The organism is Rhodococcus sp. 06-221-2 (assembly GCF_002258365.1).
GTDB classification, from domain to species: Bacteria; Actinomycetota; Actinomycetes; order Mycobacteriales; family Mycobacteriaceae; genus Rhodococcoides; species Rhodococcoides fascians.
Genome location: NZ_NOYJ01000035.1, coordinates 114,144 through 171,814 on the forward strand (window position 1 = coordinate 114,144; position 57,671 = coordinate 171,814).

At 64.6% G+C, this 57,671-nt stretch carries 53 protein-coding genes, 1 tRNA gene and 1 pseudogene (2 of these 55 cut by a window edge); 29 read left to right on the plus strand and 26 right to left on the minus strand.

Features of this window, described 5'->3' with window-relative positions; all coding sequences use genetic code 11:
• On the plus strand, window positions 1-118 hold the final stretch of the coding sequence (locus tag CH281_RS22270; RefSeq protein WP_094695523.1) for a sensor domain-containing protein. The gene continues 2,093 nt to the left of window position 1, outside the view; the window shows 118 of its 2,211 coding nt (coding positions 2,094-2,211); its start codon lies beyond the left edge, outside the window; it ends in the stop codon at window positions 116-118.
• A 24-nt stretch (window positions 119-142) separates the two neighbouring features.
• Here the strand turns inward: CH281_RS22270 and CH281_RS22275 are convergent, their stop codons facing one another.
• Complete coding sequence (locus tag CH281_RS22275; protein WP_032367318.1) at window positions 143-766, minus strand: TetR/AcrR family transcriptional regulator; 624 nt, start codon at window positions 764-766, stop codon at window positions 143-145.
• A 105-nt stretch (window positions 767-871) separates the two neighbouring features.
• Between CH281_RS22275 and CH281_RS22280 the strand changes: the two genes are divergently transcribed.
• From CH281_RS22280 to CH281_RS22335, 12 genes and pseudogenes are all read left to right on the plus strand, one after another.
• Window positions 872-2,896, plus strand: a complete 2,025-nt coding sequence (locus CH281_RS22280; protein WP_094695524.1) for an amidase — start codon at window positions 872-874, stop codon at window positions 2,894-2,896.
• Window positions 2,897-2,898: 2 nt separating this feature from the next.
• Complete coding sequence (locus tag CH281_RS22285; protein WP_094695525.1) at window positions 2,899-4,140, plus strand: MFS transporter; 1,242 nt, start codon at window positions 2,899-2,901, stop codon at window positions 4,138-4,140.
• Window positions 4,137-5,798 carry an amidohydrolase gene (locus CH281_RS22290; RefSeq protein WP_094695526.1) on the plus strand — a complete coding sequence of 554 codons (1,662 nt, stop codon included), beginning with the start codon at window positions 4,137-4,139 and terminating at the stop codon, window positions 5,796-5,798. The genes CH281_RS22285 and CH281_RS22290 overlap by 4 nt, the downstream gene beginning before the upstream one ends.
• On the plus strand, window positions 5,791-8,676 hold the full coding sequence (locus tag CH281_RS22295; RefSeq protein ID WP_094695527.1) for an aminotransferase: 2,886 nt from the start codon (window positions 5,791-5,793) through the stop codon (window positions 8,674-8,676). The genes CH281_RS22290 and CH281_RS22295 overlap by 8 nt, the downstream gene beginning before the upstream one ends.
• 82 nt (window positions 8,677-8,758) lie before the next feature.
• Entirely contained in the window at window positions 8,759-9,643 is an 885-nt protein-coding gene (locus tag CH281_RS22300; RefSeq protein WP_057473614.1) for a universal stress protein, read from the plus strand.
• 23 nt (window positions 9,644-9,666) lie between these two features.
• Window positions 9,667-11,255 (plus strand): annotated as a pseudogene (locus CH281_RS22305) (APC family permease).
• Window positions 11,256-11,297: 42 nt separating this feature from the next.
• The gene (locus CH281_RS22310; protein ID WP_057473613.1) at window positions 11,298-12,236 is read left to right on the plus strand and encodes an alpha/beta hydrolase; all 939 of its coding nucleotides are present in this window, start codon (window positions 11,298-11,300) and stop codon (window positions 12,234-12,236) included.
• Window positions 12,237-12,336: 100 nt separating this feature from the next.
• Window positions 12,337-13,266 carry an aldo/keto reductase gene (locus CH281_RS22315; protein ID WP_094695528.1) on the plus strand — a complete coding sequence of 310 codons (930 nt, stop codon included), beginning with the start codon at window positions 12,337-12,339 and terminating at the stop codon, window positions 13,264-13,266.
• Between the two features lie 327 nt (window positions 13,267-13,593).
• Window positions 13,594-14,634: an ABC transporter substrate-binding protein gene (locus CH281_RS22320; RefSeq protein ID WP_370878652.1), complete on the plus strand. Its 1,041-nt coding sequence runs from the start codon at window positions 13,594-13,596 to the stop codon at window positions 14,632-14,634.
• Between the two features lie 140 nt (window positions 14,635-14,774).
• Window positions 14,775-15,935, plus strand: a complete 1,161-nt coding sequence (locus tag CH281_RS22325) for an ABC transporter ATP-binding protein (RefSeq protein WP_032366847.1) — start codon at window positions 14,775-14,777, stop codon at window positions 15,933-15,935.
• Window positions 15,935-17,659, plus strand: a complete 1,725-nt coding sequence (locus tag CH281_RS22330) for an ABC transporter permease (RefSeq protein WP_094695529.1) — start codon at window positions 15,935-15,937, stop codon at window positions 17,657-17,659. The genes CH281_RS22325 and CH281_RS22330 overlap by 1 nt, the downstream gene beginning before the upstream one ends.
• Window positions 17,656-18,420, plus strand: coding sequence for an SDR family NAD(P)-dependent oxidoreductase (locus tag CH281_RS22335; protein ID WP_218829790.1), 765 nt, complete (start codon window positions 17,656-17,658; stop codon window positions 18,418-18,420). The genes CH281_RS22330 and CH281_RS22335 overlap by 4 nt, the downstream gene beginning before the upstream one ends.
• A 29-nt stretch (window positions 18,421-18,449) precedes the next feature.
• On the opposite strand, the gene CH281_RS22340 is transcribed toward CH281_RS22335, so the two are convergent.
• From CH281_RS22340 to CH281_RS22405, 14 genes are all read right to left on the minus strand, one after another.
• The gene (locus CH281_RS22340; protein ID WP_094695530.1) at window positions 18,450-19,466 is read right to left on the minus strand and encodes an MBL fold metallo-hydrolase; all 1,017 of its coding nucleotides are present in this window, start codon (window positions 19,464-19,466) and stop codon (window positions 18,450-18,452) included.
• Window positions 19,463-19,798 carry an EthD family reductase gene (locus CH281_RS22345; protein WP_094695531.1) on the minus strand — a complete coding sequence of 112 codons (336 nt, stop codon included), beginning with the start codon at window positions 19,796-19,798 and terminating at the stop codon, window positions 19,463-19,465. The genes CH281_RS22340 and CH281_RS22345 overlap by 4 nt, the downstream gene beginning before the upstream one ends.
• A 71-nt stretch (window positions 19,799-19,869) precedes the next feature.
• Window positions 19,870-20,493, minus strand: a complete 624-nt coding sequence (locus CH281_RS22350; protein WP_032366851.1) for a TetR/AcrR family transcriptional regulator — start codon at window positions 20,491-20,493, stop codon at window positions 19,870-19,872.
• A 42-nt stretch (window positions 20,494-20,535) separates the two neighbouring features.
• On the minus strand, window positions 20,536-22,053 hold the full coding sequence (locus tag CH281_RS22355; RefSeq protein WP_094695532.1) for a class I adenylate-forming enzyme family protein: 1,518 nt from the start codon (window positions 22,051-22,053) through the stop codon (window positions 20,536-20,538).
• Window positions 22,050-23,126, minus strand: a complete 1,077-nt coding sequence (locus tag CH281_RS22360; RefSeq protein ID WP_094695771.1) for an alcohol dehydrogenase catalytic domain-containing protein — start codon at window positions 23,124-23,126, stop codon at window positions 22,050-22,052. The genes CH281_RS22355 and CH281_RS22360 overlap by 4 nt, the downstream gene beginning before the upstream one ends.
• Window positions 23,126-23,884 carry an SDR family NAD(P)-dependent oxidoreductase gene (locus tag CH281_RS22365; RefSeq protein ID WP_094695533.1) on the minus strand — a complete coding sequence of 253 codons (759 nt, stop codon included), beginning with the start codon at window positions 23,882-23,884 and terminating at the stop codon, window positions 23,126-23,128. The genes CH281_RS22360 and CH281_RS22365 overlap by 1 nt, the downstream gene beginning before the upstream one ends.
• Window positions 23,885-23,927: 43 nt before the next feature.
• A complete protein-coding gene (locus tag CH281_RS22370; RefSeq protein WP_094695534.1) occupies window positions 23,928-24,686 on the minus strand; it encodes an SDR family NAD(P)-dependent oxidoreductase in 759 nt (252 codons plus the stop codon).
• Complete coding sequence (locus CH281_RS22375; RefSeq protein WP_094695535.1) at window positions 24,683-25,885, minus strand: acyl-CoA dehydrogenase family protein; 1,203 nt, start codon at window positions 25,883-25,885, stop codon at window positions 24,683-24,685. Before CH281_RS22375 ends, CH281_RS22370 begins: the two co-directional genes overlap by 4 nt.
• A gap of 30 nt (window positions 25,886-25,915) precedes the next feature.
• Window positions 25,916-26,875: a phosphotransferase family protein gene (locus CH281_RS22380; protein WP_094695536.1), complete on the minus strand. Its 960-nt coding sequence runs from the start codon at window positions 26,873-26,875 to the stop codon at window positions 25,916-25,918.
• Window positions 26,872-28,080, minus strand: coding sequence for an acyl-CoA dehydrogenase family protein (locus CH281_RS22385; RefSeq protein ID WP_228139348.1), 1,209 nt, complete (start codon window positions 28,078-28,080; stop codon window positions 26,872-26,874). Before CH281_RS22385 ends, CH281_RS22380 begins: the two co-directional genes overlap by 4 nt.
• A 25-nt stretch (window positions 28,081-28,105) precedes the next feature.
• Window positions 28,106-29,257 carry a thiolase family protein gene (locus tag CH281_RS22390; protein WP_094695537.1) on the minus strand — a complete coding sequence of 384 codons (1,152 nt, stop codon included), beginning with the start codon at window positions 29,255-29,257 and terminating at the stop codon, window positions 28,106-28,108.
• On the minus strand, window positions 29,254-29,643 hold the full coding sequence (locus CH281_RS22395; RefSeq protein WP_094695538.1) for a Zn-ribbon domain-containing OB-fold protein: 390 nt from the start codon (window positions 29,641-29,643) through the stop codon (window positions 29,254-29,256). The genes CH281_RS22390 and CH281_RS22395 overlap by 4 nt, the downstream gene beginning before the upstream one ends.
• Before the next feature lie 48 nt (window positions 29,644-29,691).
• Window positions 29,692-30,480 (minus strand): enoyl-CoA hydratase/isomerase family protein, encoded by a 789-nt coding sequence (locus tag CH281_RS22400; RefSeq protein ID WP_032366859.1) that lies wholly within the window; start codon window positions 30,478-30,480, stop codon window positions 29,692-29,694.
• 102 nt (window positions 30,481-30,582) lie between these two features.
• Entirely contained in the window at window positions 30,583-31,716 is a 1,134-nt protein-coding gene (locus CH281_RS22405; RefSeq protein ID WP_094695539.1) for an acyl-CoA dehydrogenase family protein, read from the minus strand.
• A 91-nt stretch (window positions 31,717-31,807) separates the two neighbouring features.
• Here CH281_RS22405 and CH281_RS22410 point away from each other — a divergent pair, with 91 nt between their 5' ends.
• From CH281_RS22410 to CH281_RS22430, 5 genes are read left to right on the plus strand one after another with little or no spacing between them, the layout of a single operon-like run.
• Entirely contained in the window at window positions 31,808-32,179 is a 372-nt protein-coding gene (locus CH281_RS22410) for a nuclear transport factor 2 family protein (protein WP_094695540.1), read from the plus strand.
• Window positions 32,176-32,553 (plus strand): hypothetical protein, encoded by a 378-nt coding sequence (locus tag CH281_RS22415; protein ID WP_032379296.1) that lies wholly within the window; start codon window positions 32,176-32,178, stop codon window positions 32,551-32,553. The genes CH281_RS22410 and CH281_RS22415 overlap by 4 nt, the downstream gene beginning before the upstream one ends.
• Before the next feature lie 39 nt (window positions 32,554-32,592).
• Entirely contained in the window at window positions 32,593-33,804 is a 1,212-nt protein-coding gene (locus CH281_RS22420) for an acetyl-CoA C-acetyltransferase (protein WP_094662068.1), read from the plus strand.
• 36 nt (window positions 33,805-33,840) lie between these two features.
• The gene (locus CH281_RS22425; protein WP_094695541.1) at window positions 33,841-36,033 is read left to right on the plus strand and encodes a 3-hydroxyacyl-CoA dehydrogenase NAD-binding domain-containing protein; all 2,193 of its coding nucleotides are present in this window, start codon (window positions 33,841-33,843) and stop codon (window positions 36,031-36,033) included.
• Between the two features lie 40 nt (window positions 36,034-36,073).
• Entirely contained in the window at window positions 36,074-37,093 is a 1,020-nt protein-coding gene (locus tag CH281_RS22430; protein WP_094695542.1) for an ABC transporter substrate-binding protein, read from the plus strand.
• 26 nt (window positions 37,094-37,119) lie between these two features.
• On the opposite strand, the gene CH281_RS22435 is transcribed toward CH281_RS22430, so the two are convergent.
• Window positions 37,120-38,700 (minus strand): MFS transporter, encoded by a 1,581-nt coding sequence (locus tag CH281_RS22435; protein ID WP_143544846.1) that lies wholly within the window; start codon window positions 38,698-38,700, stop codon window positions 37,120-37,122.
• A 104-nt stretch (window positions 38,701-38,804) separates the two neighbouring features.
• Between CH281_RS22435 and CH281_RS22440 the strand changes: the two genes are divergently transcribed.
• On the plus strand, window positions 38,805-39,824 hold the full coding sequence (locus CH281_RS22440) for an NADP-dependent oxidoreductase (protein WP_094695544.1): 1,020 nt from the start codon (window positions 38,805-38,807) through the stop codon (window positions 39,822-39,824).
• Between the two features lie 17 nt (window positions 39,825-39,841).
• Here CH281_RS22440 and CH281_RS22445 read toward each other — a convergent pair whose 3' ends face one another.
• Window positions 39,842-41,206 (minus strand): DUF1254 domain-containing protein, encoded by a 1,365-nt coding sequence (locus CH281_RS22445; protein WP_179274255.1) that lies wholly within the window; start codon window positions 41,204-41,206, stop codon window positions 39,842-39,844.
• Between the two features lie 166 nt (window positions 41,207-41,372).
• Between CH281_RS22445 and CH281_RS22450 the strand changes: the two genes are divergently transcribed.
• Entirely contained in the window at window positions 41,373-42,419 is a 1,047-nt protein-coding gene (locus tag CH281_RS22450; protein ID WP_057473598.1) for an ABC transporter substrate-binding protein, read from the plus strand.
• A gap of 72 nt (window positions 42,420-42,491) precedes the next feature.
• Here CH281_RS22450 and CH281_RS22455 read toward each other — a convergent pair whose 3' ends face one another.
• The gene (locus CH281_RS22455) at window positions 42,492-42,863 is read right to left on the minus strand and encodes a DUF202 domain-containing protein (protein ID WP_094695546.1); all 372 of its coding nucleotides are present in this window, start codon (window positions 42,861-42,863) and stop codon (window positions 42,492-42,494) included.
• Window positions 42,860-43,192: a YidH family protein gene (locus CH281_RS22460; protein WP_230591148.1), complete on the minus strand. Its 333-nt coding sequence runs from the start codon at window positions 43,190-43,192 to the stop codon at window positions 42,860-42,862. The genes CH281_RS22455 and CH281_RS22460 overlap by 4 nt, the downstream gene beginning before the upstream one ends.
• A gap of 157 nt (window positions 43,193-43,349) precedes the next feature.
• Here CH281_RS22460 and CH281_RS22465 point away from each other — a divergent pair, with 157 nt between their 5' ends.
• On the plus strand, window positions 43,350-44,666 hold the full coding sequence (locus CH281_RS22465; protein WP_094695547.1) for a DUF1214 domain-containing protein: 1,317 nt from the start codon (window positions 43,350-43,352) through the stop codon (window positions 44,664-44,666).
• Between the two features lie 79 nt (window positions 44,667-44,745).
• Here CH281_RS22465 and CH281_RS22470 read toward each other — a convergent pair whose 3' ends face one another.
• Window positions 44,746-45,606 carry a methyltransferase domain-containing protein gene (locus CH281_RS22470; protein WP_094695548.1) on the minus strand — a complete coding sequence of 287 codons (861 nt, stop codon included), beginning with the start codon at window positions 45,604-45,606 and terminating at the stop codon, window positions 44,746-44,748.
• 63 nt (window positions 45,607-45,669) lie between these two features.
• Between CH281_RS22470 and CH281_RS22475 the strand changes: the two genes are divergently transcribed.
• Genes CH281_RS22475 through CH281_RS22485 form a run of 3 tightly spaced genes read left to right on the plus strand, consistent with a single transcriptional unit; the run spans window position 45,670 to window position 48,830 of the window.
• Window positions 45,670-46,482, plus strand: coding sequence for a class I SAM-dependent methyltransferase (locus tag CH281_RS22475; RefSeq protein ID WP_179274257.1), 813 nt, complete (start codon window positions 45,670-45,672; stop codon window positions 46,480-46,482).
• Complete coding sequence (locus CH281_RS22480) at window positions 46,473-47,456, plus strand: phytanoyl-CoA dioxygenase family protein (RefSeq protein WP_057473593.1); 984 nt, start codon at window positions 46,473-46,475, stop codon at window positions 47,454-47,456. The genes CH281_RS22475 and CH281_RS22480 overlap by 10 nt, the downstream gene beginning before the upstream one ends.
• Window positions 47,457-47,513: 57 nt before the next feature.
• Window positions 47,514-48,830, plus strand: a complete 1,317-nt coding sequence (locus CH281_RS22485) for an esterase/lipase family protein (protein ID WP_094695772.1) — start codon at window positions 47,514-47,516, stop codon at window positions 48,828-48,830.
• 1 nt (window position 48,831) lies between these two features.
• On the opposite strand, the gene CH281_RS22490 is transcribed toward CH281_RS22485, so the two are convergent.
• On the minus strand, window positions 48,832-49,641 hold the full coding sequence (locus CH281_RS22490) for an SGNH/GDSL hydrolase family protein (RefSeq protein WP_057473928.1): 810 nt from the start codon (window positions 49,639-49,641) through the stop codon (window positions 48,832-48,834).
• A gap of 93 nt (window positions 49,642-49,734) precedes the next feature.
• Here CH281_RS22490 and CH281_RS22495 point away from each other — a divergent pair, with 93 nt between their 5' ends.
• Window positions 49,735-50,295 carry a PadR family transcriptional regulator gene (locus tag CH281_RS22495; RefSeq protein WP_057473592.1) on the plus strand — a complete coding sequence of 187 codons (561 nt, stop codon included), beginning with the start codon at window positions 49,735-49,737 and terminating at the stop codon, window positions 50,293-50,295.
• 95 nt (window positions 50,296-50,390) lie between these two features.
• Window positions 50,391-50,801: a nuclear transport factor 2 family protein gene (locus CH281_RS22500; protein WP_094695550.1), complete on the plus strand. Its 411-nt coding sequence runs from the start codon at window positions 50,391-50,393 to the stop codon at window positions 50,799-50,801.
• Window positions 50,802-51,236: 435 nt separating this feature from the next.
• On the opposite strand, the gene CH281_RS22505 is transcribed toward CH281_RS22500, so the two are convergent.
• A tRNA-Thr gene (locus tag CH281_RS22505) sits at window positions 51,237-51,308 on the minus strand.
• Window positions 51,309-51,397: 89 nt separating this feature from the next.
• Here CH281_RS22505 and CH281_RS22510 point away from each other — a divergent pair.
• Window positions 51,398-52,861, plus strand: coding sequence for a threonine/serine ThrE exporter family protein (locus CH281_RS22510; protein WP_027495673.1), 1,464 nt, complete (start codon window positions 51,398-51,400; stop codon window positions 52,859-52,861).
• Window positions 52,862-52,871: 10 nt separating this feature from the next.
• On the opposite strand, the gene CH281_RS22515 is transcribed toward CH281_RS22510, so the two are convergent.
• Window positions 52,872-53,132 carry an MbtH family protein gene (locus tag CH281_RS22515; protein WP_027495672.1) on the minus strand — a complete coding sequence of 87 codons (261 nt, stop codon included), beginning with the start codon at window positions 53,130-53,132 and terminating at the stop codon, window positions 52,872-52,874.
• Window positions 53,133-53,222: 90 nt separating this feature from the next.
• Window positions 53,223-54,032 (minus strand): alpha/beta fold hydrolase, encoded by an 810-nt coding sequence (locus tag CH281_RS22520; RefSeq protein ID WP_032375016.1) that lies wholly within the window; start codon window positions 54,030-54,032, stop codon window positions 53,223-53,225.
• 92 nt (window positions 54,033-54,124) lie between these two features.
• Here CH281_RS22520 and CH281_RS22525 point away from each other — a divergent pair, with 92 nt between their 5' ends.
• Window positions 54,125-54,652, plus strand: a complete 528-nt coding sequence (locus tag CH281_RS22525) for a hypothetical protein (protein WP_032367327.1) — start codon at window positions 54,125-54,127, stop codon at window positions 54,650-54,652.
• A gap of 31 nt (window positions 54,653-54,683) precedes the next feature.
• Window positions 54,684-55,337: a hypothetical protein gene (locus CH281_RS22530; protein ID WP_032389807.1), complete on the plus strand. Its 654-nt coding sequence runs from the start codon at window positions 54,684-54,686 to the stop codon at window positions 55,335-55,337.
• 110 nt (window positions 55,338-55,447) lie between these two features.
• On the opposite strand, the gene CH281_RS22535 is transcribed toward CH281_RS22530, so the two are convergent.
• Both CH281_RS22535 and CH281_RS22545 read right to left on the minus strand, forming a co-directional pair.
• Window positions 55,448-56,869, minus strand: a complete 1,422-nt coding sequence (locus tag CH281_RS22535; protein WP_094695551.1) for an HNH endonuclease signature motif containing protein — start codon at window positions 56,867-56,869, stop codon at window positions 55,448-55,450.
• Window positions 56,870-57,387: 518 nt separating this feature from the next.
• Window positions 57,388-57,671 carry the 3' portion of an FBP domain-containing protein gene (locus tag CH281_RS22545; RefSeq protein ID WP_094695773.1) on the minus strand. Its footprint extends 205 nt past the window's final position, so only the last 284 of its 489 coding nucleotides appear in the window; the start codon falls outside the window, past its right edge; it ends in the stop codon at window positions 57,388-57,390.

Genomic DNA, 57,671 nt, shown 5'->3' on the forward strand with positions numbered 1-57,671 from the left:
CGACGCCCTCACCGCAGCCGGATGCAATCTGGTGCAAGGGTTTCTGCTGGGTCGGCCCGCCGACGCCGAGCACACGGCGCTACTACTGTCCCGTGACAGCGCAGCGCGACAACGCTGAGCACGTCGAACACGGGCCTCGATCTCACCGCCGGGGGCGCGCCGATGCGACGAGCATCGCCAGACCCATCTCGAAGGCGCGGGTGGCAATGGGATCGTCGGCATCCTCGTGTTGGACGGTCTCGTAGGCCGCGGCCAACCGCGGGAAAGCCTCCTCCTGGCCGGCAGGATCGAATACGACACTCGGGCCGGACATGTCGAGGACACTGCCGAGGATGAACGATTCGAACGCGGTCAGCAGAGGCAACACGTCCCTGCTCGCCCAGCCCACCGCCTCTGCGGCAACAGAGAAATCCTCGTACTCCGCCAACAGCACCGGGGTCGATGCGCGTGTGGTCATGAGGAGGGGAACGGCGCGGTGATGCTCCGCGAACGCCAATCGATAGGACCTCGCCCATTCGACGAGGCCCTCCTCCCAGGGCAATTCGCGTAGCGGTGCCGAGTCGATTCGGGCCGAGACCAGAGCTCGGACGTCTTCGATCATCGCCGCGCGGTCGGCGACGTGGTTGTAGAGGGAAGTAGGGTTCACGCCCAATTTCAGCGCCACGCCCCGCATGCTCGCACCGTCGGCTCCGTGCCGATCGACCAGGGCCAATGCGGTGCGGGCGATCAGGTCACGGCTGAGAATGGCGCGAGGTGGTCGTGCCATGGTCGCCTCCTCTCGGGCGGTCGTCGAGTACGGACAGCCTTGCATGTCGGGATTTTTTTCGATTCACCCGTTCCCAAAACCGACAGTGTGTGTTTTAGTTCTGTCATGACTTCTTCTTCCTTCACCGTGGTCGAGGCCGATGTCGCCGGCGTTTCCGCCGCGCTCGCCGAGGGCACTGTGACGAGCGTCGAACTGGTAGCGCGTTACCTCAATCGAATCGGGCACTACGACCGCACCGGCATCAGCCTCAACGCCGTTCCGGTACTGAACCCCGACGCGTTCGAGGAAGCCCGCGCAGCCGACCGGCGCCGGAGCGCTGGGCAGACCCTCGGCCCGATGGACGGAATCCCCTACACCGCCAAGTCCAGCTACAAGGTGCGCGGCCTCCCTGTGACGGCCGGCTCGCCCGCATTCGAGACCCTCGTCGCGACCGACGACGCCTTCGCCGTGGCCCAGCTGCGAGCGGCAGGCGCCATCTGCCTGGGCCTGACCAACATGCCGCCGATGGCAGCGGGTGGAATGCAGCGCGGACTCTACGGACGCGCCGAAAGCCCCTACTCCGCAGAGTTTCTCACCTCGGCGTTCGGCTCGGGATCGTCGAACGGATCGGGTACTGCGACAGCTGCGAGTTTCGCTGCCTTCGGACTCGCCGAGGAAACCTGGTCCTCGGGCCGCGCACCCGCGTCGAACAATGCGCTCGTCGCCTACACGCCCTCTCGCGGGGTGATCTCGGTGCGGGGCAACTGGCCGTTGGTGCCCACGATGGATGTCGTTGTGCCGCATGCCCGTACGGTCGACGACCTACTGCACCTACTGGACGTGGTCGTGGCCGACGACGCGGTCACCGAGGGCGACCTGTGGCGCATGCAGGAGTGGGTGTCGATCCCCCCGGCCTCGGATGTTCGGCCCGCGTCCTTCACCGATCTGCCGCCACTGCCGTTGCAGGGGCTCCGGCTCGCCGTACCTCGCCTGTACGTCAACGGCGATCCCGACAGCGCATATCCGATCCATACCCGCGATTCGGTGATGACCCTGTGGCAGACCATGCGTGACGATCTGGCGGCTGCAGGCGCAGAAGTGATCGACACCGACTTCCCCGTCGTGGAGAACTACGAAGGCCTGCACCCGAACTCGCAGACCATGGTCGACCGCGGTCTCGTTCCCGCCGAGTTCCTCGACCGCGAGCTGGAAGAACTCTCGGTGTGGGCGTTCGACAGCTTCCTCGCCGCGAACGGTCAGCCAGGCCTGCGCGGCCTGGCCGAGACCGACGGGGCGCGCATCTTCCCGCATCCCACGGGCGCGCTACCCGATCGCTACGGCATTCTGCCGTTCGACACAGCCTACGATCTGGCGGACTACGTTCCCATGGCGAAAGCAGGGGTGACGCCGTTCGATCGCATTCCGTCCGTGGAGGCCGGCATGCGCGGATTGGAAGAGGTCCGCCGCGTCGACTTCGAGAAGTGGTTGCAGGACAACCGCTTCGACGCAGTCGTCTTTCCTGCCGTCGCCGATGTCGGCCCCGCCGACGCCGATGTCGACGTCGCGTCCGCCGATATCGCCTGGCGCAACGGAGTCTGGGTGGCCAACGGCAATCTCGTTCCCCGCCACCTCGGCATACCCACCGTCACCGTTCCCATGGGGTCGATGAGCGACACGTCGATGCCGGTGGGCTTGACCCTGGCCGGTGCTGCCTACTCCGATTCGACCCTGCTGCGTCTCGCCCGTTCCGTCGACGCCCTCGGGGCACGACGAGTGGCTCCCGCACGCACCCCGGCACTGACCGACGAGCACGTGTTCGACGGCATCGTCGGTGCCGGTGACTCGGATGCCTCCATCGCAGTGACCGACGTGCAGATTCGGCCGGGCTCCGCGGGCGACGAACTCACCTTCGCCGTCCGGATCGACGGCGGTTCCATCGACGACGTACAGGCTTTCGTCGACGGAGTGAGAGTGCCGCTCCACACGACGGGCAGCGCCGTCACCGGGACAGTGTCGATTCCGCCGGGTTCGTACGACACCCTGCACAGTGAGTGGCGGGCACCGTACGGTCCCCTCGTCGTCGCCGTCGCCCGCTGCGCAGACGGTGGTGTCGCCGGTGCCATGGCGACCACCGACGGATCGCCTCTCTGATCATGACCATTCCACTGACGCCCGACGCCACCCGGCTTCCACTGAACACTCGACGAGCGACGTCGACATTCGGTATGTCCGTACTCGGCCTGCTGACCGCAAACTTGTTGCCGTTCATGGTGATCGCACTCCAGGACTCCCTCGTCGTCAGCGTCGCCGAGGCGGGGACCATCATGACGGGCTCGCTGCTCGCCACCGCGCTGGCCTGTATCGCCGTCACCCGACTGGCCGAGGGGTCGCGGCGGATCGCGGTAGCCCGAGTCGGCCTCGTGGTGACCGCACTCGGATTCGGTGTCGCTGCGTTCCCGCTCGGTGCCACCGTCACCGTCGTCGGCGTCATCGTCGGAGGTGCGGGAGCCGGCGGCGCACTGGCCGCGAGCGGTGCAGCTCTGGCGGCACTGCGCAATCCCAACAGGATGTCGGCCGCCAACGGACTCGTCAACCGAGCCGTCGTGACCCTCGTCCTCGCGGTGATCCCGCTGGTCGGGGTCGGCCTGGGCAGTGTCTACGGATTCGTCGCGGCTCTGGCGGTCGTTCTCCTGGTGACGTCGGGTTGGTTGCCCGCCGCACCCGTACTCGACTCACCCGACCCGGTGCGACGGGCTGTGGAGCCGCCGGCCTCGGTCGGCACGCGGCGCATCACAGTTGCCGGAGTGTCCCTGCTGGTGATGTACGCGGTGTGGGCGATCAGCGAGGATTCACTCTGGGCGATCGCAGGCACCATGGGCGCAGACAATGCGCAGCTGAGCGACGCAGCACTCGGTGTAGTTCTCAGCGCATCCAGCGCAGGGGGATTCTTCGCCGCCCTCGTGCTCATCCTGCTCGGCGACCGGGTGGGCCGCGCACTTCCGATGGCGGTCCTACTGATCGTCGGTGGTGCCCTGAAACTCGGTACGTCCCTCGCCACCGATCCCACGGTGTACGGCGTGCTCCTCGTCGCGTGGAACTCGGTGTACCTGGCGGCCTTCCTGTTCTTCATCGCCACCGCGGCCGCACTGGATGCCAACGGCAGATTCTCGGGTCCCTCGCTCGGCGTGTATCTCGTGGGTACCAGTTTCGCTCCAGCGTTCGGTGGTTGGCTCGTGGAGTCGTTCGGCTACAGCACATTCGGCTGGGTCGTAGGCGTGACCAGTTGGTTGTTGGTCGTACCGGTCGTTCTCGTCGCACGCTTGTCCACCCGCGTCGAACAGGCAGAAAACCAAGCACGGCAATCGGATTCGCTACCGCAGGAGACATCTCGATGACAACCCCGACCACCCGGACCGCACTGGTGAACGGCAGGATCCTCAGTTCCTCCGGCACCCTGGAGGCCGTCGCCGACGGTAGCTTGGCCGAGGCCGATCGTGTGGTGATCGACGGCGACCACATCGCCGAGGTGCACCTGCCCGGCACCACGCACACGGCGTCCGCCGACGTCACGGTGGACCTCGAAGGCCGATTCGTCCTCCCCGGATTCGTCGACTCGCACGTACACCTGTTGTGGCTCGGTGCCGGGCTCAGCAGCGTAGCCCTCACCGACGCAGGCGATCTCGCGGAGATTCGACGCCGGCTGGTCGACGCACGAGAATCCCTCGGCTCCGAGGCGACCATGCTGCGCGGCCGCGGATGGCTCTTCGATGCCATCGACGGTGAACCCACCGCAGCCATGCTCGACGAGGTCGTCTCGGACATTCCCGTGTTCCTCGACTCCAACGACATGCACTCGATCTGGGTCAACACCGCCGGACTCGAAGCGATGGGAATCGACGCGACGACAACGGATCCGGCCGGTGGCCGGATCTCGCGTCTTCCCGACGGCTCACCCGCCGGGATGCTGTACGAACGCGCCGCCCACGAATTGGGTTGGGCCTACCTGTCTTCGGTCACCTCGAACCAGGATCGAGAGCGACACATAGGGCTTGCGCTCGACGCGTTCGCGGCCGCCGGTGTCACCTCGGTCGTCGACATGGGAATGGACGAAGACGGCTGGCGCGCGCTGTGCGGTGTCGCGCAGCGCTCGGGAGGCCGGCTCCCGGTCCGTGTCTCGGCACATTGGCTCGTCGTCGATACCGGTGACGCGCAGCGCAATCTGGACCAGGTGAACCGTGTTCTCGAGCTGCGGAACGACCCGACACCGTGGCTCGAGCTCGTCGGTATCAAGCTCGTACTCGACGGTGTGATCGACGCGTGTACCGCAGCGTTGAACTACCCGTACGCCAACGGCACCAACGGAGACCTGTTGTGGAGCCCCGAGGCCCTTCTACCCGTCGTCGTCGCCGCGGATGCTGCACAACTGCGTCTGGCCATCCATGCCATCGGCGATCTGGCCAGCGACATGGCCCTCGATGTTCTCGAGGAGATGATCGACGTCAATCCGCCGTGGGATCGGCGACCGCGGCTCGAGCACCTCGAAATCGTCAGCGATCGGACACCCGACCGAATGGCTCGGCTGGGCATCACGGCATCGGTACAGCCGGTGCACTCCGACCCTGCGATCCAACCGAACTGGCGCGCCCAGTTGGGCGACGACCGCGTCGAACGCGGCTACCCGTGGACGTTGTTCACCGCTGCGGGGGCCCGCCTGGCGTTCGGCACCGATGCCCCGACCGCGCCCCACGAAGCGCTGGCGAATTTGTACATCGCCACGACGAGACGCTCGGCCACCGACCACTCGCTGCCACCGAACGAGCCACAGTTCGCGGTGCCGCTCGACGCCGCCCTACGCCACGCGACATTCGACTCCGCCGCGTCCTTCGATGCCGATTCGCGGGTCGGTCGAGTGCAACCCGGCATGTACGCCGACCTCGTCGTACTGGACGGTGACGTACTCGACGGAGGCAATCTGTTGGCTGTGTCGGTCGTGCGCACCATCGTCGGCGGCAAGACCGTGTTCGAGAAAGAGACCGAGGAAACCCATGTCTGACACCGTGTTCGACTTTTTCGCCCAGCCCGAGCTACCGACGCCGACCCTCGAGTCCGACGAGGTCCGTAGGCTGATGGACGAAAACTTCGGATTGGCATGCACCCTCACCGAACTCGGCAGCCAACAGGACCAGAACTTCGTGGTTCGCTACATCGACAGTGGCAACCCGGTCGGCGTCCTCAAGCTCAGCAACCCGGTGTTCAGCGAGTCCGAGATCGAGTTGCAGGACCTCGCCGCAAGCATCGTTGCCGAGCGAGAGCCGACGCTGCGTACCCCCAAGGTGGTCGTCGGCCCGCGCGGACCGATGTCCGCATGGTGGAACTCGTCGCAGGGGCGCATCCACGGCCGTGTCATCGAATTCATCTCGGGCACAACGCTGATGGGCTCGAACTATCTCTCCCCCGCCACGACCGCGCGGATGGGTGAACTCGCAGGAAAGGTAAGCGTCGCACTCTCCGATGTCGACCACCCGGCGTCGGGCCGGGTGCTGCAATGGGATCTGCGCCATGCCGATCGCGTCATCGCGACGCTGTTGCCCGACGAGCCGGACCAGGATGTCAGCGATTTCATCACCGACGTCACCGCATCGGCCTTGCGTCAGTTGCATTCGGTGTCGGCCGACCTGCCACTTCAACTCGGTCACTTCGACATCACCGACGACAACGTTCTCGCGCCGACGGCACCCGGGTCGCTCCCCGACGCCGTCATCGACTTCGGCGATGTCAGTCGATCGTGGGCGGTCAACGAAATTGCGGTGACCTTGTCCTCGCTGCTGCACCACGACGGCTTCGCGCCGGTCGACGCACTGCCCGCCATCCTCGCCTTCCATGCCGCACGTCCGCTGAGCGAGAACGAGATCGAGGCACTGTGGCCATTGGTCACCCTGCGCGGAGTGGTCCTCGTACTCAGCGGCCGTCAGCAGGTACGCCTCGACGCCGGGAACTCGTACGCCGACTCCGCGCTGGATCGCGAATTCTGCATCCTCACCCAAGCAGCATCGGTGCCCTGCGCCGTGATGACCGAAACCATCCGTCGGGTTCTGGGTTTGGACGCCCGGCCGCGACCGACCTGGCAGGGCGAACCGTTGGTCGCCGGTATGTCCGACGCCGTGACCATCGACGCGGGCACCACGTCGACCGTCAACGACGAAGGGCGCTGGCTCGACCGACACACCCTGACGGCCGCCGCGCTTGCCGCACTCGATGCAGGCGCTCCCGCCGCAGTGGTACCTGCGTGGTCTGCTCGGCTCACCGGTGGACCCAGCCGCACTCCCACAGAGCCGGCCACGATCTCGACTGCGCTGACCATCTGGCTCGCCCAGGACACCACGCTCGACGTACCTGCAGACTGCTACAACACGCACACCGACGACGGCATCACCGTCACGTCCGGTGACGACGCCGTCCACTTCGTGGGCGTACCGAACTCACCGAATACCCTGGTGCTGCCGGCGCGTACACCGATCGACGTTCAGCTCACCCGATCGAACTCGGGGCCGATACCACTGCGCGTCGAGCCCTCGTACTCCCACGGTTGGTCGGTACTCGCCGGTGACCCAGCGCCGGCACTCGGGCTGCCCGCTACCGTCGTCGCCCCCGAGGACGACACCCTCGAGCGCCGCGAACGGCTGCTCGCCGAGGTCCAGGAGCACTACTACGCGGAGCCGCCCCGCATCGAGCGTGGATGGCGTGAGTATCTGGCCGACGTCGACGGCCGGGTCTATCTCGACATGGTCAACAACGTCGCCTCCGTCGGCCATGCCCACCCGAAGGTGGTGGCGGCCGCCCATCGGCAGATGCAACTGCTGAACACCAACTCGCGCTTCAACTATCGTGCGATCACGGAATTCGCAGAACGCATCACCGCGACCCTCCCCGACGAACTCGACACCGTGTTCTTCGTCAACTCCGGTTCGGAGGCAACCGATCTCGCCATCCGGATCGCGATGGCCGCGACCGGACGTACCGATATCGTGGCCATGAAGGAGGCCTACCACGGGTGGACCTTCGCCAGCGACGCCGTCTCGACCTCGATAGCCGACAATCCCAACGCCCTTGCCACCCGGCCGGACTGGGTACACACCGTCGATGCCGCGAACTCCTACCGAGGAAAGCACCGCGGTGACGACGCCTCGAGGTACGCACCCGAGGCCGTACAGTTCATCGACGACCTGGCTGCGGCAGGCACTCTCCCCGCCGGGTTCATCTGCGAGTCCTACTACGGCAACGCCGGAGGAGTCGCACTTCCCGACGGCTACCTCCAGCAGGTCTACGCCGCCGTCCGCAAGCACGGTGGCGTCGCGATCTCCGACGAAGTGCAGGTCGGTTACGGCCGACTCGGCGAATGGTTCTGGGGCTTCGAGCAGCAGCAGGCGATTCCCGACGTCATCGCAGTCGCGAAATCCATCGGTACCGGCCAACCTGTTGGCGTCGTTGTCACCACCCGAAAGATCGCCGACCGCTATCGCACCGGTGGCTACTTCTTCTCCTCCACGGGCGGATCCCCGGTGTCGTCGGTGATCGGTCTCGCCGTGCTCGACGTCATCCAACAAGAGGGGTTGCAGGAGAACGCGCGTGTGGTCGGTGGCCACCTGAAGTCTCGACTGCAGGCCCTCGCGACCGAGCACCCCATCGTGGGCACGGTGCACGGCTCAGGGTTGTATCTCGGACTCGAATTCATCCGCGACCACTCCACACTCGAGCCCGCCACCGAGGAAACCGAGGCCATCTGCAATCGACTCCTCGAACTGGGAGTGATCATGCAACCGACCGGCGACCACCAGAACGTGCTCAAGATCAAACCGCCCCTGTGTGTCTCGAAGGAATCGGTCGACTACTTCGTCGACTCGTTGAACAGAGTCCTGACCACCGGCTGGTGATGTGCCGGTCCGAAGTCCTCAGGTCACCAGACCGCGCGCTCGATGCACCGATCACCTTCCGACTACTTTGAGGAACTGCCAGATGCGTTTGATGGTCGGTTATCTCGCCACCCCGAGCGGCGAGGACGGCCTCGTTCTCGGGGTACAACTTGCCCGAAGCCTCGGTGCTGCTCTTGATATCTGCATGGTTCTACCACCCGAGCGCACCGTTCCAACTCGAGTTCCGTCCATCTCCGGCTACGACGACGTCCTGACGACTCAGGGAATGGAGTGGTTGCGTAAGGCGAGGGCGACGGTGCCCGCCGATATCGATGTCGCGGTGCACCTGTCCGTCCACGAATCCTTCGCTCAGGGACTTCTCGATGAGGTCACTCGGTTGAACGCGCAGGCGATCGTCGTCGGTGCCGCCGGAGACGGCCTGCTCGGCCGACACTCCGTTGGATCGGTGTCCACCGAGCTGTTGCACTCGGCTCACGTCCCATTGGCCCTCGCACCACGGGGTATGCGGCACTCGTCGGTCCAGAAGATCAGAGAGGTCACCTGCGCGCTCGGAGCCCGAGTCGGGGCCGATGTGCTGCTTCGCACAGCGGTGCGGACGGCGGAGAGGATCCGCACACCGCTGCGGTTGGTTTCGCTCGTCGCGTTGGATCCGCAGAACGACCTGCACGACGGTCATGACGCGTTCGACACAGTTCGCGAGGCTGCGGTGTCGCACGCGAGAACGACACTCGACGAGGCGACAGCTGTTCTGCCGCAGGGATTTCCGGTGACGGTGTCGATCGCCGACGGATCGACGGTCGAGTCGGCCGTACGCACGTTGGACTGGCAGGACGGCGACCTGGTCATGGTGGGTTCGAGCCGCCTCGCCCAACCCCATCGACTCTTCCTGGGGTCGACTGCAACCAAGATGCTTCGCGTCCTACCGGTCCCCATGGTGGTCGTACCCAAGCAGGACTTCGAATCATGAATCGAACGAACGAAGGTTCCGATATGACGAACGATGCGGGCGAACAGGCCGGGCCTACGAGTACCGTAAGCGCGAAGGGTCTGGCCACGGGGACAGTCGGCACCATTTCCGGTGCCATTCTGGGAATCTCGTCGGTCGCTCCGGGTTGTACGCTGACCGCAAGCATCGGCCTCATCGTTGCGGCCGTGGGTCTGAAGATGCCCGCCATATTCATCGCCGGATTCATCCCGATGTTCCTCACCGCATATGCCTACCGCGAACTCAATTCGGCGTCGCCGGACTGCGGCGCTTCGTTCACCTGGTCGACCAAAGCGTTCGGGCCGTACGTCGGGTGGATGTGCGGTTGGGGCATGGTGATCGCCACCATCATCGTGCTGTCGAACCTTGCTGCGATCGGCGTCCAATTCTTCTATTTGTTCATTGCCAATTTGTTCGAAAGTCCCTCCGTCGCAGATCTTCCTGGCAACAAGTTGGTCAATGTCGGTACCACCTTGGTGTTCCTCGGGATTGCCACGTGGGTGGCCAGTCGAGGTATCACGACAAGCGAGAAATTGCAGGTTGCGCTCGTAGGTTTCCAGATGGTTCTTCTTGCCATCTTCGCCGTGATGGCTCTGGTGCACGTCGGCTCGGGTGACTCCCCCGCTGGACTGAGCTTCGATCTCGATTGGTTCGATCCGTTCACCGGAGTGGCCGCCGGGGCGTTCGCTATCGGTCTGACGGGTCGATTTTCGCGTTCTGGGGTTGGGACACCTGCCTGACGCTGGGCGAGGAATCCAAGGACCCGAAGCGAACGCCCGGGCGCGCCGGACTGCTCTGTGTGTTGACTGTGCTGCTGACATACTTGCTGGTATCGGTCGCTGCGATGATGTATGCGGGAGTGGGCGACACCGGCCTCGGACTCGGCAACCCCGACAACTCGGAAAACGTGTTCGGCGCACTTGCCGACCCGGTCCTGGGCAAGTGGGGCGGGCTGATGCTGTTCCTGGCCGTGTTCGTGTCCTCGGTGGCGAGCCTGCAAACCACCTTTCTTCCCGCGGCGCGCACGATGCTTGCCATGGGTGTGTACGGCGCGTTCCCGAAAAAATTCGCCGAAGTCTCTCCCCGCTTCCTGGTGCCGTCCTACGCCACGCTGGTTGCAGGTGTCGTGACCGCAGTGTTCTACACGGTGGTGACATTCCTGTCGGAGCGAATTCTGATCGATACCATTGCGGCACTGGGAATCATGATCTGTTGGTACTACGGCATCACAGCGTTCGCTTGCATCTGGTATTTCCGCGGCGCACTGTTCGACAGCGTGCGCAACGCATTTTTCCGTTTCGTGTTCCCGTTGGTAGGCGGACTCATACTCCTTGCCGTGTTCGTCTTCTCGTTGGACGAGAGCATGGACCCGAACAATGCCAGTGGCGCGTCCATCGGCGGAATCGGATTGGTGTTCTTCCTGGGATTCGGCGTGCTGCTCTTCGGCGCTGTGCTGATGACCGTCATGAGATTTCGCAGTCCGGCGTTCTTCCAAGGCAAAACGCTCGATCGGAACACCACGGCCCTACGGAACGAGGGCGACCTCTCCGATTACCAGCGACCGGCGACGCTGGATTCCCAGCGCGGCGAATAGTCCGGTCTCCGGCCGACTCGACAATCAACAGGAGTACACACGATGGCTATTGCTCTCGACAGTGAGGTTGCGGCGGCACTGCAGGCGGCCGCAGCGACCTCGGGCGTTCCCACCGCGACCGAGCGAGGCGATGTCTGGACGCTGCGAGCTGTCATCGATGCGACTCTTGCCATCGACCACGGAAAGCTACCGGGCAGCACTGCTGTACGCAGGTCGGATCATGTTGTCGAGGCCGACGACGGATGTGCCGTAGCGATGCGCTGGTACCTGCCGGACAACAGGGTGAGCACCAGTGCCGTCGTCTACGCGCACGGAGGTGGAATGATCAGCGGGTCGCTCGAGCTGTACGACCCAGTCATCGCGCACTATGCCGAGCTGACCGGCGTGGCATTTCTCTCGGTCGACTACCGCCTCGCTCCGGAGGCAACCGGTGATGCCCCCGTCAAAGATGTCTACGCCGCGCTCGCCTGGCTGGTTCGCGAGGCGGATGCACTGGGCGTCGATCGCGAACGCATTGCGATCATGGGAGACAGCGCCGGAGGTGGACTGGCAGCGGGTGCCGCAATCCTCGCACGGGACCACGGCATGGCGTTGGCACACCAGATCCTGATCTATCCCATGCTCGATTCCCGCACTCTCGTACCCGACCCCCATCTGACAGCGACTGCGACGTGGACGTACGACGACAACTTCACCGGATGGAACGCGCTGCTTCCCGAGGGAGTGACGGTCTCGACGCTGTCCTCACCCTCTCACCTCGACGACTTCGCCGATCTTGCACCGACATTCATCGACGTCGGAGACCTCGACATCTTCCGAGACGAAAGCATCGACTACGCGCTGCGCCTGCTTCGCGCCGGAGTGCCGTGCGAGCTGCACGTACGGACCGGTGCCCCACACGCTTTCGAGTGGATCGCACCCGAGGCGGCAATTAGTCGCCGGTCCACCGAAGATCGATATCGAGTCATCGAGGCGCTCTGACGGACTTGCTCGTTGCGACCGGTGACGCGCGATGCCCGACGGTCGCAACATCACCGTCACGTCTCCAACGCGCACTCGACTGTGATGACAGAATTCGCGTATGACGCAACTCGGTCTCGGACTTGCCGCACTCGGACGCCCGGAGTATCTGACCATCGGGCATTCGTGTGCGGTGGACGGGCGGTTCGACCCGGCTGCGCTCGAGCAACATTGCCACGCAGTACTGGACGCCGCCTGGGACAGTGGCATTCGGCACTTCGACGTCGCCCGCTCCTACGGTCTGGCCGAGCAGTTCCTCGGCAGCTGGTTGTCTGCCCGACCGAACCGGCGCGAGGAACTCGTGATCGGCTCGAAGTGGGGCTACGCCTATGTCGCCGACTTCCAGCGGGGCGCGGAGGTACACGAGGTCAAGGAACACTCGGTTGCACGTCTGGCCGAGCAGTGGCCGCTTACCGTGCGCGACCTCGGCGGAAAGCCCGACCACTACCTGATTCACAGCGTCACCCCGGACAGCCCTGCCCTCCGCGACGCAGCCCTGCTCGACGATCTACGCGCGCTGGCAGCCGGTGGCACGCGCATCGGCATCAGCACCAGCGGGCCGCACCAGGCCGAAGTCGTGCGTGCCGCGCTCGCTACCGGGGTGTTCGGCTCGGTGCAGTCGACGTGGAACCCCCTCGAACCGTCCGTCGCCCCCGCCCTGGCGGAAGCGCACCAGGCCGGCTGGTTCGTCGTCGTCAAAGAGGCGATGGCGAACGGTCGACTTGTCGCTGAGAACTCCGCACTCGCCGCGCGCGCCGACTCGGCCGGAGTCGGCCGCGACGCGCTCGCACTGGCCGTCGCCCTCGCGCAACCGTGGGCCGATGTGGTGCTCTCCGGTGCCGCCACGGTGGCGCAACTCGAACAGAACATCGCTGCGCTCTCCATCGACCGCGCCGTGATCGCGCCCGGCGACCTGAGCATTGCCGACCTGGACATCGCCGAGTCGCCGCGGAGTTACTGGGACAACCGCTCCCGCATGGCCTGGACCTGACCTCTGTCCACCTTCCCGAATCGGCTCCTCCCATCCGAATGTCGGACGCCGATCGGTGTCGCATGTTCGAAACCGAGGAGCCGAACCGGCTCGGCCTACGAGCATGTCGAGGTAGAGCGGCCCGTCACCCCTGCCCCCACCTGGTGATTGACATCACACGCACCGGCGGCTATCTTTCAAACTGACATCAGTTCAGTTTGATGGAACATTGCAGCCACCTCGAGCACGTGGGTCGAGTCTGCGATCGGATGTCGACACGACTCCACGTCTTACGACGACTCGCCGAGTCCGCGGGAAGTTATCGACGTGCCCGAAAGGAACGCAGGCATGAACAAGTTCAGGACGACGATGGTTGCCGTGGCAGCGACTGCTGCGTTGGTGGGCCTCACCGCATGCGGGGGATCGTCTTCCTCCGCGTCCGCTCCGGTCGAGGGCGATTGGGACGCAGTGGTCGCGGCCGCGAAGGAGGAGGGCAGCGTCATGCTCTACTCGAGCCAGAAGCCGGCCAACCTCGATGCCCTGACGGCGGCCTTCGAGGCGAAGTATCCGGAAATCTCGATGGAGTACGTGCGCGGCACCGACTCCGAAATCAACCCCCGCGTCGAGACCGAGAATCGGACGGGAACCGGCATCGCCGACGTCCACATGACGACCGACGCGTCGTGGATCCAGAACGCCTCCGAGTCCGGGAAGTTCTCGACCGAACTGGTCGGTCCCGATCTCGATGCGGCAGCGTTCGATCCGGCGAAGAGCGTGATGAACGATCGATTCTTCCTGACCAGTGCTGCGGTATTCGGTCTGGGCTGGAACACTGCGGCCGTTCCGGACGGCGTCAGTGCGCCCGAGGACCTGATCGACCCGAAGTTCCAAGGCAAGATCGGCATCGTGAACCCCACCGGATTCGCGTCGTACGTGGATCTGTACAAGTTCTACGCCAAGAACTTCGGTGAGGACTACTGGAACCAGATGGCCGAACTCTCGCCGCGGGTCTACCCCAGCGCACTCGCTGTGGCGCAAGCCCTCACCTCCGGTGAAGTGACGGTCAGTCCCATGGTGCAGCCGCTCGTCACCGAGGTTGCCGCAGGCGCACCGGTCGATTGGGCGTTGCCCGACAAGCCGTGGGGAACACCCTGGTACTCGGAGGTTCTCAGCGCCTCGCAGCACCCCAACGCAGCACAGGTGCTCGCGAACTTCATGGTGACGGCCGAGGGACAGCAGGCGCTGAACGGCGGATATGCAGCCGTCCTTCCCGACATCGAGGGAGCGGTCGCGCGAGCTCAGGACATCGCATCTCCCGACATCGACGAACTGACTCCTGAGAAGGTCGACCAGTACTCCCAGGAATGGCAGACCCTGTTCCAGGGCTGACTCTCCGCACACAGCACGAGAACGCAGACCGTCGCCTTGTGCGCGGAATGCGAAATGATTTGTGACAGAGACGAACACCGACGGTCGACGTACAGCGGCCGTCGGTGCACGCACACCGATGCTCCGAAAGCGAGTATGCAATGACCTCTCGATTCGCGGTCTCCGGACTGACGAAGACCTATGGTGCCAACGTCGTCGTCGACAGTCTCGACCTCGAGATCGAGCAGGGCGAATTCCTGGTCCTGCTCGGACCGAGCGGTTGCGGCAAGACCACGACCCTGCGGTGCCTCGCCGGGCTGGAGACCCCGCAGGGTGGTTCGATCTCGTTCGCGGGTCGGACCGTGTTCGATGCGGCGTCGAAAGTTCATGTCCCGGCGCACAAGCGAAACATCGGCATGGTGTTCCAGTCGTATGCGCTGTGGCCACACATGACGGTCGCCGAGAACATTCGGTACCCGCTGACGGTGCGCAAACTGAAGAAGGCAATCGCCGACGGCGCGGTCGAGACGGCCGCGAACATGGTCGACTGCGGTGCGTTGCTCGACCGGTACCCCTCGCAGCTCAGTGGTGGCCAGCAGCAACGTGTCGCGGTCGCTCGCGGGCTCGTGGCGCAACCGGATCTGGTGTTGTTCGACGAGCCCCTGAGCAATCTCGATGCGCGCCTGCGAGATCAGGTTCGATCGCAGATTCACCAGTTGCACCAACAGCTCGGTTTCACCGCGGTGTTCGTCACGCACGACCAGTCCGAGGCGTTCGCGCTCGGTGACCGTCTCGCGATCATGAAGGCCGGAAAGATCGAGCAGTACGACGAGCCCGAGCACGTCTTCGAGAATCCGGCTTCGGAGTACGTCGCCGCGTTCATCGGGATGGGTAATCGGCTCGAACTGCGACGCGGCCACGACGGCTGGGTCACCAGTGGCTCGGACGTCATCGACCTACAGACGGCCACGGTGCGTGAGCGTGCCGACGAGGGCACTCGTGCCGTCGCGCGGTTCCGACCGGACGACGTGCTGTTGCACGACACTGCCGACCAGGTGCCGCCCGGAAACATCGCCCTGCACGCGGAACTCGTCACGTACGAGTACGGCGGTCGGTACTTCGACGTGGCGGTCAAGACCGGCGACGAGCAGTTGACGCTGCGAGCCTCGGCTACCGAACACAGTGCGGCGCTGCGGCGTAGCAGTCCCGGACAACCCGTACTCGTCAGCTTCGCGCCGTCCTGTCTGAGGGTGTACGCGCTGCCCGACGCGTCGTCGGCCGCGAGCTCCGAGCTCGTCGGCTCCGCTGGAAAGACCTCGTGATGGCCACCGCAGTCGACGTCGAACGGCCCCAGACCGCCGAGACGCCCGCCAAGCGCTCACTGACGATCTCGCCGAATTGGCGGGCGCGAATCGGGTACGCCGCCGTCCTCGCTGTGTTGGCCTACCTGGTCGTACTCCCCATGGTGCGTCTGCAGATGCTCGCGTTCGAAGACGGAGCTGCCGGATACCGAAGCCAGTACGGCCGCTTCGACATCGGCGTCACCCTTCGAACCACGGTGGCGTTGGCGCTGGGTTCGTTGGTCATCGCGATGGTGCTGGGAACGCTGCTCGCCTTCGCTGCGAGCAGGCTTCCCGCCAAGCTCGGTTGGCTGCGTGTCATACCCATCCTGCCGATCGTGATGCCGGCGGTGGCCAGCGTGGTGGGGTGGGCATTCCTCCTCTCCCCCGGGCCCGGTTACCTCAATGTGCTCCTTCGACTGTTGCCGTGGTGGAGCGGATCGGACAGTGGCCCGATCGACGTGTACACCGTCCCGTGGATCATCGTTCTCACGGGCTTCGGTCTGACGTCGTTCGTCTACCTGTTCGTCAGTTCCGGCATGCAGAACATCAGCTCCGAGCACCTCGAAGCCGCTCAGGTCAGCGGATCGTCCACGGTCGGAATCTTTTTCAAGATCGTCCTCCCGCTGCTTCGACCGTCCCTCATCTACGGTGGCGGCATCGCGCTGCTCCTCGGACTCGGCCAGTTCACCGGCCCCCTGCTGTTGGGTGCGAACACCGGCGTCAAGGTGCTGACCACCGAGATGTACCGCCGGGTGTCGGAGTCCCCGTCGGACTTCGCGGCGGCAGCGGCCGCAGGCTCTCCGCTGGTGATCTTCGGACTGGTACTGGTGCTGGCGCAGAAGGCGTTGCTGGGCAACCAGACTCGCTTCGTCACGCACGGCGGCAAGGCATTCGCTCCCTCCACCGGTAAGGCCACGTGGGCCACGGTCACCATCGTCGTGTTCGCGCTCTTCGCCTTGGTCATCCCGCTGGTGGGTCTGATCATCGTCTCGTTGACGCCGTACTGGTCGGGATCGTTGTCGCTGAGTCTGTTGACGCTGGACAACTTTCGGGCACTGATGGATACGACGGCGGTGGTGGAGTCGGTACTGACCAGTGTGTTGACCTCGCTGGGTGCGGTCGTGATCTGCATTCCGCTCGGCTACCTGATGGCAAATCTTCTCGTCCGCGGTCGCCGGTTCAGAATTCTCGCGCTGATGGCAGACCTCATGACCGCACTGCCACTGGGCATCCCGGCCGTGATCTTCGGCGTCGGATTCCTGCTCACGTACACCGAGCCGCCGCTGATCCTCTACGGAACCAGAACGGTGATCATCCTCGTGTACATCGTGCTGATGCTGCCCTTCTCGACGAGGATGCAGATGACGGCCATGCTGTCGCTCGGCAACACGTACACCGAGGCGTCGGCCACCAGTGGTGCGTCCCCGTTCGTGACGAATCTCCGAATCATGTTGCCGCTGATGCGTCCGACCATCCTCAGTGCCGTCGCACTCATGTTCATTCTGCTGACCCACGAATTCGCTGCATCGCTTCTCGTGCGAGCGTCGACGACCCAGGTGATGGGCACGTTGCTGTTCGACATGTGGCAGAACGGCTCTTATCCGCTCGTGGCCGCGATGGCCTTGCTCATGACTGCCGTCACCACGATCGGTGTCGCCGCGGCGATGCTCGTCGGCGGACGCAACGTACTCAGCAAGCTGTGACGGGCGTGCAGTCCCGGCTCCAGGACAAGGTCGTTCTCGTCACCGGAGCAACCGGAGGGATCGGTACCGCGATCGTCGAGCGGCTGGCCTCGGAAGGCGCAGTGCTCGTGGTGACCGACGTCGACGTGGCCGCGTGCGGCGCACTCGTGGCGGACCGGGCCGACAGCGAACGCCATCTCCCGATCGCCCTGGACATCACCCGGGAAGATCAGTGGCACAGCGCTGTCGAGGCCGTGGCCGCACAGTACGGCCGGCTCGACGCCGTGGTGAACAACGGTGCCATCGGCAGCCTCGGAACCGTCGTCGACGAGGATCTCGACCGCTACAACCGAGTTGTCGAAGTCAGTCAGACCGGGACGTGGCTCGGAATGAAGCATGCCGGCGCGTATGTCGAGCGCTCCGGCGGAGGATCCATCGTCAACATCTGTTCCATCCTCGGCAGCGTCGGCGGCCTCGGCAACAGCTTCGCCTACGCCGCAGCCAAAGGTGCTGTGCGCACCATGACCAAGAACGCAGCGCTGCACTGGGCCACCAAAGGTGTCCGAGTCAACTCCATCCACCCCGGCTTCATCGGCACCACGCAGCTGCTCGAACGCTACGAGGGCTCCGAACGACACAGCGCCATGATCGCGCACACCCCGATGGGTCGACTGGGAACCGGGGCCGAAGTGGCTGCCGCCGTTGCCTTTCTGGCCGGAGACGACTCCACGTTCGTCACCGGGACCGAGCTGTACGTCGACGGCGGCTGGACCTGCGACTGACCGCTCGGCGGGCTGTCGGGGCGGGTGCTTCAGCAGGTGGTGAAGAAGTCCACCCCGTCGGAGGTCCGCACCGACAGTCTGCCGCGCTGGACCAGAACATCGAGGTGCGCCAGCGTCTCGCAGGTCGCCACCATCTGATTGAAGCTGTCCAGGGTGGCGAACGATCGATCGTGCCGAGTCCACGTCAGACCGGCCGCCACGTCCAACCCGGTTGCGCGAGCAACAGATTCGACGACGCTCTCGGTAGCGGCGAGACGGCGATCGTGGTGTTCGAGCAGCTGCCGGCAGCGCTCGTGCACACCGGCACCCGGCTGGCCGTGCGACGGCAACATCGTCCGGTCGGGTTCGTCGAGCATCACCGACAGAGACGTCAAATACTTGGCCAGCGGGAGATCCCACTCGCCGAGCTCGAACCCGATCGACGGCGTGATCGTGGGCAGAACGTGGTCTCCGGTGTAGCACAGATTCCGGTCGGTGTCGTGAAACACCATGTGGCCCTTTGTGTGTCCGGGAGTGTGTGCAGCGACTACCGCATGGCCGGGAACGTCGAGGGGACCGGGTTGTAACCACGCGTCCGGTAGCTCCCAGTCCGCGGCGTCGAAGGGTTCGGCCTTCCCGCTCTCCGCTGCGATGCGAGCGATCTCGAACGCGCCCGCGCGCTCGAGTTCACGAATCGAGCTGACCGGAACGTTGCTGCGCAATCGACCGATCGCTTCGATGCCCGGTGCCTCGGCGGCACCGAGATGCACCCGCGTCCCGTATCGACGACGCAGCTCGACGGCGAACGTGTAGTGATCACGATGGACGTGAGTGACGTACACGTCGTGAATCTCCGACGGTCGACGCCCGATGCGATGCAACGCGTCGACGAGCTCGTCGTGCGTGGATGCCCGGTGCCAACCGCCGTCGATCAGCGCCAGTCCCGTGTGAGTCTCCAGCACATAGACATTGATAGCGCGCAGACCGTCCTGAGGCATCTGCAGAGGAACGCGATGGACGCCGTCTGCCACTGCGAAACAGCCCGGGTCGGCCCACGACGACGTCATCCGGCGTCGCTCGCGAGGGGCACCATCGTCTTCTCGTCGCCGTACCACATCATCCGTCGGCCACCCATGGTCCCGACGTGGTCGACGGCGGCCTTCCACTCGTCACTGACCAGGGCCGCTTCGAGTGCGTCGCGCGACTCGAAGCTGAGCACCGACAAGCCGTCCCAACCTTGGGATTTGCTCCCGAATGCTTCGAGTAATTCGGTGTGCTGCCAGCGGAGCAAGCCGGGCAGGGGATACGTGACGTCGGCGTGCTCGCCGCGCCACCACGTGATGAACTGCTCGTGGGTCCACTCTTCCGGACGGGCGGCGACGAGTACCAGGTTGTACATATCTTCTCCTAAGTGAATTCTGTTCATTTTCAATGACAACGAAGAGCCGGTGCAGACCCCGCTCGCGGGCGCTACTTGCGTACGACGCGGATGGCCGCGTCCGTGACCACGTCGGTGATCTCGTCGATCGTCAGGCGACCGTCGGGGCGGTACCACCGCCATACGCTGACCACCAGGGCGAGTACCAGCCGCGCGGACATCGTCGGATTCGACTCGGCGAACTGCCCCGCCTCGATTCCCCGGCCGACCAGGGCGGTCCAATCCCGCTCGATACGTTGGACCAGGGCGCGGCACTCGACTCGTTCGGCCTCTTCCTTCGCGGACTGACGTTCCGTCGCCAGGAGGTCCATGTGGTTGTGCAGAATGCGACGCGCCAAGGCGTCCTGAGGCGATGCGGCCAACGATGCGGCGATCGCCGCGCGCAGTGCGTCCTCGGCATGCGTGACCCCCTCGGTGGCCGCGACGAACCGGGCGGCGGAGTCCGCGAGTTCGATACGCATGATCGTCAACAGGCAATGCGCTTTGGACTCGAAGTAGTGGTAGAGCGCAGTCTGACCGATACCGACCTCGTCGGCGATGGATGCCCACTTGGTGTGCTCGTATCCCACTTTGCCGAAGTGGTCGATAGCCGCCGACAGAATCCGCGTTCGCTTGGACCGCGGGCTCTCGCGCCGAACGTCGGTTCCTACGGTCATGATTGCCCCTACTGATAGAACGTATGCAGCCTCGGTCGGAGTTTACATTTTTCGATGTGAATTCGAGTCAGTTGCGGCCGCGAGCTGCCTGGCCAGCGCCGTCGCATCGGGACGGGACAGTTTTCCGACGCGATTCTGCGGTAAGTCGTCGACAGTGAAGACGAATTCCGGCCACTTCGACTTGGGAAAGTCGTCCTTGGCCAACTGCGCGGTGACGTCCTCGAGTTCGAGCTCCTCACCACCGGTGACCACGAGCGCTGCTGCGCGCTCCCCCAGCAGGTCGTCCGGTACCGGTACGACACAGACCTGCACGACGGACTGCAGCGAGGCGATCGCCGACTCGACCTCGTTGATGTCGATGTTGCGTCCACCGCGAATGATGATCTGCTTCTGCCGACCCATGACGCGAATCGAGCCGTCCGATGCGACCTCCACCAGATCACCGGTCGGAAGAAAACCGTCGGGCGTCAGCTCGGGCGGGACCGGAGTGCCGGCCCGGGCGTACCCGACGAACAGCGACGGGCCCTTGACCTGGGCGGCACCGATATCGTCCGCGGGGAGCGGACGGCCGTCCGAATCGACGGCTCGCACGGTGGTGCCGGGAAACGGCCGACCGTCGCGTCCGAGGCGGATCGACACCGGGTCGTCGAGAGCAGGTGTCGTGTGGCCCAAGCACTCGGACATTCCGAACACTCGGAGGAACGTGGTGTGCAACCACTGTTCGGCCTTGGCGAGCGCGCGCTCGTTCATCGGTCCGCCGCCGACCGTCATGGCGCGCATCGTGTCCAGTGCGCCTTCGGAGTTCGGTGCGACCGAGAGCTGCAGCGCCATGGTCGGTACCAGCATCGTCCAGGCAATCCGGTGTTCCTTCGCTGCCCGCAGAGCCACCTCCGGGGACCACTTCCCGATGGCGACCATCGGACCTCCCAGTAGCGCAGGCAGATACATTCCGAAGCAGAATGCGGCAACCGACGACAGCGGAACGAAGGCACCGATCGCCTCGCCCGGGCGGAGACCGACGGCATCGATGGTGGATCGAGACGCATATCTGATCGCGTCCTCGGATTGCACCACGCACTTGGGCCGGCCGGTCGAACCCGAGGTCATCGCAATCGCATCGCCTCCGTTCCACCGCGCGACAGAGGCGAACGCACCACTCGTCGCTCGTACGCGGTACGAGCCGAAGGCGGGCTTGTCCACGGGAAAATGCTCCTCGGGCACACCCCAATGACGAAGGGCCTCGGGCGTTCCCACGACGACATCCGGTCTGATGTCCTCGAGGGCCAGCGCGAACTCCGACTCCGTTGCGTGCGGGCTGACCACCGCGACCACACCGCCGGCGAGACCGACACCGAGGGCAGCCGCCACGGTGCCCCAGGTGTTGTCGGCCTGAATCACCACGGTCGGTGGGCTGGGGTCGATCCCGCCGAACACGTCGGCGAGGGATGTCGCCGCCTCGACCACGGTCCGGATCGTGTGGCTGCCGTCCTCGTCGACGACGGCGATGGCATCGGGGGTCTGTTCGGCGCGGATGACCATCTCGCGGGCAAGCCGTTTCACTGGTGTGACTCTTTCCTGGTACGTGATGCGCTCATGTCGAGAACTGCACGGCCGGTGACGGATCCGTCTCGCAACCGGTCGTAGGCAGAGATCGCCTCGGTGAAGGGGAAGGTGGTGATTTCGGCGCGCAGCAGGCCGTCCTGCGCTAGTGCGACAACGGCTTCGAGATCGGCACGCGTACCCCAGAACGGTGCATCCACCGTCCATCCTGCGGCCAGACCGACATCCTTCCCGACTGCCAGTCGGCCGCCGGCGCTCCCTACCACCACGACAGAACCCCCGGACCGCAGCAGGGCGGCCGCCGGGGCGGTCGTGGTCGGCGCTCCGACGAAGTCGAGGACGAGATCTGCCCCGTCCAGTGCCGTGAGTCGTTGCGTCGCAGCGGAAACGGACTCGTAGAACTCGTGCGCTCCCGAGGACTCGGCCAGGGCAGCGGCGTCGGCCTTGGAGTCGATTGCGATGATGTGCGGCACGCCCATGGTGCGCAGGATCTGCAGGGCGAGGTGGCCGAGACCGCCGACTCCGATCACGACCACGTTGCTTCGGTCGTCGATCACGGCGGAGTTGGTGCGAATGGCGTGATACGCGGTCAGTGCCGCGTCCGCCAGAGGCGCGGCTCCGAGAGGATCGAGATCACCGATCGGAACCAGTACGCGCTCGGACGGCACCAGCATCAGCTCTGCGATGCCGCCCGGGTACCCCAGACCGTTTCCGATGGGGGCCAGCCGGCCGTCGGGACGCCGAGCGAGGCTGCGACAGTAGTTCTCTCGGCCCCGCAGACAGTTCGGGCACGTTCCGCAGCTCCAGATTCCGTGTACGACCACGGCGCGACCGATCCAGGAAGGGTCTGCCGACGGTCCCGCCGAGACGACCGTTCCGGCCACTTCGTGCCCCAGCGTCAGCGGCAGGTCGTAGTCGAAAGTCTCTGCGCTCGAGTTCATCACGTGCAGATCGGATCCGCACAGTCCGGCTGCGTCCACCTGGATCAGAAATTGGTGCCCGGTCGGCACCGGGTCCGGCACCTCCTGGAACTCCGGTGCGCTCCCCCACTGAAGGACCTGCACGGCCAACATCAGCGAGCAGTCCATCCACCGTCGACCACCAGGGTCTGACCGGTCATGTAGGAGCTGGCGTCCGAGGCCAGAAACAGCACGGCACCGTCGATCTCGCCGTCGACGCCGCCGCGTCCGAGCATGGTGTTCCGCCGCACCCATCCTGCGGACTTGTCGTTGGTGAACAGGCCATCGGTCATCTCGGTATCGAACCACCCCGGCACCACGGCGTTGACGCGAATGCCTCGTCGACCCCACTGACCGGCCAGTTCACGAGTGAGGCCGAGCGTGCCCGCCTTCGACGCCGCGTAACTGGCACCGCCGATCGGTGCTGTGGACACCAGCCCGATCACCGAGGAGATGTTGATGATCGACGCTGTTGCCTCACTCGGCATCTTGCCGACCGCGTACGTGGCCAGATGGAACCCGGCGATCAGGTTGACGTCGAGGATGGACTGGAAACCGTCGAGCGTCTCGTCCTCGGCGTTGGGCGGACCCGGCTTGCCCGCGTTGTTGATCACGACGTCGAGCCGGCCGTGTTCGTCGAAGCAACGATCGACGAGAGCTCGCCGGTCGCTGTCGTCGGTGACGTCGCACCGCACGGGCACGATGGCCGGGATCTCGGCCGACAACGCTTCGAGCCGGTCGAGCCGTCGCGCGGCGGCGTACACCGTGGCACCTGCCGCGGCGAGAGCCCGGGCGAAACCGAGGCCGAGCCCCGACGAGGCACCGGTGACCACAGCGACGCGACCGGTCAGCGAGAACATGTCCTGGGTCATGTGTCCACTTCCAAACTGATTGTCGGACAAGAGGAGTGATCGGTCAGTAGACGGCGGTACGGCCGCCGTCGACCGGGATGATCGCGCCCGTCGTGTACCCGGCGTCGTCCGAGGCGAGGTGAGTGATCAAGCCGGCGAGCTCGTCTGGCCGCCCCAGCCGTCCGGCCGGGAGACGGTCGACGATCTTGCCGATGAACTCCTCGTCCCAGTTCTCGGACATGTCGGTGGCGAAACCGCCGGGCATCACACAGTTGACGCGCACCGTGGGCGCGTACTCCTGGGCGAACGCGCGGGTCAGCGCATTGAGCCCGTTCTTGGCTGCTGCATACATCGCCTCGGGTGGGCTGGGTCGCTGGGCACCGATGCTCGAGATGTTGATGATGGATCCACCGCCCGCAGAGACCATTCGGTCCCCGGCGACGGCCATCAGCCGGAACGGACCCTTGAGATTGACCTCGATCGTCTTGTCCCACAGTCCCTCGGTGACCGACACCAGATTCTCAGCCAGCGGCGCGATCCCGGCGTTGTTGACGACGATGTCCAGGCTGCCGAATCGCGCGATGATGTCGTCGACGGCCGGTTCGATGCTGTCCCAGTGCCCGACGTGCAGTGCGTACGGATGTGCGCTGCCCGGGCCCGCGTCACCCAGGCTCGAGACCGCGCTCTCGCAGGCCTCGAGCTTGCGGCTCGACACGATGACCGTCGCGCCCGCGTCCTTCAGTCCGCGGGCAATGGCCAGACCGAGCCCACGGCTCGCTCCCGTCACCAGAGCGACCTTGCCGTCCAATTTCGGTGTACTCATGCGTACCTCTTGACCTCGAGTCGGGCGATGGTCCGTAGATGGACCTCGTTGGGGCCGTCGGCAATCTGCAGAGCTCGGGTGATGGCATAGAGTCGAGCGAGAATGGTGTCGTTGCTGACTCCGGCGGCACCGTACGTCTGCACCGCTCGGTCGACGACCTTATGGGCCACCTCCATCGCAGCCACCTTGATGGCCGCCACTTCCGAACGAGCCGAGGCATTTCCGGCGGTATCCATCAACCAGGCCGACTTGAGCACCAACAACCGGATCTGGTCGACCTCCATGCGGCTGCGGGCAATCCACTCACGCACCACACCTTGATCGGACAACGGTCCGCCGAATGCCTGCCGAACGAGCGAGCGCCGACACATCATTTCCAGAGCGCGCTCGGCCATGCCGATCGCCCGCATGGCGTAGTGCATGCGTCCGGGCCCGAGTCGCCCCTGGGCGATGGCGAATCCGTCGCCCTCCTCTCCCAGCATGTTGGCGGCGGGCACGCGCACGTCGGTGAACTGAACTTCGCCGTGGCCCAGACGATCCTGGAATCCGAACATGGGCAGGTCGCGCACCACCTCTACGCCGGGGGCGTCGGCCGGAACCAGAATCATGCTCTGCCGGCGGTAGGTGGAACTGTCCGGATCCGACTTCCCCATGAAGATCATGAGCTTGCAGTCGGGATCGAGAACGCCCGAGGTGTACCACTTTCGGCCGTTGACGACGTACTCGTCCCCGTCACGAGTGATGGTCGAGGTGATGTTGGTGGCGTCCGAGCTGGCGACATCGGGTTCGGTCATGGCGAACGCAGAGCGAATGGTGCAGTCCAACAACGGCTTCAGCCATTGCTCCTTCTGCTCCTCCGTGCCGTACATGGCCAGAATCTCCATGTTGCCGGTATCGGGTGCCGAGCAGTTGATCGCCTCGTTCCCGATGATGGAACGGCCGACGATCTCGGCGAGCGGCGCATATTCGAGATTGGTCAGTCCCGCACCGAGGTCGTCGTGGGTCATGAACAGGTTCCACAGCCCCAGATCACGAGCGCGTGCCTGCAGATCCCGCATGATCTGCGGTTGCTCGTGCGGATTGTCGTTCGCGGCGATCTGAGCGTCGTAGACACTCTCGGCCGGGTAGACGTGGTCGTTCATGAATGTCTCGAGCGTGGCCGACAATTCGGCCGTCCGCCGTGAGTAGGAAAAGTCCACTTCCGTGTGCTCCTGTCGAGTGATGGTGCGTCAGCGCGCGAGCAGTGCGGTGCCGGTGTCGATCAACCTGCGGATGGTCGCGGGCAGCTTTTCCTGATCCGGGTCGATGTGGCGCCCCTCGCGGTGCCGACGCAGGTTGTGTCCCATGATCGCCGCCATCTTGAGCCGTCCCAGGGCGTCGAACCATGTCATGTCCGGCAGCGCCGGACCGCTCCCGGTGTAGCAGGAGATCAGTTCGTCGGTACTGGGCAGACCGGGAACGTCGCGGCCCACCCCGGGAAAGTTGGTGCCGTCGGCGAATACCAGGAACCACCCCAGTTCGACGCGTGGATCACCTGCGCTCCAGATCTCCCAGTCGATCAGAGCCGCCGGCTCGAGACCGTCGGAGATGATGTTTCCCAACCGGTAATCCCCGTGGACGAGTGTGGGTGTGATCGCCGCTGGAATGTCTCGGCGGAGCAATCGAACCAACTCGTCGGCACCCTCCACGAGTTCCACCGGAACCGCCGCGAGCGTCTTGGACCACCGGTCCAATTCGTCTGCCGGCGAGAGGATGTCGCCTGTATCGGGTATGTCCGCGAGCGGCACGGCATGCAACGCCGGCAGCACCTCTGCGGCTCGCCGCATACGTGCGGCCGCGATACTCGGTTCCACCTCGGGGTCGTCGAGCACCGGTTCGAGCGACTCACCGACGACGAGCTCCATGGCGAACCACGCCGGTTCCTGCTCGTCGACCGCCACTATTGCCGGTACCGGCACCTCGGTATCGGCCAACGCGCGCAGAATCGAAGCCTGCCGGAGCATGTCGTGCCGCCCGACCGAGCGCTGCCCTTCGGGGACCGCCTTGACGACGAAGTCGCCGCCGGAGGTTCCCACCCGATAGGTCAATCCGGAATGGCCACCGAGGAGCGGTTCGAATGTGCTGACGGTGACGCCGAGCTCGGCGTCCAGCGCGGCGGACACGCGTGCGCGCAGGGAGGGTTCGGTCATGGTCGTGGCTCTCTCGGCAGACCGAGCACGCGCTCGGCGATGATGTTGTGCTGAATCTCGTCGGTACCACCGGCAATTCGATAGCCCGGGGCTCCGAGTAGGTGCTCGGACCACGCGAACGTGCCCCACCCTCCCGAGTCGGACGTCAGTTCACGCCCGAGCAGCAAGCGCGCGACTTCGGAGGTCCTGGCCATCGTGTCGGTGGCCAGCAGCTTTCCCAGTGACGCTTCCGGACCTGGATCGTTGCCCGCGATGACGGCACCGGCCACTCTCATGTTGCCGATTCGCTGCACGAAACTACGCGTCACCAGATCGGCTACGGCGTCGCGCTCGATCTCGGTCAGCTCGCGGCCGAGGTTCTGGGCAAGGGCCACAGCACGATCCGCGTTCGCCAGTCCGAGGTTTCCGCCGTCCAGGCGTTCGGCCGCAAGCACTGTCAGGGCAACCTGCCAGCCCTTCCCGACCGGGCCCAGCCGCAGGTCGTCGCTCAGGTGCACCCCGTCGAGGTACACCTCGTTGAAGGAGCTGCCCCCCGTCATCTGGCGAATGGGACGTACATCGACCCCCGGCGCATCCATCGGGATCAGGAACATGGTCAGACCGGCGTGCTTGGCGACGCTGGAATCGGTGCGGCACAGAGCGACTCCGTAGTGGGCGACCCGCGCCCCCGACGTCCACACCTTGTGCCCGTCGATCGTCCACGAGCCGTCCTCCGCCTGGGTTGCACGCGTCCGGACCGCGGCCAAGTCGGAACCGGCTTCGGTCTCGGAGAACAACTGACATGCGATGACGTCGGCCCGAAGCATCGCGCGGACGAACCTTGCCCGCTGCTCCTCGGTTCCCCACTGCGCAATGGTGGGCGCAACCAACTGTTGAGTGACAGAGAACATCTCGGTCCTCTTGGGGACGTCGAACGTGTCCTCGACGCGCCGGAAGGCGAGTACGTACGACAGCGGTAGGTCGCGGCCACCGTACTCGACCGGGGAATTCAACGCGCCCCACCCCGCATCGAACTTCGCCTGCTCGTACGCCGCGATCTCGTCGGTGTGCGCCTGCTCTTCCTCTGCGGTCCAATTCTCGAAGACAGCGACCGTATCCGGCCCGTCGCCCCACACGGAGTCGGTGCGCGGCGCGGCCACGGTTGTCAGCCACGCCGTCGCCTGCTCGCCGAACTCGGCGATGTCCGGAATCGTTCGTTGTGTCACTGCATTACCTCTGGTTCGTCTCGGGTCAGACCGTCAGCACGGTGCAGGCACTGATGCCCGGCGCGCCGTACACGTGGGTGAAGCCGACACGCGGATCGCCCGGCACTTGGCGTTCGCCGGCTTCGCCACGTAGCTGAGTCACGATCTCGTGCACCTGGCGCAGACCGGAGGCTCCGATGGGTTCTCCGTTCGCGATGCAACCGCCGTCGGTGTTGATCGGCAGGCGCCCGCCGATGTCGGTTTCTCCGGCCGCGATCATGGCTTCTTGCTCTCCGGGCTCACAGAAACCGCATTCGGCCATGTGCATGATTTCGGCACCGCTCTCGGTGTCCTGCAGCTGCGCGACGTCGACCTCGTGCGGAGCGATGCCGGCCTGCTCGAAGGCCGCCCGCGCAGCGTCTGCGCTCACACTGGTGGGTTCGCCGTCGCCCTGAACGGAGGGGCTGAAGACCTCGAAGGACCCGAATCGGCGGGTCCGGTGGGTGATAGCGGCAATCTTGATCGGCCGACCGGTAGCTCGCGCGACGTAGTCCTCGCCGGCGACGACGATCGCGGCTGCTCCCTCACCAGGTGAACAGAACATGTACCGCGTGAGTGGATCGTTGACCATGTCGGCTTCGGCGATCGTCGTGGCATCCATGGCCTCGCGACGCCAGGCGTTGGGGTTGAGAACTCCGTTACGGTAGGCCTTTTCGGCGACCAGGGCCAGCGTCCGACTCGAGATGTCGTGCTGACGCATGTAGCGAGAGATCTTGGCACCGAAGAACTGGGTGGTCACCATCAGACCGGCCTCGCCGTAGCCGTCGGGTAGTCCCCACTCCGCCGGTCGTGGGTCGAACGCGCCACGCGGATGTTTGTCGAATCCGACTGCGAGCGCGACGTCCGCGGAGCCCGAGCGCACAGCGTTGACGGCCGAGAACAACGCGCTTCCGCCTGTTGCGCAACCGTTCTTGACGTTGGTGAACGGAATTCCGGTGAAACCCAGTTCGGCAACGAGAGTATCGGCCAGGCCCGAGCCGTCACTGCCACCGAACGCGACCTGAACGTCCGGCCAGGCCAGACCGGCATCGCGCAACGCGTTGCCGATCGCGGTGACGGCCATCTGGCGGCCGGACACTCCTGGCTGGCGGCCGAACTTGGAGAGACCGGCACCGATGATCGAAACATTCTGTGTCACTGCGTGATTCCTGTCGATTCCGGTTGCGTGCCGAGCGCGTCGACAGCGAATCGGGGCACCGGCGCGGTGGACGTCAGACGCACCGGTGCCCCATCCAGTTCGTCGAAGCTCTCACAGTCGATGATCGCTTCGACCTTGATGCCCTCGGGCAGTTCCACGTAGCCGACTGCGAAGGGAACGAACCCGCCGACCGGTGGCACGTAGGGAGGAGACTTGGGCGAGAAACGCTGAATTGTGTAGGCCCACAGGGTGCCTCGCGTACTCAACGTAATGTTCTCCGCAGTGGGTGTGGCGCACCTGCTGCACATCGCACTCGCGGGGAAAGCCACGGTACTGCACACAGTGCACCTGCTGCCCTCGAGTGCGACGGCCGTTGCCTGCTCCATTGATGCTGCCTTTCGGGCTGTTCGGTCAGAACGCGGACGTGGTGCGGATCAGCGCCCGACCCACTTGGGCTCACGCTTCTCGAGGAATGCGGTGACGCCCTCCTTGCCGTCCTCGGACTGGAGCGCATTGCCGACTGCGAGATGCTCCATGACCATGAGCGACTGGATGTCTGCATCCAGACCGCGGTCGATGCACATCTTGGTCAGCTTCATCATGAACGGGCTCTTGTCTGTGAGGTTCCCGATGAACTCGTCGACGGTCTTGTCGAGGTCCTCGGCCGGCGCGGACGCATTGATCAGGTCGAAGTCGACGGCCTCGGTGCCCGAGAGCAGCTTGCCGGTGAGCATCAGTTCCTTGGTCTTCCGGATGCCGATCATGCGGGGCAGGCGGTAGATGGGGCCGGCACCACCGAACAATGCACGGCGGATGTGAAAGTCGCCAATTCTTGCGTCGTCGGCCGCGATAGCGAAGTCGCAAGAAATCATCAGTTCGAAGCCACCGGCGGTGACGTAACCCTCGAGCACCGCAACGGAGGGAGTGTTCATGGAGTACAGACGATCGCACACCTTCGCCGACAGGACGGCGACGTCCATGGCAGTGGTGGTGCCGATGAAGTCCGACAGCAATTCGTCGAGGTCGAAGCCCGAGCAGAAGGTGTTGTTGACTCCGCGGAGCACGAGAACCTTGAGGTTCGGATCGTTGTCCACCTCGACGATGATCTCGTCCAGACGATGCAGCAGCTCCACCGTGACAGCGTTCTTCTTGTGCGGGCGGTTGAGCCAGACGCGAGCGACGTCGCCGTCCTTCTCCAACAGAATGTGGTCGGTGTCGATCATGAGACAGCCTTTCGAGAGTGCAAGTTGAACTGGATTCACTTCAGTATTGATCATCGAGGCGGTGGCGTCAATAGCCGATCCCCGGCGACCGCGGCAATCGGTCTAGACGGCAAGCAAATCGGCGATCCGCGCCCGGTGCGCGCGCGAATCACCCTGCAGCGCTTCGTTTCCGAGAACTCGACGGAAGTAGCTGTGCGCCGAGTGCTCCCACGTGAAACCCACTCCCCCGTGCAGCTGCACGGCCTCGTGGGCCGCGTGTACCGCGGCATCGCTGCACACCGCACCCGCGACGGCAATCGCCAGCCGGGCCTCGTCGGGATCCTCGTCGTGCACCGCTGCGGCATACCGGGCGGCCGATCTGGCCCGCTCGAGTTCGACCAGCATGTCGGCCAACCGGTGTTTGATCGCCTGGAACGAACCGATGGGACGGCCGAACTGATGACGCGTCTTGACGTGCTCGAGAGTCATCTGCAGCAGGGCATCGGCGATACCGGTGTTCTCGCACGCGAGAGCCAGCGTTGCCACGTCCTGTATCCGCGCGATCGCGTCGCCGGCTCCGTCCACCGACACCAACAGCGTCGCGGGGGCACGATCGAACGAGATGTCCGCTTGTCGCCTGGTGGAGTCGACGACGCGTCGATCATGCAGTGCGGAAGAATTGCTAGCGGACACTCCGAAGAGTGCGATGCCGTCCGGGCCGCGGGCACTGACGACCACAAGATCGGCTGCTCCACCTCCGACGATGAACCGCACCTGTCCGCTCAGAACCCACCCGTCGTCGGTCCGGTCGGCATCGACGTCGTCGGACTCGGCGGACAATGCGCTCACTGCCGCAACCGTGGTACCGCCGAGGATGTCCTCGAGCAGGTCCGAGTTGCCCGCCTCCATCATGGCGCGAACGCCGACGGCCGCATGCTGATAGACGGGTTCGACCACCAGAGCGCGACCGCATTCTTCGACGATGATGCCGAGCTCGACCATGCCGTAGCCGAGCCCACCCAGCTCCTCCGGCACAGCCATGGCGGTCACCGACATGTCGTCGACCAGGCGTTTCCACAGTTCGACCGAGTAGCCAGGGTCCGAGTCCGCAGACGCGCGCACCTGCTCGATCGTGGAGTACTTGGCGAGGACTCCGCGGATGGCCTCGCGTATCTCGGCTTGTTCGCTGCCGGGCGTCAGCGCCGACGGCTCCGAACGAGGCCAGGGGGCTTGTGCGTCGCGGTGAGATGATGACATGTCGCTCCACTCGAGTTGAATTCAGTTCTTTCTCGAACCATAACCGCTAGAACCCTCGACAAACAGGGTTTACCTGAACTAAGTTCACTTCATGTCATTGAAGATTGTGGAGTACTACGCCACCTTGGATGCCGGGCACCTGGACGACGCGGTGGCGATGCTGTCCGAGGATGTCGAATATTCGATGGTCTTGCCGAGCGGGGCGAGTCGAAAGACCGGACGAGCCGCGATGCTCGAATACCTGTCCGGCAGACCCCCCGTCGACCGCAAGCACCGAGTTCTCCGATCCGCCGTCGACCAGGACCTGCAGTTCGCACACGGTGCAGTGTCCGAAGGCGACCGGACCACGGGCTACTTCGTCGGAACCATGCACGTGCGCTCGGACGGCCTGATCGACCGCTACCAGGTCTCGTTCGACACCGAATTCGACCTACTGGTCACCGATGCAGGAGAAGGCCGATGAACTCCGACACGCACCCGACCCCCACTCTGCTCCGCTGGTTCGAATACATGGATTCCGACGACCCGGATCGGGTCCTGACCATGATCTCGGCGGACTTCCGTATGTCCGTGCAGTTTTCCAAGGGACACGGCGAGGCAGCCGAGTTCGTGGGCGACCGCGACGGGCTCGTCGCCTACCTCCAGCAGCGCGAGAAGAGCACCCTGATTCATCATCTCGATCGCGGTGCCTCGGTCGACGGCACCGAGATGGTGCTGGGACGGACCACCCGCGACGGAGCCTTCGAGGCGTCGTTCAACGCCTCGGCCCAACTCGACGACAACGGGCACGTCCGACGGTTGCTCATCGCCCGCACGCCGGAATTGGCGTTCGACTAGGAGCCGATCGGCTCGCGAAACAGAGAAGAAAAGAGCGAGATGCCTGAACAAGCACTGATTTTCGAGGCCATCCGTACCCCGAGAGGCAAGGGGCGCAAAGGATCGCTGCACGGCACCAAGCCGGTGGACCTCGTCGCGGGGTTGATCACCGAACTGCGGGCTCGATTCCCCGATATGGATCCGGCCGACATCGACGACGTCATCCTCGGCGTCGTCTCACCGGTCGGAGAACAGGGCGCGGTCATCTCGCGCGCAGCCGCATTGGTGGCGGGCCTCCCGGAATCGGTCCCCGGCACCCAGATCAATCGTTTCTGCGCGTCCGGGCTCGAAGCGACCAACCTGGCCGCCCAGAAGATCGCGTCCGGCTGGGACGATCTGGTGATCGCCGGCGGCGTCGAGTCGATGTCTCGGGTACCGATGGGCAGCGACGGCGGTGCCTTGTTCACCGACCCGGCCACCGCATACGACCTCTACATCGTTCCGCAGGGAATCGGTGCCGACCTGATCGCGACGGTCGAGGGCTTCTCCCGTCACGACGTCGACACCTACGCGGCGGAGTCCCAACGACGCGCCGAGGCAGCCTGGAGCGCAGGCTATTTCAAGAAATCCGTCGTTCCGGTCGAGGACTTCAACGGCGTCACCCTGCTCGACCACGACGAGCACCGGCGCCCGGGAACCACCACGGACAGCCTGGGCACATTGAAGCCGGCCTTCGCCGCGCTGGGCAAAGCCGCGGGTTTCGACGACGTAGCGCTGCAGAAGTACGTCGACGTCGAACGCATCGATCATGTTCACACCGGCGGTAATTCGTCGGGGATCGTCGACGGTGCCGCCCTGGTTCTCATCGGTAGCGCCGCGGCCGGAGCACGCGCAGGCCTGGTTCCCCGTGGCCGCATCGTGGCCACGGCTCAGGTCGGCAGCGAACCGACGATCATGCTCACCGGTCCGACCCCGGCCACCGTCGCGGTGTTGAAGCGAGCGGGCCTGACCGTGGACGACATCGACGTGTTCGAGCTGAACGAGGCCTTCGCCTCCGTCGTGCTCAAGTGGATGAAGGACCTCGACATCCCGCACGAGAAGACCAACGTCAACGGCGGAGCAATCGCGATGGGCCACCCGCTCGGGGCCACCGGCGCGATTCTGGTGGGCACCGTGCTGGACGAACTGGAACGAACCGGTGGCCGCTACGGCCTGATCACCCTGTGCATCGGCGGCGGAATGGGCGTCGCCACCGTCATCGAACGCCTCTGAACCGCCCATCGTCGACACAGAGAAATACGAGAAAACATGAGCGAGAACATGATCGGATGGGAACGCGGTGCCGACGGCATCGTCGTACTCACGATGGACGACGCAGGCAAGAGCGCGAACACGATGAACGATACGTACATCGCGTCGATGGCCGCCACGGTCGAGCGGCTCGAAGCCGAGAAGGACGACATCACCGGTGTCGTGATCACCTCGGCCAAGAAGTCGTTCTTCGCGGGCGGCGACCTCGACGACATGACGAAGGACCCGGGCGCTGTCGACGAGCGGGACGTTGCGCGCGCCTTGACCGAGCGGATCGACGGCATCAAGAGTGTTCTCCGACGGCTCGAAACCCTCGGCCGCCCAGTGGTGGCCGCGATCAACGGCGCGGCCCTCGGCGGCGGGTTCGAGATTGCGTTGCACACCCACCACCGCATCGCAGCGGATGTGCCGGGCACCCGAATCGGCCTCCCCGAGGCCACACTCGGACTGTTGCCCGGTGGCGGCGGGATCGTCAGAACGGTCCGATTGATGGGACTCGACGCCGCCCTGTCGAAGGTGTTGACGAAGGGCCAGCAGCACTCGGTGGCCGATGCGAAAAAGCTCAGGCTGATCGATGCCACCGTTGCCGGTGTGGACGAGCTGATTCCGGCCGCGAAGGCGTGGATCGCCGAGAACCCGTCGGCTGTGCAGCCGTGGGACGTCAAGGGTTTCGAGATACCCGGTGGCGGACCGACCGATCCTGCCGTCGCTCAGAATCTTCTGGCCGCAACGGCGCTGCTACGCAAGCAGCTCAAGGGCGCACCCGCCCCGGCACCGCGGGCGATCCTCGCCGCTGCGGCGGAGTGCGCGTCGGTCGACGTCGACACTGCGGATCGCATCGAAACCCGCTACTTCGTCTCTCTGATGACCGATCGAGTGGCGCAGAACATGATTCGTGCGTTCTTCTTCGACATGCAGACCATCCGACGCGGCACTTCCCGCCCGGCCGGCCACGATACGTTCACCGCCCGTTCGGTGGCAGTCATCGGAGCCGGAATGATGGGTGGCGCGATCGCCTACGTGTGCGCCAAAGCCGGTATCGAGGTCGTATTGAAAGACCTCGACCAGGACGCTGCTGACCGCGGAAAACTCTACGCCGAGAAGCTCGAAGCAAAAGCTCTCGAGCGGGGCTCCACGACCGCCGAGAGGTCGGCGGCACTGCTCGACCGGATCCGGCCGACCGCGGACGCGACCGAGTGCGCCGCAGTCGATCTCGTGATCGAAGCCGCATTCGAGTCCGTGGAGGTCAAGACTGCGGTGTTCGGGGAGCTCGACGGTATCGTTCCCGCCGAAACCGTCCTCGGCTCCAACACCTCTCAGCTTCCCATTTCGATCTTGGCCGACGGCGTGAGCCGACCCGATAATTTCATCGGAATCCACTTCTTCTCCCCCGCCGACAAGATGCCCCTGGTCGAAATCGTCCGTGGCCGCGAGACTTCCGATGCGACCGTGGCCAAGGTCGTCGACTTCGTATTCCAGATCGGTAAGACGCCCATCGTCGTCAACGACAGTCGGGGCTTCTTCACCTCGCGAGTGATCGGCGCGTTCCTCGACGAAGCGATGGCCGCGGTCGGCGAGGGCGTCAACCCGGTCTTCGTCGAACAGGCAGGCGCGCAGGCCGGCTACCCCGTCCCACCGCTGCAATTGATGGACCAGGTGGCCTTGTCCCTGTCGCAGAAGATCCGCAAGGAGAACGAACGCGCGCTGGTGAGCGAAGGCAGCCAGCCTCGCCGACACGGCTCCGACGCGGTGATGGACAGGATGGTCGATGAACTCGACCGCCCCGGTCGCGCCGGCGGCGGCGGTTTCTACAGCTACGACGAATCGGGTGCGAGAACCGGGATCTGGCCGGGCGTGCGCACGTCTTTCGACTCGGGCTCGACTCGAATTCCTTTCGTGGACATGCAGGAACGGATGCTGTTCGCCGAGGCGATCGAGGCGGTCAAGTGCCTCGACGAAGGTGTGTTGACGAGCGTGGCCGACGCGAACATCGGGTCTTTGCTGGGCATCGGCTTCCCGCCGTGGACCGGGGGCGTGATCCAGTACATCGACCAATACGACGGCGGGCTGTCCGGCTTCGTCGACCGAGCACGCGAGTTGGCATCGAAGTACGGGGCTCACTTCGAGCCGCCGCAGTCGTTGGTGAACAAAGCACTACGCGGAGAACGCGTCCATACACTCGTGTCCTGAACGAAAAGAGAATGCTGTGAATGCAGTACGTCGATCGGTGATGTCCGTCGGGATCGCAGCGGTGACCGTCGTCGCTGCGGCGTGCGGGCAATCCTCGCAGGAAGCCGGATCCGCACCGGTGCAGGGCACGTGGGACGACGTCGTGGCTGCGGCCGACGAGGAAGGAACCGTGTACCTGTACTCCAGTCAGCATCCCGAGAACCTCGCGCTACTCGAGACAGCCTTCGAGTCGAAGTATCCCGACATCGATCTCGAGTTCACGCGGGGCAGTGACGTCGAGCTCAACCCGCGAGTGGAGACCGAAGCCCGCACCGGCCGTGGAACTGCCGACGTACACATGTCGACCGATGCCGCATGGATCACGAATGCGTCCGAATCGGGTACCTACTCGACACCGGTGGTCGGGCCGGCCTTCGACGACCCGGCGTACGCTCGGTCGACGAGCATGCTGAACGACACGTTCTTCCTCACGAGCGCAGCGATATTCGCACTCGGGTGGAACACCGATGCAGTTCCTGCCGGGCTGTCGTCCCCGCAGGATCTGTTGGATCCGAAGTTGAAAGGCCGGCTGGGCGTCGTGAATCCTGCGGGGTTCGCCGCCGTCGTCGACGAGTATCGCTTCTTCGACGAGAACTGGACCGGTGGCGGCTTTCTGGACAAGCTCGCCGCGCAGGAACCGCGGGTGTACCCGGGCACATTGGCCGTGGCGCAGGCATTGAGCTCGGGCGAGATCGCCGCGTCGCCGATGGTTCCCCCACTGGTCCGGGAGAAGGACGCAGGCGCACCCGTCGACTGGACACATCCCGATCCGGCGTGGGGTGCGCCGTACTACTCCCACGTGCTCTCGTCGGCTCCGCATCCCAACGCCGCGCAAGTGCTGGCCGACTTCATGGTATCGGCCGAGGGTCAACGCGCCCTGTCGAAGGGGTACGGCAGCGCACTGCCCGATGTCGAGAACTCGGTCGGGTCGGCCCAAGACATTTCGCTGCCCGATTCGGATTCGCTGACGCCCGAGAAGGTCTCGCAGTTCCAGCAGGAGTGGGAAAGCAAGTTCAACTGAACGTCGGTGGATGTGGTGGCCCGGTACTATCGCGGTGCCACATCCACCAGCACTCGCACCTGCGGTTCGGCCGTCAGATGGGAGGCGATCGCGGTCCTGATGCGGTGCTCGGGCACCGTCAGTCTCTCCGTCTCCTGGGCGGCATACTCCGACCAGTTCTCGAAGGTGCACAGCTCGACGAATGTTGCTCTCGTGCTCGACATCTGGGCACAGGACCACCGTACGGCTCCGAGTCGGAGTCTGGACGATCGCAGGCGTCCGACATCGTCGACGAACTGCGTCAGCTTTCCCGGATCGACGACATACGTCGTTTCGACGGTTATCCGGCGGCCGTCGAATTCGGTCGAGAGTACCGGCGGACCTGCCCCTCCCGACAGATCCGGTGCTATCGATTCGCTCGGCAGAATTCCCCGTCGGAGAATCTCTACTGCGGAGACGGCCATGATCGTCGCCGAGACGATCACTGCGGCAACGAGACCGACCGCGTCTGCCAGAAACCCCCAGAGGAGGGCACCTACCGCCTGACTGCCCTGAAAGGTCAGCATCACGAATGCGATGACACGCGACTTGATCCACTTCGGCATCACAGCGTGGGTAGCGATCATCCAGGTGCTCTGGATCGCAACCCACGCCGCACCCACGATGACCAGCAGTACGAAGACCACACTCACCGACGGCACGAGCACGATGCCCGCGAGGACCGCCGCATACGCAATCGAACCGATCGCTACGAACGTGTTCCAGCTCAACCGTGCACGGAGAGGCATCAGTGCGACGGTCCCGGCCACCGCACCGATCCCGATGGCACCCGAGAGAACACCGAACTGAACCGACGATGCATGTAGTCGTTCGTATGCCACCACCGGTAGCAACGCCCACAGGGCACTGGCCGGAATTCCGAACGTGATGACGCGCAACAACAGTCGCCGAGTCCACCGCGAATGGCGAATGAACCGCACACTCACCCCGACAGCGTGGTGCACGGATTCGGTCTTGGGCTTCTTACCGGACTCCGGCGGCACCTGAGTGAGCGCCACGATGACACAGACTGCGAACAGCGCGGCGACGGTCGCAAATGCACCGCTCGAACCCCACCATGCGAGTATCGCGCCCCCGATCACCGGTCCGACTGCGCGCGCCCCGTTGAAAATGGCACCGTCGATTGCAGGAACGACCGCCATCATGTCGGCTGGGACCAGATGAGGGAGCAGGGCCTGCCACACGATTGCCACCGACGCGAGCCCGCACCCGGCGAGAAACACCGCGGTCATCAACGCCGGCGTGGAGGACAGGCCGAGGAGTTGCAACGCCGTCATGACGATCGACGCCACCAGCAGGACGATAGCGGTGCCCGCGAGCAACAACCGATGACCGGCGAACTCCGCGATGGCCCCGATCGGTAGAGCGAGAAGAAAGAACGGCACACTGGCGGCGAACTGGACCGAGGATACCACCAGCGCGGACTCCCCCGACTCGGTGAGCGTCCACTGTGCAGCGAGAACCAGGATCCACACGCCCACACTGGCGCTCAGCTCGAAGCCCAACATCCGGCGCAACTTCGGAATACGCATCGGCGCAAAGAAACTGATGTGATTCGACGATTTCACCTGTGTCACCTTTCGGACGCGGCCTACACTTGAACCTAATTCAGTTGTGGAAAGATTGTTGCGTTTTCCGCATCACCCGATTCGAAGGGACGTCATCGAAGACCATGATCAGTCGAGTACTCTGCCTCGCCGCCCGTCCCAGCGGAAAACTCACGACCGAGCATCTGGAGCTGGCGGACATCCCGCTCGCTCCACTGCTCGATGGCGAAGTGCTGGTGCGAAATACGTGGCTGTCGATCGATCCGTCGATTCGACTGCGCCTCGGCGACTCGGCACCGTCGGGATATCTGCCACCGCTGGGGATCGGAGATGCGTTGGTGGGGTTGGCACTCGGCGTCGTCGTCGAATCACGGGACGAGAACTTTCGGCCGGGAGATCTGGTGTCGCACATGTACGGCTATTGCGACTTCGCAGTGGTCTCTGCCACCGCCGGCGGATTGGGCGGCGCGGGCACCCTCACCAGAATCGATACCCAGGACTGGCCCCCACAGTGGTTCCTGGGTCCGCTGGGCAGTTCTGGGCTCACGGCCTATGTCGGCCTCTTCGAGATCATGGACATTCGACCGTCCGATACCGTCTGGATCTCGGCCGCGGCAGGAGCAGTCGGCAGTATCGCCACCCAACTCGCCGCCCATCACGGATGTACGGTGATCGCTTCCGCAGGCAGCCGACGCAAGGCCGATCATCTGGTCGATGCCCTGGGAGCCTCCCGCTCGTTCGATTACCACGACGGCGACATGGACAGCCTTCTCGCGCGCGCTGCCCCGGACGGAATCGACGCATACTTCGACAACGTCGGCGGTTCTCACTTCACCGCTGCACTCGACGCACTTCGACCCGAGGGACGCGTCGCGATGTGCGGGGCAATCTCCACCTACGAAACATCGAACACGTTGCCGTCGAACCTGTTTCAGATCACGGCCAAGAGCTTGTCGGTACGAGGATTTCGAGCCGGCTCATTTGGCCATCTCTACGACACGATGCGATCCACCGTCGGAAGCCGACTGGTCGACGGAACCATGATCTACGAGGAATCCGTCTACGACGGCCTCGAGCAGGCCTCCACCGCACTGGTCGACCTACTCAACGGACGAACGAGCGGAAAGACACTCTGCCGGTTGTGAACTTCTGACGCACAGCTTCAGAGCCGTCCGGCGTTCGACCGCACGACGCGCGGCGGCGTCCATTGCTCGCTCAGGGCATCCTCGGTCGGTTGATAGATCCTCAGGACCAAGAAGAACGGATGCTGGGGTGCCGGAAGCCAGGCGTGGTCGGGACTGTCGGTTGTGGGCGGCGATGCACTCACCGTGATCGTCGACGGTCCTGCGGCTGCGTCGTCGCCATTGACCGCCGATCCCGCCGAGTGCTTCTTCTCGGGCGCGTCGTACAACCAGCCGGTTTCTGCGTCGTACAACGTGATGCTCCAAAAGGCCTGCGCTGGCGGGGAATTGATGAACTCGATGTGGTATTCGTCGCCGGCTTCGCACGTCAGTCGCTGTCCGTCGTCGTCGACATAGGTGTTGTACGAGCAGTTCTCCTCGACAACGTTCGCGCCGAGACCGACGTAGTTCATGACCGCACGTGCAAAGAAGTTGTGCCCGTGGGCACCTTTGCCGAGCACCCGGGTCCAGCCGGATTCGGTGCGACGCCCCAGCAGCGATCGAGACCGGGACAACATCGTCATCGCGGTTTCGAAGCCCTGTTCCATGCCTTTCCGTGTGGCCTCATCGAGGTCGTGCACAGAGAAGGTGCCAGTACCAACACCGAGCTGTCGGAATTGGTGCACGTGGGCTACGTCGGTGAACGGGACTCCGTTCACTGCCAACGACACATCGAGGGCAGTGAAGAACGCCGCCGACGAGACTTCGACCGAACGAGCATCGACCACCGGCCACGCGTGTGCCGACGCGGTCGGTGCGTCGATCGTGACCGCATCCTGCAGACTGTGCACGGTCGGCAGGTCCGAATCTCCGAACGCCTGTATCCGCATCAACAGCCACATGATCGGTGTGGCGACTCTGAACACCTCGATACCTTCGGGAACCGAACCGGTCCAGTCCGAACACGCCAGGAACAACGCGCGCGGCTGTTCGGGGTGCGTACGCCGACTGACATTGCTGGCGTTGCTGTAGGCGTCCAGGAAATTCAGCGTGTAGTACCGACTACCGAAATCGGGAAGAACGATGACAATCGGCCCATCCGAAAGGTCCAGCCAAGCATTGGAATACAGCGTGTCGACATTGGGGACCCGGAAGGCCTGGAACTCCGCGCCGGCAATCGTCCGTTCGTGGACCAGCGAATTGGTCGCCCACCGTTCGCCGTCTGCAGCCGGGGCGCACGCGTCACACATGCCAGCGTATTGGTACACCGATGGCAGACCGTAGACCACCGCGTGCATTGCCAGTGATTGTGCCCAGCGCTGCCGGTCCAGTGCGTCCGACGGGTGTACATCCGCCGCATCGGTTGCAGCGATCTGATCGGCCGAACTCGGGTCGTACGTTCGCATCGGTGAAAAGTCCCTTCTCGCAGACGCTGTCGCTGATCCGAACACCAGTCGCGTTCTTTGTTTGCGGCCTCTCGGCGCGTCGAAGCCGTGGACAGCCACTGGAAAGTGATTGACATCACGCAGCATAGCTGCTGAACTGAGGTCAGTTCAAACAGGAGGACAATACATGCGACATTCGGTCCGGACGAAACACATGATCATCGCGATACTCGTCGCCACATCGACCGTCGCGCTCAGCGCGTGCGGATCGTCGGGCGGAGACACTGCATCGGTGGAAGGAAACTGGGAAGACGTAGTGTCGGCGGCCGAAGAGGAAGGCTCGGTGACGCTCTATTCGAGCCAGAACACCACCATCCTCGACAGCGTCAAAGCCGCGTGGAATGCGAAGTATCCCAACATCACTCTCGAATACGTGCGGGGTACCGACGCGGATCTCAACCCACGCGTCGAGGTCGAGAACAAGACCAAGAAGGGGATTGCCGACGTCCATGTCGTGACCGATACCGCGTGGATCGCCTCCGCTGCGGAGTCGGGCAATTACTCCCAGGAATTACGCGGCCCTGGTTTCGACAACCCCGATTACGACCGGGACTCCAGCATCAAGAACAACCGCCTGTTCCTGAACGTCGCGGCTACCTTCGGAATGGGCTGGAACACCGATGCGGCCCCGAACGGCCTGACCGATCCTCGTGATGTTCTCGACCCCGAATACAAAGGGCGCGTGGGCGTTGTCAGCCCTGTGGGCATTGCATCCTACGTCGATCTCTACAGCTTCTACCGACAGAATTTCGGCGACGATTTTCAGGAACGGCTCGCCGCACAAGAGCCGAGAATTTACCCCAGCGCCCTCGTGCTCGCGCAGGCACTGACCTCCGGCGAAGTTGTCGTGGCCCCGATGGTGCAGCCACTGGTTCAAGAGGTGGCGAGCGGCGCACCGGTTAACTGGGCTCTTCCTGAACCTTCATGGGGAACCCCTTACTACGGGCACGTCACTGCAGTCGCGCCACATCCGAATGCGGCTCAGCTTCTGGCCGACTTCCTGGTCAGCACAGAGGGACAGACCGCGCAGGCCATCGGAGTAGCAACAGCACTGCCCGGCATTGCCGGGGCGACCGCCGACGCACACGACGTCCAGGCTCCCGACCCCGAACAATTGACCAAGCAGTACGTCGACCAACAGTCTGCGGAGTGGGAACAGCAGTTCGTGAGCTAGCGCCCTGCAGCCCAGTAGAACCGAGCGCAGGCCGTGACGGGATCACACCGTCACGGCCTGCACTCTTTCCCATCACGGCGATGAGGCAGACCAGACGACAAAACTCAGGGCGAGCAGCCCGAGGCTCGGAATCAACACTGCAATGACGTGAGCACGTAAGGGGAACACCACCCTGCTGTCCTCCGCGGTACGTCCGGCCCTCACTCGCGCGATCCAACCCGAGGCCAGCAAAGCCGCGGCACCGAAACCGACGAGGACTGCCAGCGCTATCAACGCAGGTTGGCGCGTGTGCGAGCTCAGGCGTATGCCGATCACTGCACACACGGCCACGGCCGATTCCGTACGGACCCAGGCCAACTGGGTTCTCTCTACTTGGAGGCCTCCGTCTCCCAGTTCCCCACCCGGCCGTGAAGTTGGGGGCTCGCCCCGACGTCGACGGGTCATCGCAGGACTGACCACAGCACCAGAACCCCGACCGCCGCGAGGACGAAAGCCAACGGCAGGGCAATACGAGGAGAAGGAAGAGCCTCGGACTTACGCATACTCTTCTCGGTGCGCGCCCAGCCCCACCATGCGTGCAACGGAACTCCGATCGACGACACGATCAGCATCGCCGAGGCCACCACACTCGGCACGGACCCGCCACCGATATCGAATACTTGCAGAGCTACCCCCGCTGCCATCAATGCCAGCGACGTTCGAATCCACGCCAGGTAGGTTCTCTCGTTCGCGAGACTGAAGCGCGGATCGGGCTCGGCTCCAACGGAATACACCGAGCGAGGAAACCTTCCAGGCCTGTCGTTTGTCACATCGACCTCTCGAACTCCGCTGCAATCGCAGCATCGCCGTGTCCGAACCTCTGCGTATCACGCCCTCCGATACACCCACCAGGCTACAGTCAAGGTGAATTCAGTTCACATAAGGGGTCCTATGCCGAACCGCACCCAGCCGGAACAAACCGACCTGCGCGACGATGCGAGCGCGCTCCAGGTCTGGGGATTCCCGGTGATCTTTGCCCAACGCCTCCGGCTGCGGTTCACCGATCCAGCGAATCCGCACGCGCAGCGACCTCCCGCGTCGGCCGGCGCTCCTCTGAATACCCTGGGACACCAACGAGAATTGTCGAATCCCGCGCTGACCGCGGGTGTCGCCCCGAATGTCGACACCCTGTACTCGTTGGCCTTCGTCGACCTCGATTCCGGCACCTTCGAGCTCCGGCTGCCGGACTTCGCCGATCGCTACTACAGCGTGCAGATCGGTGAGGCGGACTCGTCCACGAACACGGTCATCGGTCGGAGGACTCATGGGTCCCGTATCCCTCCGGTCACGTTGTACCGACAGGCATCGAAGCCTGCGAACACGGAGAATGCGGACGGATGGATTGCGTGTCGGTCGAGATTCGTGATGATCGCGATTCGGATTCTGGTCGATCCATCCCGACCCGGAGACGTACTCGCGGTCAACGGATTACAACAGCACATCGTTCTGACCGGTCCGCCTGCACCACCGACTGCGCATGCGGAGCTCGCCCTCTGCACTGTCGAACGTTCTGACGAACTGCAGCGGCCTCGCGAATTTCTCGGTGCCCTCGATCACGCGATCGGAAGCCTCGGCGATTCGGACGTACCGCGCTGGGTCGGGCAGACGCACCGCCGTCTGTTGGACGCACTCGACGCGGCAGCCGACCGTGATGCCGCCGAACGTGAGATCGCAGACGGTCTGCGATCTGGCTCGGAAGACATTGCTGCACAGGTCAAATCGATGGGTCGCTCCGTCAACGGCTGGGCGATCAATGATGCAGGTGCGGACTTCGGTGCGAACCATCTCCTGCGAGCCGCCGTCGCCTATTCCCAGATCTACATCAATCCCGCCGCCGAGGCGTCCTACCCGGTATGCGAACAGGACGAAGAAGGCCGTCCACTCGACGGGGCGAACGACTATGCCTTCACTTTCCGGGCCGGCAAATTTCCTCCTGCCGAGTTCTTCTGGTCGATGACCGTCTACCACGCACGCGGACTGCTGTACGCGAACGAACTCGACCGCTACGCCATCACCGACCGCACACCGAATCTGCACTACGACGCGGACGGCTCACTCACCGTCAGGGTGCAAAATAGTTGCCCGACAAACGGAAACACGGCCAACTGGCTGCCGTGCCCACCCGGTGCCTTCCGGCTGATGCTCAGGCTCTACGGCCCGAAACCGGACAGCCGTTGGTCTCCCCCGCCGGTGGTTCGCCAGCAGTGATCGACGTCCTGCCCATATAGCTCGAAAAGTGCTGCGAGACAACCACCTACGTTCTGACGGGGATTCGTCGAGATTGAGGTCAGCGACGGGTCGCTCTGAATACGTCTACCGGATGCGGAACTCGAAGCCCGCCAACCGCATCCGGAACCGATACCGCCGCGAGGTAGGCCCGCACCGGCTCGTGCAGCTCGGGCGTCAACCGGGCTTGCACCGCGAAGTCCAGCACGTCGTCGCTCGCGGCGGAAAGATCGACCAGCGCATCGAGAGTCACCGTGTCGTCGAGGACGATCTCGGCGTCGACGAATGCTTTCTCGACGTCGGCGCTGAACCACTGCCGATGGCCCTCCAGTGGAGGGGCGAGGACTTCGACGAGTGCGTTGAGCGCGGCCGTCGGCGCAATCGCCACCCACAGTTCGCCGCCGGGTCGCAGCAGGGCGAGCGCGGCACGCAACGTTGCTCGTAAGTCTGCGACGTAGTACATCGAGTGCACGAACATCACGACGTCGAAAGTCTCGTCGACGGATGCGTCGTCGAACGATGCAACGTACGCGTGGGCGTCGAGGTCGGCGGCCTCGAGCGCCGCCATCGTGGCGGCGAAGAGCTCGGTACTGCCGATCCAGGGGTCGATGCCGACGTACCGGACCGTACGGCCGGGTGCCCGCAGCACCAGGCCCGCTGCAAGCCTGGCATCGAGCGAACCGTCCCCGCAGCCCACCGACAGCACCGAGAGCGGTCCGTTCCCCATCCCGGCCAGCCGATCTGCGAAGTGCTGGGCGATCAGACCGCGCTGATCGGAGAGCATCTCGAAGGCGGCATGGTGCTCGGCGTAGGACTCGGGCGGCAGGCCCGCCAGCGCCTCGGCCCCGCGCCGCATCGCCCGCAATCCGTCGATGAGCACGACGGCAGTGTCGGTCGGCGAATTCGGAGCTATGTTGGACATTGGACCGAGTCAACCATGACGCCCCGTCCGGTGCGTCGTAGTTGGCTTCCTAGGAGGAATCTCGTGAGCAGCGGAGACACAGCCGAACGCAGTCTCGAGCACTGGAGCGAGGCGGGCCGCACGGGTATGGAGGCGTTCTACGCGCTGGCCACCGAGGACTATCACCAGCTGGCGTTGGCAGCCGATTGGCCGACGCTGCTCGCCGGCCGGGCTCACGAGGGCTGGTCGCTACTCGACGTGGCTTGCGGCAGCGGTAAATTCCCCACTGCGCTCCGCCGGTACACCGACCTGTCCGCGGTACCCGAAGTCGCCTACGACCTCCTCGACCCATCCGAATTCTCGGTGGCCGAGGCACGCGGAGCTCTGGCCGCGCCTTTCGTCGCCCGGCACGATCTGGTGATGACGCTGCAGGATCTGCCCGCCGATCACGCAGGCTACGACGTCGTGTGGGCCACTCACGCGCTCTACGCCCTTCCTCCCGCGGAGTTGGATGCCGCAGCCGAAAGATTCGTGGCCGCACTGGCTCCCGGTGGCCTCGGTCTGGTCGCGCAGGCAACGGAGGCATCCCACTACATCGCCTTCTACGATGCCGTCCGCGCCGGCGTGCGCGAAGCGACGCCGTACACGACGGCCGAGCAGGTGCGCGACGCGCTCATCCGCGCGGGCGCGGACGTGCGCGATCAGCGCGTCTCGTACACCACCGGAACGTCCGATCGCGCTGTCGCCGAGGGCTTTTTGCAGCGGTGTGCCTTCGACGACTCCGTGTCACTCGACGAGATGGAGGCGGCCCCCGTGCTCGGCGACTACCTCGCTTCGTGTCGCGACGCGTCCGGTTCCTACACCTTCTCGCACGAGGCGGCCCTGCTGTGGCTCTGAACAACCCGGCAACCAATGAGCTTCTGCCCGAACGCAATCGCGAGGGCGGTATCGACCAGGACTGGGCCGGCAACGATCAGGACTGGTGGGACTGGTACGTCACGTTGGCCGCGAACGACGCCGCACCCGCAGAACTGGTCGACGGTCCCGGCTTGCCCGACATCGACGCGGCGACCGACGATCAAGTCGAGCGTGAACTCACCGAGCCGTACGATCTCGACCCGGCGGCCGTCGATGCATTCGCCCGTCACGCCTTCGTGCGGTTGCCCGCCGTGTTCTCGCCTGCCGTCGTACGTCGACTCGCCGAGCGGCTCGACGAACTACTGCGAGCCGAGCACGGCAATGACGTTGCGGGCCGGTTCACCGCGCTCGAGCAGATGTGGCTCCACGACGACCTGATGCGTGCCGTAGCGCTGTCGCCCCGGATCGGCGGGTTGGCCGCGGCACTGCTCGACGTGCCCGGCGTTCGGCTGTACCACGACAATGCGCTGTCCAAGGAGCCCGGCTGCGGACGCACACCGTGGCACCACGACGCCGAGCACTTCCCGTTGCAGACCACCGACGCCGTCACTGCCTGGATGCCGATGTCGGCCATTCCGGGCCCGATGGGTCCACTGTCGTTCGCGCGCGGACGGGACGTTCTCGGCGAAGTCGCAGACCTCAAATTCGACAAGGTCGGCACCTCCTACGACGAGGCCGTCACCCAGCGTTTCCACACGCGCAAGGTGGCGGTGGAGTCCGAGCCGTTCGCCGTGGGAGACGTATCGTTCCACTCCGCGCTGTGCTTCCACACCGCAGGCCCGAACCGGACGACACAGCCGCGTCGCGCACTGGCCACCACCTACTTCGCCGACGGCACCCGCGTCGTCGAGTCGCCGACCCTGATCAGCGGCACCTGGCGCGAATTCCTCCCCGGCATCGAGCCCGGTGGCCTCGCGAACTCCGAGCTGAACCCGGTGGTGGGCCGCCGCTGATTCGCAGCCGATTCTGCATCGGCAGCAGTTTGAGTGGACGTGCGTACACTGAATCCGGTGGGGACGAAACCTGGACCGGGGAAGAAATCTCGGCGCACGCAGGAGTGGGGTGAGCTCGGCGAGCTCACGTTTCGCGAGTTGGCGTCGGCTGCGGGTGGCGTTCGCGCGGTCCACTCGGCGATTGCACGACGCACGTTCGCTGCCGTCAAACACGGCGTCGGTCCCGCCGCCCTGCCGACGCAACTGATGCACGACGCGATCACCGCCGGCACGTACGCGAGCATCGCGGCCGCCTGCACCGGCGCGGCCAAGATCGTCGGTTCCCTGACCGACGGCTCCCTGGCTTACGGCTCCCTGACCGACGGCGACGACGTGACCGAGGACGACTCGCGGCCGTCGCCGTCGCACACCAGCCGTGGCGCGCAGACCATCGCCGTTCTGAACGGTCTCATCGGCGACGACATGGAGAGAACCGCCCGGGTACTGGCCCATCCGATGTCGATTCGAGTCGGCGGACGCCCCGTACTGCCGGAGTACCGAGCCTTGGCCGCCGGGTTTCCCACCGCGGGAGCGCACCTCGTGGTCTTCGTTCATGGGCTGGTCGAAACGGAATACGCATGGCGGCTCGGTGGGCGGCCCACATACGGAGAGCGGCTGGACGCCGAAGCCGGGACGACCTCGATCTTTCTGCGCTACAACACCGGACGCCGAATTGCAGCCAATGGTGCCGACCTGTCAGACTTGCTGGAGCAGCTTGTACCGGCATGGCCCGTCCGGGTACACCGGATCACGTTGGTCGGACATTCCATGGGCGGGCTGGTCTCACGCAGCGCCGCTCATCACGCCGCCGAAAGCGGTCGCCGATGGGTTGATCTGCTGACGGACGTATTCACTCTGGGGACACCACATCTGGGCGCTCCACTTGCTCACGGCGTCCACGTCGCCGCGGCCGCAATGGCACTCGTACCCGAGACCCGGCCGTTCGCGAACCTACTGGCGCGTCGAAGTGCCGGTATCCGTGATCTGATCCACGGAGCGATCACCGACGAGGACGGTCATGCTCGGTACACCGACAGCTTCGATGTCGGTGCAGCCATGGACATCTCGGTTCCGGAACGGGTGCGTCATCATCACGCGTCCGCGGTCGTCACCGGAAGTCCGCGCAACCCGGTCGGAGTCTTCGTGGGCGACGGTCTGGTCCGTACCGACAGCGCCGGAGGTCGAAACAAGCTCCGCAACATCGGACTTCGACCGGACGACGGTCTCGCGATCTACAGTGCTCACCATTTCACCCTCCTCAACGACGAGAGGGTGTACAGCTGGATGCGGCGCAGCCTGGTCGATAACACTGCAGATCTCGGCCCGGGATTCTGATTCACCAGGTCTGCTCGCGTCGGTTCGCCCGGCTCGACCCGAGTACCGAGGTCAGCTCCGGCCGCTTGGCCGTACGACTGTCCCCCGAGGAGCGTTTACGAATCCGACGAGTCAACCACGGCGCGAGGAACATTCCGGCCCAGGTGAGGTCGGCGCGAACTCGGGAGTGCAGGCGCGGTCTGGCAAGCGGTGCCAACGGAAGATTCCATGCGTCGGTGGCACCCGGTAGACCGAGGGCGTAGGCGGCGGCCGCAGCGAGCCGCGCATGTCCCGTCTCGTTCAGATGCAGTCGGTCCCAACTCCACAGCCGTGGATCAGAGGCCACGTCGCGCTTCTCGAGGTCGATCACCACGACATCAAATTCGGCTGCGACTCTGCGAATCTCGGCGTTGAGCTCGGTCATACGCCTGGCGATGACGGTCCTTCCGGGGACCGGGTGAGCGAGGCGGGGGAACGTCATGGTGATCACGGTGCAGTCGGCCGCTCGGAGCGCGGCGAACATTGCGCCCACTTCACCTGCCACGGTCCGCGCATCGAACTGCGGACGCAAGATGTCGTTGACACCGGCAGCGACGGACGCGACCGTCGGCTTCAACGCCAACGCAGCCGGCAACTGCTCGGCCTTGACCTGCGCGGCTTTACGACCACGTACCGCGAGGTTGGCATAGACGACCCCGTCTGCGCTCTCGGCCATGAGCTCGGCGAGCCGATCGGCCCAACCACGAAAGCCCGTTTCGTCGTTGCCGTCGTTCAGCCCTTCCGTCTGGCTGTCGCCCAGGGCTACGTATCGCAATTGTTTCGTCCGATCCACCACGTCCACCGTTCTTTCACTCGACGTCAATATACAACAAATTGTCTAATACGTGGCCTACCCGCCACCTCGCGACGGGTACTGTCCTTGATCATGTCGCTACGTGATGCCGTGCTCGCCGCACTGGTCGACGGGGAGATGTCGGGTTACGACCTGTCCAAGGCGTTCGACGCAACCGTCGCCAACTTCTGGACTGCCACTCCCCAACAGCTCTATCGCGAACTCGACCGAATGGATCGAGACGAGGTGATCTCGGCGCGATTGGTCGAACAGGACGGTCGACCCAACAAACGCCTCTTCAGCCTCACCGACAAGGGACGCGCAGCGCTGCGCCAGGTGAGCCATCGGCAACCGAAGCTTCCGGCCATTCGCGACGAGCACCTGGTAGCGATCCACGCTCTCGAAGCCGGCGACCTGCAGCCGATGACCGATGCGATCCGAGAACGAATGCAGCTCTCACGAGACAAGCTGGCTCGGTACGACCGGATGGCGCACCGCCTGCTCGACGGACGTACCGAGACCGAGTTCCTGGCCACCGCCGATCGCATCGGCCCGTACCTCACCCTGATGCGGGGACGGATGTTCGAGGAGGAATCGCTTCGCTGGGGTGCCCGCGTCCTCGAAGTACTCGACACCCGCGCTGGACGCGGATGATCCCGCCAAACGCCGGTTCATAGTCGCAAAGTTGTGTAGTGTTCGGTCACCAGCCGAGGGTGTCTCAGGCCCTGGCCCCACCCAGGAGATGACGCGTGCAGCAGTTCCGACAGGCCGTCGAGGCCAACGACCACGACGCCATTGCCGCCACCCTGGCCGATGACGTCGTCTTCAGCTCCCCCGTCGCATTCAAGCCGTACCACGGCAAGGAGCTGACCGCGGCGATACTGCGCGCCGTCACCCGCGTCTTCGAGGACCTTCGCTACGTGAAAACCGTCGAAGACATCGGCGGCCGTGATCACGTCCTGTTCTTCGAGACCCGCATCGACGACGTGACCGTCCACGGCTGCGACATCCTCCACCTGAACTCCGACGGCCTGATCGACAATTTCACCGTGATGGTGCGTCCGCTGTCGGCTGCGCAGGCACTCTCCAAAGCCATGGCGACAGAATTCGCCGCCGAAATGGGTTCGATGGTTTCCGCGGAGAAGCAAGACAAGCAGTGATACCGGGCTTGTGGAACGAACAGAGCCGCGCACCTCTTGGTGCGCGGCTCTGATCAGCATTGGGTGACGGTGTTCGCCAGTGCGCCTCTCGGCAGGTGGCCGCTCGTAGCGGCTGATGGTTGGTACCCGGGGCATTGGGATCGAACACCGTCGATGAAGTCAACGACGACTCGGCTCTTCGTATTCCGACCCGTGGCGATGTGGTGGGCCCGCGGTTGCGCAGCGAAGACTTGAATTCACGCCCTCAATCGGAATCGACACCTCCTACGAAGGGTGTGGATTCCGACGCAGGGCGTAGATGCGGGCCGTCCGCTCGATCAGCTCCCACGTTTCGGATATCCGACTCCGATCGGCGTCGGGTATCCGAAACCGAGGAGCCGATCCGAGACGAAAACGCAAAAACTCCGATCCCAGGGACGGAATCGGAGCCAAGAGAGCCTCCTAACGGGATTGAACCGTTGACCGCTCGCTTACAAGGCGAGTGCTCTACCGCTGAGCTAAGGAGGCAGTGAAGCGAGCCAAGCATACCGTTCAACGGACGCTCAGCGACAACAGGTACCTTGTCGGTGGATCACCCCAGCAACGTAAAGACGGTCATGACTTTCCTGCAAGACCTGACGGCTTCGCTGAGCCGTCTCACCGGTGAGCGTCGGGCCACCATCGATACACCGACCGCCGCGCCGTCACCTCTTCGCCCTATCGATTTGACCGACGATGCGACGGTCGCCGAGGTCCTCGAGCTGGCGGTTCGCGTCGGCGAGGTGTTGTTGGCGTCGGGCACGTCTGCGGTGGATACGGCGACGCAGGTGCAGTTCATCGCCGCGACGTACGGCCTCGCGCGATGCGATGTCGACGTCACGTACAACTCGATCACGCTGAGCGCACATCGCGGTCCGACGCGGCCGCCGGCGTCGACGATGCGCATCGTCCATTACCGCTCGATGGACTTCACACGGCTGGCCGCGGTCGACCGACTTATTCGCTCGGTGCGCGTCAAGGTGGTCCCGGCGAGCATCGCGCGTGACCGCCTCGACGAGATCACCTCGGCCCCGCACCCGTACAACCGGTGGATCGCGACCTTCGCGTGGGCCGGCATGGCGGCGGCGATCGGTGTGTTGCTCGGCGGCGGCGCGTTGGTCGCGGTCGTCAGCTTCCTGACGACGATGGTGATCGACCGAATCGGCCGCATCCTCAACCGCGCCGGACTGCCCTTCTTCTTTCAGCAGGTGGTCGGCGGATTCGTCGCTGCCACCCCGGCGATCACTCTGTACAACTTTCAGGATCAGCTCAATATCGACATCTCCCCGTCGGTGATCATCGGTGCCGGGGTGACGGTGCTGCTGTCGGGGCTTTCGCTCGTCGGCTCGGTACAGGACGCGATCACCGGAGCACCGATCACCGCGTCGGCCAGATTCTTCGAAGTGTTGATGATGACGGGCGGCATCATTGCCGGCGTCGCCACGTCGCTGAGGCTGGCGGCCCTGATCGGGAGCGATCTGCCGCAGATCAGCAACCTGCCTCCCCCGGACATCACACAGGTGCCCACCAAGGTCCTCGCCGGCGCGGCCGCGTCACTGTTCTACGCGCTCGCCTGCTACGCCGAGCGGCGCGCACTGACGGCAGCGTTCATGGGCGGCTTTGCGGGCGCGCTCGTCTACTTGATGTCGCAGACGTTGGCTGTGGGTCCGATCATCGCGTCTGCCATCGCGGCCACGGTCGTCGGATTCGCCGGTGGTCTCCTCGCACGTCGAGCGCTCATTCCGCCGCTCATCGTTGCCGTCGCCGGCATCACTCCGTTGCTGCCCGGTCTTTCGCTCTACCGAGGGCTGTACGCGATCCTGAACGACCAGTTGTTGCTCGGTATCAGCTCGCTCTTCGCGGCGTTCGGCATCGGCTGTGGCCTGGCTGCGGGCGTCACATTGGGTGAGTGGGGTGCGCGAACACTGCGTCGACCCCGGATCCTGGCACGCACCGAGGAACTACTACGCCCGACGCTTCGCCGCAGAGAAGAACCGCGCCGACCGACGGTTCGTCGGCGGCGCGGTACGAGTCCTTCGTAAAAGGCGGAACTCAAGCCTCGGTGCTGGGGGTTCCCTCAGCACCTGCGCGGGCAGCTGCGTCGGCCTCCATGGCCTCACGCAGGCTGCGCGGACGCATGTCGGTCCAGTTCTTCTCGACGTACTCCAGGCACGCAGCGCGGGTGTCTTCACCGAAGACGACACGCCACCCCTGAGGGACCTCGGAGAACGTCGGCCACAGCGAATGCTGATCTTCGTCGTTGACCAGCACGAAGAAGCGTCCGTCTTCGTCATCGAACGGGTTGGTACTCATCTCGCCTCACTCGTCGCGAACGTTTGATTGGTAAGTCTGCACCGTGAGGTGCCACACGACCCTAGCAACGCAGGTCGTGCTCAGGTGGCGTCAGGCCTTGAAGAAGTCGAGCAAGTGCGCATTGACGGCCTCGGGACGCTCGAGATATCCGTAGTGCCCAGCGTCCGCGATTTCCACGTATCGAGCCCCCGGAATCGCGTCGGCGAGCTCCTTGCCCAGGTAGGCGGGGATCATCCGATCGTCGGCGAACCCGACCGACAGACACGGCACCGACACTGCCCGGTAGGCGTTGGTGCGGTCGAAATCGTCGTCCATGCCCAGCTGCGCGCGCACCCCGGCGGATGGTGAGGATGCCGAGAACTCGAACAGGTCGAGCCAATCGCGAGCCGTTCGCGCATCACGCAACGTGGCGGGCGACAGGTTCATCACCGCCGTCACCGCGGCCGAGTATGTGCCCGGCAGCTCGACGCGCTTGTCGTACAGCGCCCGTTCACCCTGGGCGAGCGTCTTCTGGAACTCGTCGACCCGCGCGTGCCCGGCGAGGAACGCAGCCTTGCGAACCAGATCGGGACGCTTCAGAGCCAACTCCTGTGCGACGCGAGAGCCCATCGACGTACCGACGACGAAGGCCTTCTCGGCCCCGTCGCGGATCAGTTCGATCAAGCCCTCGGTGTCGGCAACCATGGCGTCGATGGTGATACCGGTCGCACTTTCCGACGACGGCGCGATACCGCGGTTGTCGAAGGTGCACACCCGGTAGCCGGCCGCCAGGAGGGCCGGAACCTGATGCAGTTCCCACACTCGGCCGGGACTGCCGGTGCCCATTATCAGAACTACCAGGTCGCCACTGCCCTTGACCTGGTAGTTCACGTCGATGCCGTTGATCTTCGCGATAGGCATACGTCTCCTCACTGCTGATTCGTTCGTCGGCGATCGTATCGTCCGAGGTCGACGTGGGGTTACTCGAACAGCCAGTGGGTACCTGCAGTTACATGACTGACGAGAACGTAGCGGGCGAAGCACGCAAAGGAATGCTCGACGGGATCAAGGGCAAAGCCAAAGAGGTCGTCGGCGCTGTCACCGGCAACGACTCGTTGACGGCCGAGGGCCAACTGCAGGCCGCTCAGGCCCGCGAACGCAAGGAGGCGCAGGCCACCGAACGCGTCGCCGATGCACAGGCCACCGAGGCCGCCGAGGAGCTGGCCGACGTGCGGACTGCGGCAGACAGTCGACGCGAGGCCGCGGAGGAGAACGCGGCAGTTGCCGAGGCGAACGCAGATCGCGTTCGAGAGACCCAGGTGGCCGCGGCCGAGCAGAACAAGCGTGAGACCGTGGCGCAGGAACGAGCGGCAGCCGAGGTCGACGCAACGGCCGAACAGATCGAAGCGACCGAGGAGCGCAAAGCCGAGCAGGCCGCGGCAGATGCGGACGAAATGGTGGCTGCGCAAAAGCACCAGGAAGCGTTGCTGCAGGCCGAAGCCGACCGCAAGAAAGCCGAAGAGCTTCGCAACCAGGCTTGACCCACCACTGCTGATCTAGGAGTTCGACTACATGAGTGTTTTGGCCCTACCACTGACCATCCTGAGACTTCAGTACAAGATCGCACGAATTCCGTTGCAGCTCATCGAGACCAACGTCGTCGTGAAGATGGATGCGGAATCACCGGCGCGCCTCGCCTACGAGCACACGCTCGGATCCCTCGATCGTGCTGTCGGAAACCTGTTGGGAGACAGAAGCCTTGCCGATCGCGGCGAGACGCTGGTCGACAGCACCGAGAACCGCGCCGAAGCAGCACGCCTGGACGCCGAGGCACGTGCGAAGAAGACTGCTGCGGACGCCGACCTGAAGACGGCTCGTGAGACCGCCGAGCAGGACCGGCGGGCCGCCGACGCCGCAGCCCAGGAAGCCGCCCGCGACGCGCGACAGGAGGCCGAGCAGCGCAAGCGCGAGGCCGCCCAGGAAGCCGAACGCGAAGCGGCTGCAAAGAAGAAAAAGGCCGACGAGCAAGCTGCCGCGGCCGCCAAGGCAGCCGAGGACCGCAAGAAGACTCAGCAGGCTCAGGTCGACAAGCAGGAGAAGCTGGCAGCAGCACCGTCCGAGGCCGAATTGGCCGAGGCCGCAGAACGATCCGAGGAAGCCGACGCCAAGAAGGACGAGGCAGAGCGCATCGAGAAGCTGTTCATCGCGGAGAAGAACAAGGACTGACAGCCCGATTCTCTCGAATCGAGCTCAGCTACAACCCCTTCCAGCCCCGCACCGTGTTCTCGGTGCGGGGCTGGTGTGTTTGTGTGGGGCTGGTGTGCGTTCGCGCGGGCCTATGCGATGTGGGGGCCTGCTCGGGCGTGGGATTGTCGGGGTTGTCGGTAGGGGTCGACGGATGCTGGTGGTACGAACCAGGGGTGTTGATCGGTTCCGATGAACACTTCCCAGTCGCTGTGGTGGATGAGTCGGTGGTGGAATCCGCAGAGGAGGACGAGGTTGTCCATATCGGTGGGGCCACCATCGGCCCAATGCCAGATGTGGTGACCTTCGGTCCAGGCGGCGGGTTTGCCGCAGCCAGGGAAGGCGCAGCCGTGATCGCGGGCAGTCAATGCTCGTTTCTGTTTCGCGGTGACGGTCCGGGCGGTGCGGGCGAGGTTGAGTGGGTTGCCGTTCTCGTCCATCACGATGGCGGTGAGAAGGCAATCACACGCCAGTTGGCGGGAAGTGTTGCGGGAGAGCGGTCCCATCCAGGGCAGCCACCCGACCGACGTGCCGTCACCGAACAGGTCCCGGTATGCGCCGCGGTCGGCTGCAGCATCACCTCCACCGCAATCGCCACTGCCGCTGCCGTTTTCGTGGTCCGGTTCGGTTGCTGCGTCAGTGTCGATGGGGTCGCCGGTGTTGATGTCGACCGGATCTGCTGCGTCGGTCTCGGTGTCGGATTCTGTTGCTGCGCGCGAGGTTTCGTCGTCTGTTATGTCGTCGGCACTGTCGCGGAGGTCGGTGAGGTCCTGCAACCGGATGTGCAGGTTGACGTGGGGTTTTTCGCCGCCTTCGGTGGGGCGGTCACTGGAGGCGAGGTAGCGGTCGAGGATGTGTCCGAAGGCGTCGGCGCGTCGCCGTGCGGGACTGCGTTCGTCTTGGGTGCCGTCGGCGGCGGGTCGGGGTTCGGTCAACGGCGAAAGCGCGGTGAGCAGCTTTTCTCCGGTGATCGCATCGAAATCCATCTTCGCCACGAGACGTCCGTTGAGGGTTTTCGAGGCGAAGAGTTCGTTGCGGTCGGTGTCTTCCGGTGGTGGCTTGTTGCCGCCGTAGGTGTCCTCGAGTTTGGTGATCGCTTCGCGGATGTTGTCGGTGCGTGCCCCGGGCCCGGTGGCGGCGGTGATCATCGCGGTGCGGGCGATATCGCGACCCTCTTGCGGGAGGTTTTTCGGGGGTGTTTCGGCGAAGGTGAGGATCAGGGCGGCGTGGTCGACGGACATGACGCCGGTGTCCACTGCGTCGGCGATGTCGGGGAAGTTCTTCAGTCCGCGGGCGAGGGCGACGATCTTGGTGGCTTTGCTGGGGGTGAGGAGGGTGGTGGAGGTCAGCCACCCTGCGGGTCCGGGGAAGCCGAGCTTCTCCCTGCTCACGCGGGTGTCGATGTCGGCGACGAGGGCGATGCGGCGTGCTTCGAGCAGTTGGATCTTGTGGGAGACCGCAGCGGCGTCGGCGAGGAGTTCACTCTCGCTCAGTTGCCAGATCTCCGTGGTCATGGACCAAGTGTATCGAACAGGTGTTCGATACACAATGATGGCGCAATCGAAAACTATTGCTGTGCATAAGGATTCGCGAACCGGAACCTGTCGGTGGCCCGTGCTAGGCAAATCACCAATCCTCGGACGCGCTACGACCGTTGCGCCACACTCCATGGGTATTAACCGGGGCGCGCCATTGAAGACCGACCTACCGGTTTACTGTAGGTTCACCAAACACATCGACGAGGAGGGTAGATGCGCATGCGACAAACGGGAACCGAGTCCACTCGACTTATCCATGCCCGGCAGAGACTCTCGCCGCTGTTCGCCACTCTGGTGATCTTCGGGGTTCTCGCCATCCCAAGACTGGACTTCCCTGGGGCCGGCATCGCGGGCTGGGGTCTGGCAATTGTCGCGGCAACGGCTTGGCTTTTCACAGCTTTGCGGCCACAGCGGTCCAGCAAAAAGAGCTAGGTCGTGCGCGTTGTGCGTACCGCTGAGGGCGCACAACGCGCACGACGGGAGCGCAGCGACGATCAGCTGACGATGCGAGCGAGGAATGCGTCGATATTGTCTTTGACTGTTGCCGTGCGGGTGTCGACGTCGAAGTCCTCCTTGAACTGTCGTCCCAGGGCCGGTGTTTTCTTCTTGCGTGCGTACAGAGAACATGCGAGATCCGAGCAGATGTAGGTACCGACGGTGTTGCCGCGTCGCCCGGACTCCCCTGCCTTCGCAGCGGCCATCAGCGACACACCACCGTTGGCGTGGGTGGTGAGACAGATGCTGCACATCTGCGCAGTCCGCGGTCCACCCGCCCTGT

What these genes read in the sequence shown, in the direction of transcription:
- CH281_RS22275 (WP_032367318.1), bottom strand. Translation starts at nt 766, where the DNA reads ATGGCACGACCACCTCGCGCCATTCTCAGCCGTGACCTGATCGCCCGC.
- CH281_RS22280 (WP_094695524.1), top strand. Translation starts at nt 872, where the DNA reads ATGACTTCTTCTTCCTTCACCGTGGTCGAGGCCGATGTCGCCGGCGTT.
- CH281_RS22285 (WP_094695525.1), top strand. Translation starts at nt 2,899, where the DNA reads ATGACCATTCCACTGACGCCCGACGCCACCCGGCTTCCACTGAACACT.
- CH281_RS22290 (WP_094695526.1), top strand. Translation starts at nt 4,137, where the DNA reads ATGACAACCCCGACCACCCGGACCGCACTGGTGAACGGCAGGATCCTC.
- CH281_RS22295 (WP_094695527.1), top strand. Translation starts at nt 5,791, where the DNA reads ATGTCTGACACCGTGTTCGACTTTTTCGCCCAGCCCGAGCTACCGACG.
- CH281_RS22300 (WP_057473614.1), top strand. Translation starts at nt 8,759, where the DNA reads ATGCGTTTGATGGTCGGTTATCTCGCCACCCCGAGCGGCGAGGACGGC.
- CH281_RS22310 (WP_057473613.1), top strand. Translation starts at nt 11,298, where the DNA reads ATGGCTATTGCTCTCGACAGTGAGGTTGCGGCGGCACTGCAGGCGGCC.
- CH281_RS22315 (WP_094695528.1), top strand. Translation starts at nt 12,337, where the DNA reads ATGACGCAACTCGGTCTCGGACTTGCCGCACTCGGACGCCCGGAGTAT.
- CH281_RS22320 (WP_370878652.1), top strand. Translation starts at nt 13,594, where the DNA reads ATGAACAAGTTCAGGACGACGATGGTTGCCGTGGCAGCGACTGCTGCG.
- CH281_RS22325 (WP_032366847.1), top strand. Translation starts at nt 14,775, where the DNA reads ATGACCTCTCGATTCGCGGTCTCCGGACTGACGAAGACCTATGGTGCC.
- CH281_RS22330 (WP_094695529.1), top strand. Translation starts at nt 15,935, where the DNA reads ATGGCCACCGCAGTCGACGTCGAACGGCCCCAGACCGCCGAGACGCCC.
- CH281_RS22340 (WP_094695530.1), bottom strand. Translation starts at nt 19,466, where the DNA reads ATGACGTCGTCGTGGGCCGACCCGGGCTGTTTCGCAGTGGCAGACGGC.
- CH281_RS22345 (WP_094695531.1), bottom strand. Translation starts at nt 19,798, where the DNA reads ATGTACAACCTGGTACTCGTCGCCGCCCGTCCGGAAGAGTGGACCCAC.
- CH281_RS22350 (WP_032366851.1), bottom strand. Translation starts at nt 20,493, where the DNA reads ATGACCGTAGGAACCGACGTTCGGCGCGAGAGCCCGCGGTCCAAGCGA.
- CH281_RS22360 (WP_094695771.1), bottom strand. Translation starts at nt 23,126, where the DNA reads ATGTTGGCCGTGCAGGTCCTTCAGTGGGGGAGCGCACCGGAGTTCCAG.
- CH281_RS22365 (WP_094695533.1), bottom strand. Translation starts at nt 23,884, where the DNA reads ATGACCCAGGACATGTTCTCGCTGACCGGTCGCGTCGCTGTGGTCACC.
- CH281_RS22370 (WP_094695534.1), bottom strand. Translation starts at nt 24,686, where the DNA reads ATGAGTACACCGAAATTGGACGGCAAGGTCGCTCTGGTGACGGGAGCG.
- CH281_RS22380 (WP_094695536.1), bottom strand. Translation starts at nt 26,875, where the DNA reads ATGACCGAACCCTCCCTGCGCGCACGCGTGTCCGCCGCGCTGGACGCC.
- CH281_RS22395 (WP_094695538.1), bottom strand. Translation starts at nt 29,643, where the DNA reads ATGGAGCAGGCAACGGCCGTCGCACTCGAGGGCAGCAGGTGCACTGTG.
- CH281_RS22400 (WP_032366859.1), bottom strand. Translation starts at nt 30,480, where the DNA reads ATGATCGACACCGACCACATTCTGTTGGAGAAGGACGGCGACGTCGCT.
- CH281_RS22405 (WP_094695539.1), bottom strand. Translation starts at nt 31,716, where the DNA reads ATGTCATCATCTCACCGCGACGCACAAGCCCCCTGGCCTCGTTCGGAG.
- CH281_RS22410 (WP_094695540.1), top strand. Translation starts at nt 31,808, where the DNA reads ATGTCATTGAAGATTGTGGAGTACTACGCCACCTTGGATGCCGGGCAC.
- CH281_RS22415 (WP_032379296.1), top strand. Translation starts at nt 32,176, where the DNA reads ATGAACTCCGACACGCACCCGACCCCCACTCTGCTCCGCTGGTTCGAA.
- CH281_RS22420 (WP_094662068.1), top strand. Translation starts at nt 32,593, where the DNA reads ATGCCTGAACAAGCACTGATTTTCGAGGCCATCCGTACCCCGAGAGGC.
- CH281_RS22425 (WP_094695541.1), top strand. Translation starts at nt 33,841, where the DNA reads ATGAGCGAGAACATGATCGGATGGGAACGCGGTGCCGACGGCATCGTC.
- CH281_RS22430 (WP_094695542.1), top strand. Translation starts at nt 36,074, where the DNA reads ATGTCCGTCGGGATCGCAGCGGTGACCGTCGTCGCTGCGGCGTGCGGG.
- CH281_RS22440 (WP_094695544.1), top strand. Translation starts at nt 38,805, where the DNA reads ATGATCAGTCGAGTACTCTGCCTCGCCGCCCGTCCCAGCGGAAAACTC.
- CH281_RS22445 (WP_179274255.1), bottom strand. Translation starts at nt 41,206, where the DNA reads ATGCGAACGTACGACCCGAGTTCGGCCGATCAGATCGCTGCAACCGAT.
- CH281_RS22450 (WP_057473598.1), top strand. Translation starts at nt 41,373, where the DNA reads ATGCGACATTCGGTCCGGACGAAACACATGATCATCGCGATACTCGTC.
- CH281_RS22455 (WP_094695546.1), bottom strand. Translation starts at nt 42,863, where the DNA reads ATGACCCGTCGACGTCGGGGCGAGCCCCCAACTTCACGGCCGGGTGGG.
- CH281_RS22465 (WP_094695547.1), top strand. Translation starts at nt 43,350, where the DNA reads ATGCCGAACCGCACCCAGCCGGAACAAACCGACCTGCGCGACGATGCG.
- CH281_RS22470 (WP_094695548.1), bottom strand. Translation starts at nt 45,606, where the DNA reads ATGTCCAACATAGCTCCGAATTCGCCGACCGACACTGCCGTCGTGCTC.
- CH281_RS22495 (WP_057473592.1), top strand. Translation starts at nt 49,735, where the DNA reads ATGTCGCTACGTGATGCCGTGCTCGCCGCACTGGTCGACGGGGAGATG.
- CH281_RS22510 (WP_027495673.1), top strand. Translation starts at nt 51,398, where the DNA reads ATGACTTTCCTGCAAGACCTGACGGCTTCGCTGAGCCGTCTCACCGGT.
- CH281_RS22515 (WP_027495672.1), bottom strand. Translation starts at nt 53,132, where the DNA reads ATGAGTACCAACCCGTTCGATGACGAAGACGGACGCTTCTTCGTGCTG.
- CH281_RS22520 (WP_032375016.1), bottom strand. Translation starts at nt 54,032, where the DNA reads ATGCCTATCGCGAAGATCAACGGCATCGACGTGAACTACCAGGTCAAG.
- CH281_RS22525 (WP_032367327.1), top strand. Translation starts at nt 54,125, where the DNA reads ATGACTGACGAGAACGTAGCGGGCGAAGCACGCAAAGGAATGCTCGAC.
- CH281_RS22530 (WP_032389807.1), top strand. Translation starts at nt 54,684, where the DNA reads ATGAGTGTTTTGGCCCTACCACTGACCATCCTGAGACTTCAGTACAAG.
- CH281_RS22535 (WP_094695551.1), bottom strand. Translation starts at nt 56,869, where the DNA reads ATGACCACGGAGATCTGGCAACTGAGCGAGAGTGAACTCCTCGCCGAC.